Source organism: Pseudomonas arvensis, from assembly GCF_056688935.1.
Genome location: NZ_CP162038.1, coordinates 632,986 through 689,603 on the forward strand (window position 1 = coordinate 632,986; position 56,618 = coordinate 689,603).

The following is a 56,618-nucleotide window of genomic DNA, read 5'->3' on the forward strand; positions in this document are numbered from 1 at the left end:
GCACACTCCCGTCCAGGCTAAGCATGCCGCTCACCGCGCCGCTTAACTTGTCCACACCCTTCTGCTCGGCGTAGGCAAATGCCCGGGTCAGTGAGGCATGCAACGGCGTGCCGCGTAAGACGGGGGACGATTCCAGCAAGAAGAACCACTCGAACTGATGCCCTGGCTCGAACCAGTTATCCACAGCGCCCAGCGGTTTTTCCATCATCACGCCATGCTGGCGGTCGATGAAGCGCTGTTGCATGGCCGTCGCCAAGGTCAGCAACGCCGCTTGTACCTCGGCGTCTTCGCGCACCGCGAGGGTGGCGAGAAAGCCTTCGGCCAGGTGCATCAACGGGTTTTGCAGCGGGCCGGACTTGAGGGACGACCAATTACGCTCAAGCACCGCCTCGTAAAGGCCATCGCCGGTGGCGAAACGCTCAGCGACCACTTCAAGGGCCGCGTTGAGTACCGATTCGACCAACGGTTCGCGCACTTTGGCCCAGTAGTGGGCGCAGGCGAAGATGATGAAGGCGTGGGTGTAGAGGTCTTTGCGCTTATCCAGCGGCTGCCCGGCCGGGTCGATGCTGTAGAACCAGCCGCCGTGCTCGGCGTCGTGGAAGTGCCGTTGCAGGGAACGGAACAGCGCAGCGGCACGCTCTTCGGCGAAGGCCGCGTCGGGTTCGCCGATCAGGTTGGCGAACAGGTATAACTGCCGCGCGCAGGCCATGGCGCGGTAGCGTTGCGGCGGCAAAGGCCGATGATCGGCATCCAGCGCCTCATAGGGCAGCGCCAACTCGGCATTCCAGCCCTGGCCCTGCCAGAGCGGCACGATCAGGGTGTGGAAATGGGTGAGTACGGAATTCAACTTAGGCTGGGAAGCGATGGGCATTGGCTGGCGTCGTCACGGCAGGGGTGTAGGCGCGCATGGTAGCAGGCTTGGGAACGGTGTTGTCTGTGCCACCGCTATCGGGGGCAAGCCCCCTCCCACATTTGTCCGCGATGAGGCCCTAAAGCGCGCTGCAGATCAGCCCGCCAGCAACCAAAACCCAGTCGCCGCCGATGCTGCTCCAGCAACCCGCACCAACGGCGCCGCCGCAGCCGGCAGAAAACGCACCACGGCATACCCGGCCGCGTGCAATGCAGCGGTCGCGCCGACGAACCCAGCGGCATACGCCCAAGGGTTGGACATCTCCGGCAGTTCCAGACCATGGGCGACCCCGTGGAACAGTGCAAACAACGCCGTAGCGCCCACCGCCATGAACAGCGGCGGACGCACCGCCAGCGCCACAGCCAGGCCCAGTGCCAGCACCGACGCGGCAATCCCGCTTTCCAGCGCCGGCAATGCCAGGCCCTCAAAACCCAACACGCCGCCAATCAGCATGGTGCCGACAAAGGTGCACGGCAGGGCCCAACGGGCGGCGCCTTTCTGCTGCGCTGCCCACAGGCCGACGGCAAGCATGGCCAGCAAGTGATCGATGCCGCCCAATGGGTGGCTGATACCGGCCACCAGGCCATTGTCGCCATGACCCGGATGCGCGAAGGCCAACGCCGGGGCGAGCAGCAGGGCGGCAGCGGCGAAGAGTTTGTTGAGGCTCATAGACAGGTTCCTTGTGGGTTGATCAGGCGGCGGTGGTCAGCAGGCCCTGGCGTTCGATAAAGGCGACAATCTCGTCCAGGCCGACGCCGGTTTTCTGGTTGCTGAACACAAAGGGTTTACCGTTGCGCATGCGCTGGGTGTCGCTGTTCATCAGCTCCAGCGACGCGCCGACCAGCGGCGCGAGGTCGATCTTGTTGATCACCAGCAGGTCGGATTTGCAGATGCCTGGGCCGCCTTTGCGCGGCAGTTTGTCGCCAGCCGACACATCGATCACATAGATCGTCAGGTCCGACAGTTCCGGGCTGAACGTGGCCGAGAGGTTGTCCCCACCGGACTCCACCAGAATCAGGTCCAGGCCGGGAAAGCGACGGTTGAGTTGGTCGACCGCTTCCAGGTTGATCGAGGCGTCTTCACGGATGGCCGTGTGCGGGCAGCCGCCGGTTTCTACGCCGATGATGCGCTCGGGCGCCAGGGCCTGGTTGCGCACCAGGAAGTCAGCGTCTTCGCGGGTATAGATGTCGTTGGTAACCACCGCCAGGTTGTAGCGGTCGCGCAGCGCGAGGCACAGGGCCAGGGTCAGGGCGGTTTTGCCGGAGCCGACCGGGCCGCCGATGCCGACGCGCAGGGGTTGTGTGTTCATGTGCTTCTCCAAATAAAGCGCTCCTAGGAACGGAACAGGCGGCTGTACTGGCGCTCATGGGCCATGCACGCCAGGGACAGGCCGAACGCGGCGCTGCCGAAATGATGGGGGTCGATGCGGGCGGCATCCTGCTGGGCCTGTTGCAGCAGCGGCAGCAGCTCACTGGTCAGGCGTTGGGCGGCTTGTTGGCCCAGGGGCAGGGTTTTCATCAGCACGGCCAGTTGATTTTCCAGCCAGCTCCACAGCCAGGCGGCGAGGGCGTCGTCGGGGCTGATGGCCCAGGCGCGTGCGGCCAGGGCCCAGCCCAGGGCCAGGTGGGGTTCGCTGCGTTGCTCAAGAAAGGTGCGGGCTGCGCTGTCCAGCTCCGGCAGACCGTTGAGCAATTGGTGCAAGGAGTAGCCCATCTGGCGGCTTTCTTGATACAGCTCGCGGGTCTCGCGGCTGGCCTGGTGCGCTTCGCACAGTTGCGAGAGTGTCGGCCAATCCTGCTCGGCTGCAGCGCGGCAATGGGCGAGCATCAGCGGCGCTTCGAAACGCGCCAGGTTCAGCAGCAACTGGTCGCTGATCCAGCGGCGAGCGCTGGCGGCGTCCTTCACGCGGCCATTCTCCACGGCCATCTCCAGGCCTTGGGAATAGCTGTAGCCGCCAATCGGCAATTGCGGACTGGCCAGACGCAGCAGCGCCCAGGCTGGGTTCATAAACGCACGCCGAACTGGTGCAGTTTGGGCGGATAGTTGAAATCTTCATCGCCATGGCGTGAATGATGGTGACCACCGCCATAGGCACCGTGCTCCGGCTGGAACGGCGCTTCGATCGTCTGCGTGGTGGCGCCCAGCTGTTCAAGCATGGCCTTGAGGACATAGTCATCAAGCAGGCGCAGCCAGCCATCACCAACCTGCAACGCCACGTGGCGGTTACCGAGGTGATAGGCGGCGCGGGTCAGTTCAAACGCGTTGGCGCAGGTGACGTGCAGCAGTTGTTCAGGCCGCGCGCAGACACGTACGACACGTCCATCTTCCGCCTGTAGGCATTCGCCATCGTGCAACGGTGGCTGGCCACGCTCCAGAAACAAGCCGACGTCTTCACCGTCGGCACTGAAACAGCGCAAGCGGCTCTTGCTGCGTGCTTCGAAGTTCAGCAGCAACTCAGCGGCCCAGAGGGCTTGGGGGGCGATTCGGCGGTGGATCACCAGCATCAGGAAGCTTCCAGCTATGAGCGATGAAACAGCTAGAGCAAGGGGCTTGCCAACCCGGAGGGTGAGTAGGAATTGCTTGTAGGACGGCCCTTTGATGCCACTAAACAGGGCGTTTAAAGAGGCGAGAGCTGACCCAAAATGGTGCGCGCTATTGCGGGTCGCACCTGTTGTGAGCGTTTCGGATTTGTCCTACGTGATATGGGGATTCGGCGTTCATCGCGTTACGTAAGGAATCATTAGGCTTTGCGCCCTGTTTAATTCCCTGCGACGTTCATCATGTTCAAATCATTATGTTGTTTAGTCATTGTCAGCCTGTCTTTTGTTGTGTCATCCGCTTCGGCCAACTTTCAGCCTCGTCCTGCCTTCGCGTCGTCACTTAAAAGCGAAGCAATCGAGAACGTGATCGACCGCGCGCATGAGTTGCTGGGCACGCCCTACAAATGGGGCGGCACTTCCGCGAAGCAAGGGTTCGATTGCAGCAGTTTCCTGGTTTACCTGTTCAAGACTGAAGCCAATATCCAGATCCCGCGCACGACCGCGGCGATGCACCGATCGACGGCCGCTACCATCCAGCGCAGTGCGCTCAAGCCCGGCGATGCGGTGTTCTTCAAGGGTAATGGGCGCGGCCAGGTCAGCCATGTGGGTCTCTATATAGGCCAGGGCAAATTCATTCATTCGCCGCGCACCGGCAAGACCGTGCGTATCGATTCGCTGAGCAACAGCTACTGGAACAAGAACTACACCACCGCCAAGCGTTTCCATTCGGCGGGTTGATCGGCTTACTCGGTGCTGCCCAGGCCCTGCCAGTGCTTGAGGCCGATAAAGATAAAGCGCAGTTGCTGGGTGATTTTCGCCTGTGGCGTGAGATGGGCCGGCAAGGCATGCGCCGGTGGGTCGATGATGTCGGGGAGGGTGGCGAACACGCTTTTGACGATCAGGTCGGCCATCACGTGCAGGCCCTCGCTGTCCAGGTGCTGCAACTTGGGCATCAGGGTCAGGTCGGCCGCCAGGTCATGGGTGATGTCCTCGCGCAAAGCGCTGATGGCTTGGCGCACGGCGAGGCAGCCGCCATATTGCTCGCGGGCCAGGAACAGGAATTGCGAACGGTTGGCCGAGACCACATCGAGAAAGATCCGCACCGAGGCGTCGATGATGCCGCCCATCACGAACTCGTTGTGGCGCACCAGGCGAATGGTCGCGCGAAAGGTCTGGCCGACTTCACTCACCAGGACGAGCCCAAGCTGGTCCATATCGGCAAAATGGCGATAGAAACCGGTGGGCACAATGCCGGCCGTCTTGGCCACTTCCCGCAGACTCAGGCTGCCAAACCCACGGCCACACTCCATCAGATGGCGGGCAGCGTCCATCAGGGCAAGGCGGGTCTGTTGCTTCTGTTCGGCGCGGGGCAGCATGGGCGGGGGCTTTGTCGGCAAGTACAGCGACGCACTCTAGCAAAACAGCTCTGTTGGCGTCGAACTTGGCGGGGCAGGCGAGCGTGACAGGTTCTACAAAAGGTCAAAAGCCCGATCAGGTGATCGGGCTTTTTTCTGGGCTACCATAGGGTTAGCTCTGTGCTTGATTTTGTTCTTTCAGGCGATCCGAACCATCTTCGGCAACACCTTCAGCGTAGGCGCGCTTGCTGATTTGATCGGCACCATCTTCAACCAGACCATTCTCATGCAGGCGATCGCTGCCGTTTTCGGTCAGGCCTTCGGCGTGAGCGCGTTTGCTGATCTGATCCGAACCGTTTTCTGCAACAGCGCCCTTGGCGTAGTCACGGGCATCTTCTTCTTGCGAACCGCTACGGGCCAGGGTCTGGCTGAAGTGCACGGCGTCGGCTTTGACTTGAGGGGTGACTTGTTCAGCGGCTGGCAGGGCAAAAGCGCTGGAGGCCAGGATGGACAACAGGACGGTAGCGAGTACTTGGCGTTTCATGATGGTTGCTCCTTGGGAGGGCGATAAAGTGGGTACAGGACTAATGCTACTCTCGATATGTCGATATAAAAGTTCATAAACACAATGGTAATAATCAACAGAATTGATTGTTCCTTGCGGAGGCTCTAGACCGGACCTCTCAAGCACGCGGTTTTGCACCGTGGTGGGTATTTTCGACACGAACCTGGGTAACAATGGTGCGCCGTCGATGATCGGATTTGTCTGGTTGATCAGGAAAATGGCTTTTTGAGACTAAATCGGCCACTGGGTTAAACCCCCGGACGGTTTACCAGTCGTACCCTTATTGAGCTGTAGTTCAGCTAGTCGTGTTGAGGAGTCCTGTGCAATGACGCGCACTCGTAAAATCGCCGCCTGGAGCTGCGCCAGCTTCGTTCTGTTAATCGCCGTAGCGGTCCTGGTCCTGGTGTTTTTTGACTGGAACCGCATCAAGCCGCCCCTCAATGCCAAAGTTTCTGAAGAACTGCATCGCCCGTTTGCCATCAATGGCAACCTCGCCGTGGTGTGGCAGCGCGAGCCCGATGAAGGCGGTTGGCGTGCCTGGGTGCCATGGCCCCACGTGATCGCCGAAGACCTGACCCTGGGCAACCCCGATTGGTCGAAAAAACCGCAGATGGTCACGCTGAAAAAAGTCGAGCTGCGTATTTCGCCCCTGGCGCTGCTGGTGCAGCACGTGGTGATTCCGCGTATCGACCTCACCGAACCGAGCGCCGCGTTGCAGCGCCTGGCCGATGGCCGGGCCAATTGGACCTTCACGTTCGACCCTAAGGACCCGAATGCCGAACCCTCCAACTGGGTGGTGGACATCGGCGCCATCGGCTTCGATAAAGGCCACGTGACCCTCGACGACCAGACCCTCAAGACCCAGCTCGACGTGATCATCGACCCCCTGGGCAAACCGATCCCGTTTGGTGAGATCGTCGGTGATGCCGATGCCAGGAAGGCCCTGGAAAAAGGCTCCGCGCCTCAGGACTATGCGTTCGCCCTCAAGGTCAAAGGCCAGTACCACGGCCAGAAGCTGGATGGCACCGGCAAAATCGGCGGCCTGCTGGCCCTGCAGGACGCGGCCAAGCCGTTCCCGCTGCAGGCCCAGGTCAAGATCGCCGACACCAGCATCGCCCTGGCCGGGACCTTGACCGACCCGCTCAACCTCGGCGCCCTCGACCTGCGCCTGAAACTGTCCGGCAGCAGCCTGGGCAACCTGTACCCGCTGACCGGCGTCACCCTGCCGGACTCGCCGGCCTACGCCACCGACGGCCACTTGATCGCCAAGCTGCACGAGGCCAGCGGCGCGTCCTTTCGTTACGAAAACTTCAACGGCAAGATCGGCAACAGCGATATCCACGGCAACCTCGGCTACGTCGCCAGCCAGCCACGACCCAAGCTCAGCGGCGCGCTGGTGTCCAACCAGTTGCTGATGACTGACTTGGCACCCTTGATTGGCGCCGACTCCAACGCCAAGCAAAAGGCCCGTGGCGGCGAAAGCAAGCAGCCGGCGACCAAAGTGCTGCCAGTGGAAGAGTTCCGCACCGAACGCTGGCGCGACATGGACGCCGACGTGGAATTCACCGGCAAACGCATTGTGCACAGTGCCGAGTTGCCCTTCACTGACCTCTACACCCACGTTGTGCTCAATGACGGCGAGCTAAGCCTGGAACCCCTGCGTTTCGGCGTTGCCGGCGGCAAGCTCGATGCGCAGATCCGCCTGAATGGGCGCATCACACCAATGGAAGGTCGCGCCAGGCTGACCGCACGTAACTTCAAGCTCAAGCAACTGTTCCCGACCTTCGAGCCGATGAAAACCAGCTTCGGTGAACTCAACGGCGATGCCGATATTGCTGGGCGCGGCAACTCCGTGGCGGCGCTGTTGGGCAGTTCCAACGGTGACCTGAAGATGCTGATCAACGACGGCGCCATCAGCCGTGGCCTGATGGAAATTGCCGGGCTCAACGTCGGCAACTATGTGGTGGGCCGTTTGTTCGGCGACAAGGAAGTGAAGATCAACTGCGCGGCGGCGGACTTCGGCATCAAGACCGGCCTGGCAACCACGCGGCTGTTTGTGTTCGATACCGAGAACGCCATCATCTACGTCGACGGCACCGCGAACATGGCCACCGAACAGTTGGACCTGACCGTCACGCCGGAATCCAAAGGCTTCCGCCTCTTCTCCCTGCGCTCGCCGCTTTACGTGAACGGGCCGTTCATCAAGCCCAATGCCGGCGTGAAGGCTATTCCACTGGCCTTGCGCGGCGCCGGCATGGTGGCACTGGGCGTGATCGCCGGTCCTGCCGCCGGGTTGCTTGCGCTGGTCGCCCCAAGTGGCGGCGAGCCCAACGAATGTGCACCGCTGTTGCAGCAGATGAAAGAAGGCAAGGCGCCAAAGACGGTGAAAGGCTGATCGTCGAAATTGTCGGAAAAGGCGACCGTTGGGTCGCCTTTTTTATGGCCGTGCCGTAAGCATGATCCTGGTTTTGTGTAGCCCATTTCTGAAGTGCTGAAACCGCCTCTGATTCCCCTTACGCCTCCAGGCTTGCCTTCCTATAGTCGGCCGCGACTGTTAATAGGAGATGTAATCCATGCAGGGACCCTACGCATTTATCAATGAGCGACCCCAGCCTTATCCATTGCTCAAACTCAGTCTTTCTCTAGGCTTTCATACACAAGCGAAGTTCGACATCGTCAACCAACATATCCGCAATGTCGTGGTATTGCCTGGGCAGTTGGTGATCATTCCAGATGCGCGTACGGCATCTTGTACCGCTGAAGAAGCACAGCTGATGCGCTCCGCGCAGAACATAAAACAGGCGTTGATGGCGCACTCTGCAAGCGATCAGTTTCTGATCAAAAACTACGATCAGCTACAGGCAATCATGTCCCATGCCTCACTCGCCATCGGGAGCGCCAGCAGCACCTGGAGCAAGCACTTGGCGCAAATCGAAAAGACCCTCAGGGAAATTGATGATTTGCATAAACAGTACTTGAGGCGCGGGACCATGGAGGCGAGGAATGAGTTTCTGGTCAAGCGCAGGGCGCTGTTCGCGACGCTGGATCTTCAGCTCTCTGGTATGGCGCGTTTGGGGACGGGGTTGAAAAATGACGGCTCTATTAAAAAGATGCTGGGTATCTCCAGTAAGAGCTATTGGCATCATGGAGAAATTCGGGGATATGAGGAGACCGTCAAGCGCGTAGCCAAGGCGTCAGAGCTGTTGAAAAAAGGAACGTATATTGGTATTGCGCTGGATGTGGGAGCGACGGCATTGGAAATAACAGAGGCGTGTTCCAGCGGGCGCGAGCAGGAATGTACGCGGGCGAAGTTTGTCGAGGGAGGAAAACTTGCGTTCGGGATTGTGGGGGCCGCGGCCGGCTCGGAGGTTGGGGCTGCTCTCGGCATCGTCGCCTGTGCAATAGTCTTTGGTATTCCTACCGCCGGAGCAGGAGCGCTGGGTTGTGCAGTAGTTGGTGGGGTAATCGGAGGTGCAACCGCAGGGCCGCTGGGAAATGAGTATGGAGAGCAGGTTGGTACGAGTCTTTATGAGGCTTTCAGGGGGAGCAAATGACACTTGAGTCCATGGGTATGATATCGGCCATTATTATGATGCTGTCTTTCCCCATATGCATTTATGCCATCTATACAAAACTCGAAAAAGCCGAAGAGCACTTAAAGTTCAGCTCATTCATCGTGACATTTAAATACAGATTCGGATTCGGGCTGTTTGGTGGGAGGCTTAAGCGTCTTTTCGTTATCGCCATTGTTATCCTCATGCCAAAGGTTTTTCAATGGCGCCACTTGGTGCTCGTTGAGGATGTAAGGCGAATCCCGAAGAGCCTGAAACTCTGGATGGTCATCCCCTTTTTGCTGACTATCTCTTCCATCGTTGGAATGGCCGTATCTTGGTTTCTGACAGGGTGACGTCATCGCAGAAGCAGTGGGGGGGAACTGAGCAATCAGTTCCCCCCTTTTTCTGCGTCGCTATTTACAGACTTTCGAGGATGTCCGCCATATCGTCCGCATGCTCTTCTTCCTGGGCGAGGATCTCCTCAAACAGGCGGCGCGTGGTCGGGTCTTTGTCGCCGATGTATTGGATGATCTCGCGGTAGCTGTCCACCGCGATGCGCTCGGCCACCAGGTCTTCGTAGACCATTTCCTTCAAGGTATTGCCGGCCACGTATTGCGCATGGGAGTTCTTCGACAGCAGGTCGGGGTTGAACTCCGGCTCGCCGCCCAGTTGCACGATGCGTTCGGCGAGTTTGTCAGCGTGCTCGGCTTCCTGGGTGGCGTGCTCCAGGAATTCGTCTGCGGCGACGGCGGCTTTTACGCCGCTGGCCATGAAGTAGTGGCGCTTGTAGCGCAGCACGCAGACCAATTCGGTGGCCAGCGACTCGTTGAGCAGGCGGATGATTTCTTCGCGATCGGCGTCATAACCTTCGGTCACGGCGCCGTTTTCGACGTTCTGGCGGGCGCGGCTGCGCAGGGTCGCAACGTCGGTCAAATGTGCTTCAGTCATTTCAATCTCCTGGTGCTAATCCGGTTTTGCGCCACGCTCTGCTGGCGTGATCGCTCCAAGTTGTGAGTCCCAGGCAACGCAAAAAGTTTTATCGGATTCATCCCCGGCGTCATCAGCCCGACTTGAGGTTGCGCTAGGCTGCACGGCAGGACTTCAGTTTCGAGGACGTTCGCGTCATGCCGCAGTCGTTAGCCACGCGTTACCCCCTGGTGCTGGTGCCCGGCATGCTCGGGTTTGTGCGCCTCGGGTTCTTCCCGTATTGGTACGGCATTGTTCCGACCTTGCGCGCGGGCGGGGCGCAGGTGTTCCCGGTGCAGGTGGCGCCGCTGGACTCCAGCGAAGTGCGCGGCGAGCAGTTGCTGGTGCAGATCGAACGTATTCGCCGTGAGACCGGCCTGGATAAGGTCAACCTGATCGGCCATAGCCAAGGCTCGCTGACCGCGCGTTATGCAGCGGCCAAGCGCCCGGAATGGGTGGCGTCGGTGACCTCGGTGGCTGGGCCCAACCATGGTTCCGAGCTGGCAGACCATATCCACCGCCATTACCCGGCCGACGGCGCCAAGGGCCGGATCATGAGCGCGCTGTTTCACCTGGTCGCCTGGGTGATGGGCGTGCTGGAAACCGGCTATCGCGGGCCGCGCTTCAAGCCGGATTTGCAGGCATCGCACCATTCCCTGACCAGTGAAGGGGTGGCCCTGTTCAATCGCCAGTATCCCCAAGGCTTGCCCGAGACGTGGGGCGGGCAGGGCGCGGAGGTGGTCAACGGCGTGCGCTATTACTCGTGGTCCGGCACGTTGCAGCCGGGTATCACCGACCGTGGTCGCAACCTGTTCGACGGTACGAATCGCAGCTGTCGCTTGTTCGCCCGCAGCTTTGTGCGGGAAAAGGGCCAGTGCGACGGCATGGTCGGGCGCTACAGCTCGCACCTGGGCACGGTGATCGGCGATGACTTTGCCCTGGACCACTTTGATATCGTCAACCAGTCACTGGGGCTGGTGGGCAAGGGCGCCGAGCCGATCCGATTGTTTGTGGAGCATGCCCGGCGCTTGAAAGCCGCGGGTGTTTAAGCCCGGCGGCGCACCGGCGTGGTCCAGCGCTCCGACAAGATCACCCCGCCCAGGGTCAGCAAACCACCCACCAGGTGATACATCGCCAACTGCTCCTTCAGCACCACCGCCGCAATCAACGCAGTAATCAACGGCAGCAGGTTGAAAAACAGCGTGGTACGACTTGGCCCCAAGGTCTTCACCGAATGCATCCACGCCAATGGCGCGAGCATCGATGCCAGCAAGCAGGCGTACAGCACCAGCGGGATATTCGCCCAGCCAAGGCCGGCTTTGGCCGAGAACAGGAACAGCGGAAACAACACCAGCACGGCCACCAGTATCTGCAAATACAGCAACACCAGCGGCGGCAGGCGCAGCTGCCATTTTTTCAGCAGTGTGCTGTAGACCGCGTAGGCCAATGTGGCGACCAGCATCATGGCGTCGCCCAGGTTGACGCCGTGCTGCAACAGCGCGCCCAGGCTGCCGGACGACACCACCACGACCACGCCGGCAAACGACAGCACCGCGCCGGTGAGCGCGCCGAAGGTCAGGCGCTGGCCGAGGCTGATGATCGCCGCCGTCAGCGCCATCAATGGCATCAGCGACAGGATGATGCCCATGTTGGTGGCGGTGGTCAGGGACGCGGCGTAATACGCCAGGCTTTGGTATACGGCCATGCCCAGCACGCCGAGGATGACGATCTTGCCCAGGTTCGGGCGAATCTGCGCCCAATGGGCGATCACTGGCTTAAGCATAAATGGCGTGAACAGCAGCGCCGCCAGCAGCCAGCGATAAAAGCCGATCTCCGACGGGAAGATCGCACCCACGGCCAGTTTGTTGACCACGGTGTTGCCGGCCCAGATAAAAATGGCCAGCAGGGGATACGCGTATTGCATCGAAAGAAACCAAGTGTGTTGATGAAGCGGGATTATCCCTTGTCTGGATCGAAGCCTATACTTCGATCCAGACAAATCACCTTTGCATCCAGACAATATGGCCAGACATACCGTACGCCTTGCGGATTTTCGCAGCCTGCCGAGCCCGGTGTACTTCCGGTATTCCGACTTCGCCCCCGACACCGAATGCACGCCGCATAAGCATTTCTGGGGATCGCTGGATTACTCCGCCAGCGGTGTGATGCGCATGGAAGTGGCGGGCAACCGGTTTATGTCGCCGCCGCAGTACGCGGTGTGGATCCCACCCAATACTGAGCACAGTTCCTACAACGCCCAGGCGATTGTCTATCACTCCGTGGGCCTGGCCCCCGCGCTCTGCGAGCAACTGCCGCCCCAGCCTTGCACCCTGGCCATCAGCGATATTCTCAAGGCGATCCTGCGCGACTTCGCCCGGCGTGATGTGAATATCCCGCACACCGAAGCCGACATCCGCCTGGCCCAGGTACTGGTGGATCAACTACGGCAGGCACCGATCCACGACGGTTTCCTGCCCTATGCCCGTCATTCAGGGTTGCTCGGCGTACTGGAAGGCATGCAGGCCGACCCTGGCGACAACCGCCCGCTGGCGCAATGGGCTGAGCAGGTGCACGTGAGCGAACGCACCCTGGCGCGCCAGTTTGTGCGCGAGTTGGGCATGAGCTTCGGTGAATGGCGCCAGCGCCTGCGCTACCTCGCGGCCATTGAAGCCCTCGACAGCGAGCGCAGCGTGCAACAGGTGGCGTTCGACCTCGGCTACAGCACCGCCTCGGCATTTATCGCGATGTTCCAGCGCCACGCCGGCTGTACGCCGGAGCAGTATCGCCGGACGAATATTCGCCGTGGATGAAGATGTAACAGGCTTTGACTACACTGCGCATAGGCCGCGCCCCTCGGCGTGGTAACCGGGAGAAAACTCCATGAAGATGCTGCGTATTCCGTTGTTGATGATGGGCCTGTTGCTGTGTTCCCAAGGCTTTGCCGCCACCGCCCAGCAAAACAAGATGACCACCTGCAATGCCGAAGCCACCACCAAGACGCTCAAGGGCGACGACCGCAAGGCCTTCATGAAAACCTGCCTGTCGGCCCCGGCGGCCAATGACGCCAAGACCCTGACGCCGCAGCAGCAGAAGATGAAGGATTGCAATGCGTCGGCGAAAACCAAAGCGCTGACCGGCGATGCGCGCAAGACGTTCATGAGCACCTGCCTCAAAGGTTGATCACGATTGCGCAGGCGCCGACGATCAAATGTGGGAGCCCCCTCCCACACTTGATCGCATTCACTACCTATCCACTCGCTTGATTCCTTCAAGGCTGGCAGACTGCCCATCCTTTAACGCCGTTCGTTTTGAGGCTGTATGCCAACGTTTTCTCAGCGTCATGTGTTGTTGCTGGCCAGCTACATCATCATCTTCGGCGGATTGCTCCTCGTATTGCCGCTGAAATTGCTGCCCAGCTTGCTGGCCGGCCTGTTGGTCTATGAACTGGTCAACATGCTCACCCCCCAACTGCAACGGCTGATCGAAGGCCGCCGCGCCCGCTGGCTGGCGGTGGCGTTGCTTGGCACCCTGATCGTCAGCGTGCTGGCCCTGATCTTCGCCGGCGCCATCAGCTTCCTGCTCCACGAAGCAGAAAACCCCGGAGCGTCCCTCGACAAATTCATGGGCGTGGTCGACCGCGCACGCGGCCAACTGCCGCCTTTCCTCGACGCCTACCTGCCGGCCAGCGCCGCCGAATTTCGCGTGGCCATCGGCGAGTGGCTGAGCAAGCACCTGAGCGAACTGCAACTGGTCGGCAAAGACGCCGCGCACATGTTCGTCACCCTGCTGATCGGCATGGTGCTCGGCGCGATCATCGCCCTGCAGCGCGTGCCCGACCTGACCAAACGCAAACCCCTGGCCGCTGCACTGTTCGACCGCCTGCACCTGCTGGTCCAGGCCTTTCGCAACATCGTCTTCGCCCAGATCAAGATCGCTGCGCTCAACACCGCCTTCACCGCCGTGTTCCTCGCCGTGGTGCTGCCGCTGTGCGGCATTCACCTGCCGCTGACCAAAACCCTGATCGTACTGACCTTCCTGCTCGGCCTGTTGCCAGTGATCGGCAACCTGATGTCCAACACCCTGATCACCATCGTCGCGCTGTCGCTGTCGATCTGGGTGGCGGTGGCGGCGTTGGGCTATCTGATCGTGATCCACAAGGTCGAGTACTTCCTCAACGCGCGGATCGTCGGTGGGCAAATCAGCGCCAAATCGTGGGAATTGCTGCTGGCGATGCTGGTGTTCGAAGCCGCATTCGGGCTGCCGGGCGTGGTGGCGGGGCCGATTTACTATGCGTATCTGAAGAGTGAGCTGAAGCTCGGCGGGATGGTCTGATGTAACTGTGGGAGGGGGCTTGCCCCTCCCACATTGGATTTGCAGCATCAGTGAAATCAGGTCCTATCAGATGCCGTAGCGCTTGCTCGCCTCAATCGCCAACCCGCTACCAATGCTGCCAAAGATATTGCCTTCCACATGCCGCGCATTCGGCAGCATCGCCGAGATGCTGTGGCGCAGGGCCGGGATGCCGCTGGAACCGCCGGTGAAGAACACCGTGTCGACCTGCGCTACATCCACCGAAGCATCGGTCAGCAACTGAGTCACGCTGTTACGCACGCGCTCCAGCAGCCCGTCGATGGCCGACTCGAACAGTGCGCGGCTCAGGTCCACGCTCAACCCAGGTTCAACCCGATCCAGCGCCACGTGGCGGCTGTCTTCATGGGTGAGTTGAATCTTGGTCTCTTCCACTTCCATGGCCAGCCAATGCCCGGCGCGCTGTTCGATCAGCTTGAACAGGCGGTCGATGCCGCCGGTGTCTTCGATGTCGTAGCGCATGCTGCCCAGGGCCAGCTGGGATTTTTGTGAGTACACCGAGTTGATGGTGTGCCAGGTGGCCAGGTTCATGTGGTGGCTGGTAGGCATGTAGGCGCCGCTTTTCATGCGGCTGCCGTAGCCGAACAGCGGCATCATGCCGGCCAGCGAGAGCTGTTTGTCGAAGTCGGTACCGCCGATGTGCACGCCGCCGGTGGCGAGGATGTCGTCCTGGCGGTTGTCGTTGTGGCGGCGGTCCGGGGAAAGGCGTACCAGCGAGAAGTCGGACGTACCACCGCCGATGTCGACGATCAGTACCAGCTCTTCTTTCTCGATGGTGGACTCATAGTCGAAGGCCGCGGCGATCGGTTCGTATTGGAAGGAAATATCCTTGAAGCCGATCTTGCGCGCCACGTCGACCAGGGTGTTTTCCGCTTCCTGGTCGGCCATCGGGTCGTCATCGACAAAAAACACCGGGCGGCCCAGCACCACTTCTTCGAACTCGCGGCCGGCGGTGGCTTCGGCGCGGCTCTTGAGCTGGCCGATAAACAGCGCCAGCAGGTCGGTAAACGGCATCGCCGTGCCCAATACGCTGGTGTCGTGCTTGATCAGCTTGGAACCCAGCAGGCTCTTGAGCGAGCGCATCAGGCGGCCTTCGTAGTTCTCCAGGTATTCGTGCAGCGCCAGGCGACCGTATACCGGGCGGCGCTCCTCGAAGTTGAAAAAGACCACTGACGGCAGGGTGATCTTGTCGTCCTCCAGCGCGATCAGCGTCTCCTCGCCGGGGCGGATCCAGCCGACGGTGGAGTTGGACGTGCCGAAGTCGATGCCGCAGGCACGGGCTGGGGATGCGTTTTTCATGTCTCACAGGTTCCGGGCAAAAAACGGCCGCGCAGTGTATGCCACTGGCGCGCGGATGCGTAGACCGGTGATCCGTAAATCCACCGGCATTCGCGCTACATAGCTACGTCTTGAACCTGCCGGGGTTTGGCTAGGCTGCGGTTTTACCGCTCACGGATGAACCGCTATGCCTGATGCAACCTTTACCGCCGACCTGCGCGGCGTGCACTACGACTTCCTCAAACAACGCGTGCCAAGCTGGTTACTGGATGGCACGACCCAGCGCCAGGAAGAGCTGGGCCAGCACGAGATGGACATTCCCTCCTGGTACCTGGCCGCGACTCACCAAGACAAAACCACCCTGGCCGAGCAGCACACACGTTTTCGCGAAACCCTCAATTCAATCGAAGAGCATCTTGGCCAGATCGACGACATCCTGGCGTTCGCCGAGCAGCCGCTCAAGGACGCAATCAAAAAGCAGTTCAACCTGGAGTTGGATGTACGCAATGTGTTCCTCGTGCGCAAATACGCCTACAAAGGTGCTCGCGACGATTTCTATGGGGCCTTTGTGCTTGAGCAGCAAAACGACCCCAGCCTGACCTACACCTACCGTGGTACATCCCTGCTGGAAGCGGCCCTGGCCAATTTCGAGGCCGATGAAGAACAGCCATCGCCGTGCAACGATTGCCAACTCATTACCCGCTGGAATCCCGATAACCCCCACATCATTGCGACATTCGCCGCCGTCAGCGCCCACGCGGTGGCGATCAAGCCCCATGAATTTGCCAAGCTGTGCCGCTCCCTGGACCTCGGCGCGCAATACCAGAAGCACATCAAGGCGGTGGTCGAACCCGACGCCGCCCAAGAGCGCGAGGCGCTGGAGCAATTGCTTGAGGAACATCAACGCCAGCAACTGGCGCTGAGCATCGAGATCGCCCGGTTGCAGTTAAACGGCGCGTTGAGCGCCGATGCCTACCAGATGCTCAAACAGGTGGTGGCCGGTTCCGGCACGCCGAAGCTGACGGGCAAGCCGGTCACCTACGCCGCGCTCAAGGTACTGGACAGTGTGCTGGTGGGGCCGCTGCTGATCGGGCCCGACCGTGAACGTTCGGACCGTACCGAGCGCCTGGTGGTTTACCTACCCGGCGATCCGCAACAGCCGGTCAAGGAGTACGCATCGAGTGGCGAGTTCATGGTCGACCTGCGTATGCGTTTGCACAGCGCATCCTATCGACGCTTTTTCAGCCGCTTTGTGCCAGTGCGCGAGCAAGGCGGTTTTTTCGCGCGTTTCAACCGGTTGTACCAGCCCGCCGATAATGGCAACGGCGGGACGGATTATCCGCTGCGTACGCCGTTGGTGCATTTGCCCATGGACGGCTTCCTGCTCAGTGGTGACCTCTGGCAGCTCAGTCGCCAGGCGCATATCAGCAAGATCTTGAGTGATGCGCGGGCCGTGGCCGTACCTACCGAGGACGAGGGCCGTAAGGCGCGGCTGGAGCGTCTGGAAAGCTTTTTCGACGCCGCTGTCAGCGTGTTCAACCTGGCGGCCTTCGTGGTGCCAGGGTTGGGGCCGATCATGTTGGCCGTGGGCGCGTCGCAGATGTGCTACGAAGTCTTTGAAGGGATAGAGGCCTATGGGCAAGGCGAGCCGCGGCAAATGTGGGCGCATTTTGCGTCGGTGGCGTTGAACGTGGCGTTTATTGCCACCGGCGCCAAGGTGTTGCCAGCCGTCAAATGGCAAAGCGCGGTGGAGCATCTCAAACCTGTGACGATGCCGTCCGGCAAGCAGGTGCTGTGGAACCCTGACCTGGCGCCCTACGAATCGCCTGTCAAACCGGCGCCCGAGGCCAAGGCCAACGCGCTGGGCCTGTACGAGCATGACGGGCAGCAACTGGTGGCATTCGAGGACGCCCATTATCAGGTCAAGCAAGACCCCCTCACCGGCGATTACCGCATCCAGCACCCGACCCGCTCCGGCGCTTATACCCCAGAGCTGGAGCACAACCACAACGGGGTGTGGAGCCATGAGCTGGAAGAACCGCTGACCTGGGATGAACCGACCTTGCTCAAGCGCCTGGGGCTTGGCGATCAGGCGGACCCGCTGCGCATCAGCGGTGTCGACACCGACGTGCTGCGCCAGGCCGCAGTCCATCACGAGCCGTTGCCGTGGTTATTGGAAGACACGCTCAAACGCTTCGAACTGCACCAGCAGCTCACCACCTTTGCCGAGCGCATCAGAAGCAGCGATCCCTTGGTGTACTCGAAAGCCGAACCCAAGCTGCAATTTGACCTGCTTCAACGCCGCGGCCTGTTGCCTGACAACGTGGCGCTGAAAGTCATCGGCCCCCGGGGCGAGGTGCTCTGGGAGACACCCGATGCCCCGGCTTCAGCCAGCAAGCGCGTGATGGTGGTGACCGAAAGCGCCATGGCCCGGGGCGGTTTGCTACGGGAGTTGTTGTATACGTTGCAGGGTGTCGACCCGCTGCTCAAGGCGTTTCCCGGCAGCCCCGAGGAGTCGCTGGAGGTGCGCGCCGGCAAGCTGCGCCACTATCTCGGCGATGCCGTTGACAGCCTCAAGGGGCCGTTGCTGGAGCAACGCTACCAAGCGCTGAACCCGGCGCCCGATGCCGATGTACAACGTCTGCTGGATACCTACCCGGCCTTGCCTGCACCGGTCGCTGAGCGTGTGCTGCAAGGGGCGACGACCGATCAGTTGCAGGCCTTTCGCAGCACCCGTCGCTTGCCCGAGCCCCTGGCCACGCAAGCCCGATGGTGTGCCCAGGAAACCCGGGTGGCCCGTGCCTACGAGGGGTTGCACCTGGACACCCAGACGCACCTCGATAGCCAGCGCCTGGCCTTGCGCACCCTGGAAACCCTGCCGGGCTGGCACCGGGGTTCGCGCATCGAGCTGCGTCAGTATTCGGCTGAAGGCACGGTGCTGGATGCCATCGGCTCGCCTGACTTTGCGCATAAACGCACACTGGTGCTGCTGGAAAGCGGCGACTTCCAAGCCTCCATGCCCGGCGATTTCTACAGCGCTATCTGGGAACAATTGGCGCTCGCTGAACGCCAGCGCCTGGGCTTGAACAGTGCCGTTGAGCTCAAGCAGGCGATCCAACGCAGCCCGTTACCGCGAGAACCGTTGCGCACGGTGCTGGAGGAGAATCCGTTGCGCAAGCCTGACTACGACCCGATGGCCAGGCTGTTGGGCGGCGCGCCTGGGGTGCGCCAGTTGTTAAGGACGGCGGGGAATGTGCTTCGCTCCCCGGCGGAGCGGGTACGGCGGTTGTTTCCAACCTTCAGCGACGAGCAGGTCACGGCGTTCATCGAATCGCTGGGTGAAGACGTGCGGGGCGAGTTGAGCCGCCGTGAGTTGGAGTACCGCACCCTGAAGAAAACCTTGAAGGTCTGGGCGCAAGCAAGAGGGCCGCAGGCCCTGAACCCTCATAGCGTTGAGTGGCGTGTGAGCGAAGAGATCAAACGCTGCTGGCGCCGTGAGACCGGGAGCCAGTTGCACATTCGCGTGCCCAGGGACAGCTTCTATCGGGTGGATATACCCGCCATAAAAGCAAGCTTCGACCATGTCCGGGAATTGGTGTTGTCGAATGTTACATGGGGTGGAGATTCCACTGCGTTGTTCCTCGAAAACTTTACCGAGTTGAACAGCTTGAGCATCACCGGGGCCGAAATGACCGAGCTGCCTGCGGTGATTGGCGACATGAAGCAGCTCACGTCGTTGAAGCTGAACGCCAATGGCTTGCAGTTGACCGAACACAGCGCTGGACTGTTAAGCGATCTCAATGCGCTGCAAGTGCTCGACCTTTCGAGTAACCCATTGGGCGTAACGCCAGACTTCAGTGGCATGCCCCATTTGAGAGAGCTGAATCTGTATTGGACGCGCATCGAGCGTTGGCCCTCGGGGTTGAGAGAACAGGCCGGGCTGGAGCGCCTCGACCTGCGTCAAAACCTTCTGCAACAGGTACCGCAGGACAACCTGGTGCCGCCCGCGGATCAATTGGAAACCGTGGTACGGATCAACAATGTCACTTTGCTCGAGAATAATCGCTTCCCCCCCGATTACTGGAAAACCTTCGATAAGTACTGGCAGGACCTGGCCCGGTCTCGACCCGACCTGTTGCAAGGGGCACTGGAGGGCGCTTTCGACAGTAAAAATCCGCGTATCGATAAGGTGCAGTACATGTACCCCGAGTACTCCGTGCAGAAGGCCAGGGCGCTTATCTGGTCCTGGGGGGAAGGGGCCGAGGCGCAGCTGAACCGCCTCTGGCAAGAGCATTCTGTGCTGCTCAAGCAGTTGAACGAATGGGCATTTTCAGGCGGCGGTGAGCGCCAGCGCTATGTGCGTGTCGGCGAGCGTGCCAATGACGCAGGGTCTTTGCGTGACCGCCGCCAGGCCTGGGACCGCATCTTGCGCTGCTGGAGGCAAGAAACCCCGCAACAGCTCACCAATGATGGCGAACCTTTTGGCCTGGAGTTGAACCTCAGTGATCTGAACCTGCCGAGCCTGCCTGACCTGGACGCGGATTTCAGCCATGTGGGTTCGCTCAACCTGAGCAATATGAACCTTCGAACCTCGCCGGAAGGGTTCCTCGCGCGTTTTCGCGGGGTGCGCTGGCTCGACTTGTCGAATAACCAGTTGCGTGAGTTACCGCCGGCGGTCGGGCAGATGCACGGCTTGACCCGCTTGTCCCTGCAAAACAACCGGATCCGCCTGACTGCCGACTCGGCGGCGATACTCTCGTCACGCATCAGCGCCTACGGCGATTGGCTCACCGCCACCGAGCGAACAGCCAATGGATTGGTCGCCAGCGTGACGAGTGCGGTGGATGGCCCGGTGGTGTCGCATGACGCGGATGCTCCGTTTCGGCGCTGGTCCACGGGCTTTTCCACTGAGCAGTTGGCGCAGCGCCGGCTCCAGTGGTCCACCCTGCGTGCGTTGCCGGGTTCGGACGGCTTCTTTGAAGTGCTCCGGGACCTGGAAATAGCGCCTGCAGGGCGTGAGGACTTGCAGCGCCGGATCTGGGAGGTGATCGATGGCATCACGCAAAACAGCAATGAGTCCGAGCAGTTGCGCAAGGAGATGTTCGAGTGGGCGGGGCGAGCGGCCTGCTGTGACCGGGCGGCCTTGACCTTCAGCAACCTGGAGATCCTGCTGATGACCTACAACGCCAAGGCACTTGCCTTGGACTCGACCCAGGGTGCGGCCCTGCTGAAGCTGTCCAAGGGGCTGTTCCGTCTCGATGAGCTGGAAAAGATCGCCTTGGAGGATATCGACCAGCGCAGGGCCGCGATCAACGTGCGTGAAGGCTTGACCCCCGCCCAACGAGAGAGCGCCTTGAGGGCCGTGGAAGAGGTGGAGGTGCGCATGGCGTATCGTCATGGGCTCAAGGATCGCCTTGAATTGCCCGGCCAACCGCAGCAGGCCCGGTTTGTCCAGTTCGGCAATGTGAGCCAGGCCATGCTTGATGCGGCCTGCCAACGGGTGCTCAGCCTGGATAACTCCGCCCAGGAGTTGCAAGCCATGCTCGCCAGAGACTTCTGGAAAGACTATGTGGCGAATAAATACCGTGCGCAGTTTGAAGCACAGAACGAACCCCATCACGAACAAATGGAAGCCTTGCAGCGCGACTTCGATGCCGGGACGCTGCCCCGTGCAACCTACGACACCAAGGTCAAGGCATTGCAGGCGCAGTTCGAGATTGAAGAAGCACAATTGATCGAACGCTTGAGCCGCGATGAAGTTGTGCAGGCGCTGGTGCCGACAGCGAGCCTTGAAGTGTTGGTGGACAGCGATGGCAACGGCTTGCAACTGTCCCAGGCACAAGCCGTCGACTTCAATGGCAAGCGCTACTTCGTGGCAAGCATGCCCGATGCGGGTGATGGCGAGCATTACGTGTTATGGGTACAAGCGGCGGATAACCCCTTGCGGTTGACCAGCAGCGCAATCGTCGCCAAGCCTGACGTCAATGGTGTGTGGCGGCGTCGAGGCCTGGCGGGCGGAATGGTGCAGCCGGGGTCTGACGATGAGTTTGTCGACGCGTCGGAATCCATGCCGGTCAAGCCCTATACAGCGGCAGAACTCAGTTACATGCGCCGGGAAGTGCACTTTGCGGCCAACCCTAATCCGGTCGGCAGTTACATCCGCGCCAACAACGGCAAGTACCCACTCAGGGATTACCAGGGCAGGCCGATCCGTATCCGAACCCTGCAGAGGCAAGTGGCCTTGGAATCCGACACGCAATACACCTCCGCGCAGGTCAAACCCTACATCCAGTTCGAAGGGTATGAGTACGTCGGTGCACGCTATGAAGCGCAACTGCAACTGCGCACGTTCACGGCGCAGGATGTGAAAGTGCCTGGTGAAAAGGCGTTGATCGGCCAGTCCATGGTGGTGGCCAACCGGCGTATCGCCAAAGGGGAAATCGTCGGTGTATACGGCGGCACCGTACTGCCGTCGGGGATCTTCGGCCAGGGCGGCCAGACCTACACCATGAAGGTGGGCAGCCAGAGGGTCGCCGAGGGTAACGTTTTGAAGGAGGTGCCGATTCATTTATCGGGGGACAATATTCTGTCGCGAATAAACACCCACTTTGAATATGACGAAAACGGCAAGCCGCTGCGCCAGGCGCCAGGTGGCTATAACATCGAGACAGTGGGGTTTGATGTTGAGGCCGACATGTGGCTGGGCGTGGGGCCAGGGGCGCAGATAAAGCGCAAGCCGTTCATCCTCAACACCCTTTTCGCCACTGAAGATATCGCCGCGGGCACCGAACTGCGAATGGACTACCAATACACCGAGGGGATGATAAAAAAGCTGTTCGCTTGATCCTGCTCAGGTCGGTAACCCGTCCGTCGTCGTAAATAGCGGTATGGCATCTTGAAAGACCGCGTTTTGCCCCAATCTTGTGGGCATATCCAGGCGGTACACAGCCATTGCATTGAACCTGTGTGCCGCCGCTCAACTTATGACGCGCCCTGACATCAATTCCCAGGCTGCCAGCCATGGTGTGCCGTGTGGCGGGCTGCGCGATATCGATAACGGATGGTGATGCCCCCATGGATTTCAAAGACTATTACAAGATTCTCGGTGTCGAGCCGACGGCTGACGACAAGGAGATCAAGTCGGCTTATCGCAAGCTGGCGCGTAAATATCACCCGGACGTCAGCAAGGAAAAGGATGCCGAATCCAAGTTCAAGGATGCGTCCGAGGCCTATGAAGCCCTGAAAAGTGCCGACAAACGCGCCGAATACGATGAACTGCGCAAATACGGCCAGCATGGCCAGCCGTTCCAGGGGCCGCCGGGCTGGCAGAGCCGTGGCGGCTTTGGTGGCGGCCAGGACGCGGGCGACTTCTCGGACTTTTTCAGTTCGATCTTCGGCTCGCGCGGCGATGCGTTTGGTGGCGGCCAGCGCCGACCCACAGGGCGTAAAGGCCAGGACGTGGAGATGCAGCTGTCGGTGTTCCTGGAAGAGACGCTGTCCACCGAGTCCAAGCAGGTCACCTTCCAGGTGCCGCAATATGACGCTTCGGGCCGGCACGTCAGCAACACCACCAAGAGCCTGAACGTGAAGATCCCTGCCGGCGTGGCCGACGGTGAGCGCATCCGCCTCAAAGGCCAGGGCGCGCCGGGGATTGGCGGCGGGGCCAATGGCGACCTGTACTTGATCATCAAGTTTGCGCCGCACCCCAAGTTTGAAGTGGAAGGCGAAAACCTGGTGATCACCTTGCCCCTGGCTCCGTGGGAGTTGGCGTTGGGGGCGGAAGTGACCGTGCCGACCCTCACCGGCAAGATCAACCTCAAGGTGCCGGCCGGCAGCCAGAACGGCCAGCGCATGCGCGCCAGGGGTCATGGCTTGCTGAACAAGGCCGGCGAACGTGGCTTCCTGTACGTGCAGCTCAAGGCCGTGATGCCCAAGCAGGCTGACAACGAGACCATCGCGCTGTGGCAGGCGCTGGCCAAGCAAGCCAACTTCAACCCACGCGAGAACTTCTGAATCAGAAGTGGTGAGGGAGCAAATTCCCTCACCACAGCAGGTCCAGTCAGAACAAGAAGTAACGCTGCGCCATCGGCAGTACGTCAGCCGGTTCACACCACAGCAACACCCCATCGGCCTTGACCTGATACGTCTGCGGGTCCACTTCGATGTCCGGCAGGTAATCGTTGTGGATCAGGTCTGTTTTCTGCACCTCGCGACACCCCTTGACCACCGCAATCTGCTTTTTCAAACCCAAGGCTTCCGGTAACCCGGCTTCCAATGCTGCCTGGCTGATAAAGGTCAGGCTGGTGGCGTGCAGTGAGCTGCCGAAACTGGCGAACATCGGGCGGTAGTGCACCGGCTGCGGGGTCGGGATTGACGCATTGGCGTCGCCCATCAGGCTCGACGCAATCGCGCCGCCCTTGAGGATCAGCGTCGGCTTGATGCCGAAAAACGCCGGGCGCCACAGCACCAGGTCAGCCCATTTACCCACCTCGATGGAACCGACGATATGGCTGATGCCATGGGTGATCGCCGGGTTGATCGTGTACTTGGCGATGTACCTTTTGGCGCGGAAGTTGTCGTTGCCGGGGCCATCGCCGGGCAAGGCGCCGCGCTGTTTTTTCATCTTGTCGGCGGTCTGCCAGGTGCGCGTGATCACTTCGCCGACGCGGCCCATGGCCTGGCTGTCGGAGCTGATCATCGAGAACGCGCCGAGGTCGTGCAGGATGTCTTCGGCGGCGATGGTCTCGCGGCGGATGCGGCTTTCGGCGAAGGCCACGTCTTCGGCAATGCTCGGGTCCAGGTGATGGCAGACCATCAACATGTCGAGGTGTTCGTCGATGGTGTTACGGGTGAATGGCCGCGTCGGGTTGGTGGAGCTGGGCAGCACGTTGGGGAAACCGCAGGCCTTGATGATGTCTGGCGCATGCCCGCCACCGGCACCTTCGGTGTGGTAGGTGTGAATGGTGCGGCCTTTGAGTGCGGCGAGGGTGGTTTCGACGAAGCCGGACTCGTTGAGTGTGTCGCTGTGGATCGCTACCTGAACGTCATATTGGTCAGCGACGCTCAGGCAGTTGTCGATGCTGGCAGGCGTGGTGCCCCAGTCTTCGTGCAGCTTCAAACCGATAGCGCCGGCCTTGACCTGCTCGATCAACGGCTCCGGCAGGCTCGCGTTGCCCTTGCCGGTAAAGCCGATGTTCATCGGGAACGAATCGCTGGCTTGCAGCATGCGCGCCAGGTGCCACGGGCCCGACGTGCAGGTGGTGGCGTTGGTGCCGGTGGCCGGCCCCGTGCCGCCGCCGATCATAGTGGTGACGCCGCTGGTCAGCGCTTCTTCGATCTGTTGCGGGCAAATGAAGTGCACATGGCTGTCGATGCCGCCAGCAGTAAGGATCATGCCTTCACCGGCGATCACTTCGGTGCTGGCGCCGATGGCCATGGTCACGCCGGGCTGGATGTCCGGGTTGCCGGCTTTGCCAATCGCGTGGATGCGGCCATTCTTCAAGCCGACGTCGGCCTTGACGATGCCCCAGTGATCGATGATCAGTGCGTTGGTGATCAGCGTGTCGACCACTTCATGGGCGAGCAATTGGCTCTGGCCCTGGCCGTCACGGATCACTTTGCCGCCGCCGAATTTGACCTCTTCGCCGTAGACGGTGAAGTCCTGCTCGACTTCGACGAACAGCTCAGTGTCGGCCAGGCGCACCTTGTCGCCGACGGTGGGGCCGTACATGTCGGCGTAGGCTTGGCGGCTGATTTTCATGTGTGGTTACCCTGGAAAAATTATGTTGAATGTGACACCGCTATCGGGTGCAAGCCCCCTCCCACACTTGAATGCGTTCACAAATCAAAGGTGGGAGGGGCGGTGCGACGATTCGACTTGCCCCCGATGAGGCCCTAAAGGTCGCCCATGATCCGCCCGGCAAACCCAAATACCCGCCGCCCGCCGCTCAAATCCACCAGCTCCACCTCACGGCTTTGCCCCGGCTCAAAGCGCACCGCAGTCCCCGCCGGAATATTCAGGCGCATGCCTCGGCTCAACGCACGGTCAAACGTCAGCGCGTCGTTGGTCTCGAAAAAATGATAATGCGAGCCCACCTGGATCGGCCGGTCGCCGCTGTTGGCCACGCTCAGGGTGACGGTGCGGCGGCCGACGTTGAGTTCGATCTCGCCGGGCTGGATCTGATATTCACCAGGAATCATGCAGGTTGCCCCAGGGTCTTGAAGTAGATGGCGGTCGGGCTGTAGCGCCCGTCCGGGCTTTGGCAGTAATCGGGCAGTTCACCGATCTTGGTGTAGCGCAACGCCTGGTAGAAGGCTTCGGCCCCGGAGCCGGCTTCGGTGTCCAGGTACAGCAGGCCACGCTTGTGCTGGCGTGCGGCAAGTTCCAGGGTTTGCATCAGTTGCTGGCCCAGGCCATGGCGCCGCGCGCGGCTGTGCACCAGCAGTTTTTGCACCTCGGCGCGGTTCAGGCCGTTGGCTTTCTGGCATAGCGCCAACTGCACGCTGGCCTGCACCTGTTCGTCGCGCACCACCACCCACAGCAACAGGCTGGCGTCTTCGATGCTCGCCTGAACGCCGTGCAGATATTCGCGGGCCTGGGCCTCATCGAAGTCGGCCATGAAGCCCACCGACGCGCCGTGCTTGACCGCATCCAGCAACAGCTCAATCAGGCCCTCGCGGTAATGGGCAAAACTTTCTGCATTGACTCGACGCAGTTGCGCAGCGCTCATCGATCTCACTCCTTGGGCGGCTCGGCGCCCGGGTTCAAGGCCAGTTGCATAAAGGTCAGGTCGAGCCAACGCCCGAACTTGATACCCACCTGCGGCATCTGCCCGGTGGTGACGAACCCCAGGCGTTCATGCAGACGGATCGAGGCCTGGTTGCCGCTTTCGATGGCGGCGACCATCACGTACTTGCCGCCGCTGCGCGCACGTTCGATCAAGGCTTCCATCAGGCGCGGGCCAAGGCCTTTGCCGCGCTGGTCGTTACGCACATACACCGAGTGCTCGACGCTGTAGCGAAAGCCTTCGAACGGTCGCCAGTCGCCGAACGAGGCGTAGCCGGTGACTTCATCATGTTCGACCGACACCAGGATCGGGTACGCCTGGGCCTGGCGTGCGTTAAACCACGCCAAGCGGTTGGCCAGGTCGACCGGTTGTTCGTTCCATATCGCCGTGGTGTTGCGCACCGCGTCGTTGTAGATAGCGCGGATCGCTGGCAGGTCGCTTTCAATCGCATCACGAATCATGGCCGCGCCTCACGCGATGGGTTGGTGGACGGTGACCAGCTTGGTGCCGTCGGGGAAGGTGGCTTCCACCTGGATATCCGGAATCATCTCCGGGATGCCTTCCATCACCTGTTCACGGCTGAGCAGTGTGGTGCCGAAGTGCATCAGGTCGGCCACGGTGCGGCCATCGCGGGCGCCTTCCATCAGCGCCGCCGAGATGTAGGCGATGGTTTCCGGGTAATTGAGCTTCACCCCGCGCGCCAGGCGGCGTTCGGCAACCAAGCCTGCGGTGAAGATCAGCAGTTTGTCTTTTTCCCGTGGGGTCAGGTCCATGGTTCAAGGTCCTTCAAACAACATTCATAAAAAACACTGGAGATCCCTGTGGGAGGGGGCTTGCCCCGATAGGGGAGTGTCAGGCAAGACATCTGTCACCGACCCACTGCCATCGGGGGCAAGCCCCCTCCCACATTTTGATCTTCATGTGCTCCAGATTCGCGGTGAAACGGCTTCGCGGCCCAGCATCGCCGGGCGCAACAGCCGCCATAAATCAATCAACCAACCCCGCGCCAACAGCGCCTCGCTGGCCAGGCAGCGAGCGACCAGCAAGCCGGGCAGTTGGGTCAGGTCGCCGCGCACGGCATGTGGCAGGGCGCGGCAGGTTTCGAGTAATTCGGGGGCGATCTCGCCCGTCACCAACAACGTGGCAAACACCGGTTGCCCATCGAGACCGATAGGTGAGTCGAGCAACCCATCGGCGCCGACAATGCGCTGGCGTTCGTGCCAGAGCAACTGGCCGTCGCGGCAGATATCCAGGTGCGATTGAAAGTGCCCAAGGTCGAAACGCTCGCCACTGGCCGGGCGGCCCAGGGCGACCACGTCCCAGTAGAACAGCCGCGCATCGCCGTGCAGGTCGATGCGCGTAGTGAGTTCGGCCTGGGCGGCACTGAATACGATGGTCTCCTGGGGCAGCCACTCCAGCGTCGCGCCGGCTTCGACCGTCAGTTCGAGTTGCTGGAACGCCGGGCCGCTGGCGCGGTACCACTTGGCCGCGCCGGGGCTGGTCAATTGGGCCCAGGCCCCTTCGGCGACATGGGCGCTGATGTCCAGGCGATCCCCACCGGCAATCCCGCCGGGCGGGTGCACGATGATGTGCTGGCACACCTCGGGGCCTTCGGCGTACAGGTGCTTTTGCACCCGCAGCGGGCCGAGGTGGCGGCGCATCACCGGGCGCGTGGTGTCGCCGAAACGCGCGTAGCCGAGTTCCAGCTCGGCGTGCCAGCTGGGGGTGAACAGGGCAGGGGTAACGGGCAGGTTCATGTCTTTATGCTTATCGTTAGGACGCTACAGATTAGATGGTTACGAGACCACGTACACCCTCGCTTTCCATATTTTCTCCACGGCCCTGCTGCACGATTTCACCACGGGACATCACCAGGTATTGGTCGGCCAATTCAGCGGCGAAGTCGTAGAACTGCTCCACCAACAGAATCGCCATATCGCCCTGGGCGGCGAGCTTTTTGATCACCGCGCCGATCTCCTTGATCACCGAGGGTTGGATGCCTTCGGTGGGCTCATCCAGGATCAACAGGCGCGGGCGGCTGGCCAGGGCTCTGCCGATCGCAAGCTGTTGCTGCTGGCCGCCGGACAAGTCACCGCCGCGTCGATGTTTCATTTGCAGCAACACCGGGAACAGTTCGTAGATAAACGCCGGCACTTGCTTGGCCTCGGAACCGGGGAAGCGGGAAAGCCCCATCAACAGGTTTTCTTCCACCGTCAGCCGCCCGAAAATTTCGCGGCCCTGGGGCACGTAGGCAATACCGGCGTGCACGCGCTGATGGGGTTTGAAACCGGTGATGGCCTTGCCTTCCCAGTTCACCGCGCCTTCCTTGGCCGGCAGCAAGCCCATCAGGCACTTGAGCAGGGTGGTCTTGCCCACGCCGTTACGCCCGAGCAGGCAGGTGACTTCGCCGATCTTCACGTCAAACGAAAGCCCGCGCAGGATGTGGCTACCGCCGTAGTACTGGTGCAGTTTGTCGACTTGCAGCATGTTCACACTCTCCTCAAATCCTGCAGGTGCCTGGCTCTTGTTTCGTAGCCCTTCCACACCTATTCAGCGACCGAGATAAACCTCGATCACTCGCTCGTTTTCCTGCACCTGTTCCAGCGACCCTTCGGCCAGCACACTGCCCTGGTGCAACACGGTCACGTGGTCGGCAATCGAGCCGACAAACCCCATGTCGTGTTCCACCACCATCAGCGAATGCTTGCCTGCCAGGCGCTTGAACAGTTCGGCGGTGAATTCGGTTTCGGCGTCGGTCATGCCCGCCACCGGTTCATCCAGCAGCAACAGTTGCGGGTCTTGCATCAGCAGCATGCCGATTTCCAGGAACTGCTTCTGGCCGTGGGACAGCAACCCGGCCGGGCGATGCACCGAGGCGGTGAGGCGGATGGTGTCGAGCACTTCATCAATCCGGTCTTTCTGCTCGCCGCTCAAGCGGGCACGCAGGCTGGCCCATACGGACTTGTCAGTCTTCTGCGCCAGTTCCAGGTTTTCGAAAACGCTGAGGGCTTCGAACACCGTGGGCTTCTGGAACTTGCGGCCGATGCCGGCCTGGGCGATCTGCACTTCGCTCATGCTGGTCAGGTCCAGGGTTTCGCCGAACCAGGCGTTGCCGTGACTGGGTCGGGTCTTGCCGGTGATCACGTCCATCAGCGTGGTCTTGCCCGCGCCGTTGGGGCCGATGATGCAGCGCAGTTCGCCAACGCCGATGTAGAGATTGAGGTCGTTGAGTGCCTTGAAGCCGTCGAAGCTGACGCTGATGTCTTCGAGGGTCAGGATGGTGCCGTGGCGGGTGTTCAGGCCCTTGCCCGCAGCCTGGCCAATGCCGATGGCATCGCGGCCACTGCCGGCATCAAAAATAGGTTCGAGCATGACGTTCCTCATTTCTTCAGCAGGCCGATAACGCCCTTGGGCAAATACAGGGTGACGATGATGAACAGCGCCCCGAGGAAGAACAGCCAGTATTCCGGGAAAGCCACGGTGAACCAGCTCTTCATGCCATTGACCACGCCCGCGCCGAGCAACGGGCCGATCAAGGTGCCGCGCCCGCCCAAGGCGACCCACACAGCGGCTTCGATGGAGTTGGTCGGCGACATTTCACTCGGGTTGATGATGCCCACTTGCGGCACGTACAACGCACCGGCCAAGCCGCACAACACCGCGCTCAATACCCACACGAACAGCTTGAAGCCGCGTGGGTCGTAGCCGCAGAACATCAGGCGGTTCTCGGCATCGCGCAGGGCCGTCAGCACCCGGCCGAACTTGCTCAGCGCCAGGCGCCAGCCGATGTACAGGCTGGCGACCAACAGCAGCACCGTGGCCAGGAACAACACCGCCCGCGTGCCCGGCTCGGTAATGCCGAAACCGAGGATGCTGCGGAAATTGGTAAAGCCGTTGTTGCCGCCAAACCCGGTCTCGTTGCGAAAGAACAGCAGCATCCCGGCGAACGTCAGTGCCTGGGTCATGATCGAGAAATACACGCCCTTGATCCGCGAACGGAAGGCAAAGAAACCGAACACCAACGCCAGCAAACCCGGCGCCAGCACCACCAGGCACAAGGCCCAGAGGAAGTGGTCGGTGCCGGCCCAGTACCAGGGCAATTCGGTCCACGACAAAAAGGTCATGAACGCCGGCAGGTCGTCGCCGGACGCCTGGCGCATCAGGTACATGCCCATCGCATAACCGCCGAGGGCGAAGAACAAACCGTGACCGAGGGACAGCATCCCGGCGTAACCCCACACCAGGTCCAGGGCCAGGGCGACGATGGCGTAGCAGAGGATCTTGCCCACCAGCGTCAGGGTGTACGCCGACACATGCAGCGGGTTTTCCGGCGAGAGCAGAGAGCACAACGGCAAGGCCAGCAGCAGGATCAGGATGATCACACCGGTGGCAATCGTCGCCTTGGGGCCGGCCTTTTGTGCGGCTGTAAGCATCAATGGCTGGTTCATCAGTCGATCACCCGTCCTTTCAGTGCGAAGAGTCCTTGCGGGCGTTTCTGGATAAACAGAATGATCAGCGCGAGGATCAGGATCTTGCCGAGCACGGCGCCGATCTGCGGTTCCAGAATCTTGTTGGCGATGCCCAGGCCGAAGGCCGCCGTGACGCTGCCGGCCAACTGGCCGACGCCGCCCAACACCACCACCAGGAACGAATCGATGATGTAGCTCTGGCCCAGGTCCGGGCCGACGTTGCCGATCTGGCTCAGCGCCACGCCGCCCAGGCCGGCGATGCCGGAGCCGAGGCCAAAGGCGAGCATGTCCACGCGCCCGGTGGGCACGCCGCAGCAGGCCGCCATGTTGCGGTTCTGGGTGACGGCGCGCACGTTGAGGCCCAGGCGCGTCTTGTTCAGCAGCAGCCAGGTGAGCACCACCACGAACAAGGCGAAGGCGATAATCACGATGCGGTTGTACGGCAGCACCAGATTGGGCAGCACCTGGATACCGCCGGACAACCATTCAGGGTTGGCCACTTCGACGTTCTGCGCGCCGAACACCAGGCGCACGGCCTGGATCAGCATCAGGCTGATGCCCCAGGTGGCGAGCAGGGTTTCCAATGGCCGGCCGTAGAGGTGACGAATCACCGTGCGCTCCAGCGCCATGCCGATGGCGGCGGTGACGAAAAACGCCACCGGCAGCGCGATCAGCGGGTAGAACTCGATGGCTTGCGGCACGTAGCGCTGCATCAGCAACTGCACCACATAGGTGGAATAGGCGCCGAGCATCAGCATCTCGCCGTGGGCCATGTTGATCACGCCGAGCAGGCCGAAGGTGATCGCCAGGCCCAGCGCGGCCAGCAGCAGGATCGAACCGAGGGACATGCCGCTGAAGGCCTGGCCGAGGATCTCGCCCACCATCAGTTTGCGTTTGACCTGGGCCAGGCTGGTTTCGGCGGCGGTGTGCACGGCGGCATCGGTTTCGACGCCGGGCGCGAGCAGCGCTTCAAGACGGGTGCGGGCGAGCGGGTCGCCGGTACTGCCGAGCAAACGCACAGCGGCCAGGCGCACCACCGGGTCGGGGTCGACCAGTTGCAGGTTGGCCAGGGCCAGGCTCAGGGCGGTGTGCACGCCTTCATCGGTTTCGGCGGCAACGCGCTGGTCGAGAAACTTGAGCTGCGCAGGTTGCGCGCTTTTTTGCAGGGTAACCGCTGCGGCCAGACGCACCTTGGGGTCGGCGGCGAGCAGTTGTTGGCTGGCTTGCACGTTGTCGATCAAGCCGCGCAGGCGGTTGTTCAGGCGCACGGTCCTGGTCTCGCCGTTGAGCGTGAGCTGGCCTTGTTGCAGGCCGTCCACCAGCTCGATGCGTGCTGGGTCAGGCGTTGCGGCCCAGTCCTGGAGCAGCTTGGCTTGTTGGGTCGGGTTGGCGGCGAGGAAGTCTTCGGCGTCGCTGGCATGTGCGGCGAAAGGCAGCAACAGCAGCAAGGCCAGGAAATAGCGATGGAGGGCAGTGGGCATAAACAAATGTCCTAGTCATGCGCGGTCAAAACTGTGGGAGGGGGCTTGCCCCCGATAGCAGTGGTTCAGTGATAAAAGCATTGCCTGATACACCGCCATCGGGGGCAAGCCCCCTCCCACATTTGGCCTGTGGTGGGGCTTTAGTTGCTCTTCACCGCATAGTCCGGCTTCTTGTCATTGCCAGGAATGTACGGGCTCCACGGCTGCGCGCGGATCGGCTCCTGGGTCTGCCATACCACCGAGAACTGCCCATCGGCCTGGATCTCGCCGATCATCACCGGCTTGTGCAGGTGGTGGTTGGTCTTGTCCATGGTCAAGGTAAAGCCCGACGGCGCGGCGAAGGTCTGGCCGGCCAGGGCTTCACGCACTTTGTCGACGTCGGTGGACTTGGCTTTCTCGGCCGCTTGGGCCCACATGTGGATGCCCACGTAGGTGGCTTCCATCGGGTCGTTGGTCACGGCTTTGTCCGCGCCCGGCAGGTTGTGTTTCTTGGCGTAGGCTTTCCAGTCGGCGACGAACTTCTGGTTGACCGGGTTCTCCACCGACTGGAAGTAGTTCCAGGCGGCCAGGTTGCCCACCAGCGGCTTGGTGTCGATGCCGCGCAGTTCTTCTTCACCCACGGAGAACGCCACCACCGGCACGTCGGTCGCCTTCAAACCCTGGTTGGCCAGTTCTTTGTAAAACGGCACGTTCGAGTCGCCGTTCACGGTGGAGATCACCGCTGTCTTGCCACCGGCAGAGAATTTTTTGATGTTGGCGACGATGGTCTGGTAGTCCGCATGGCCGAACGGGGTGTAGACCTCTTCGATGTCTTTATCTGCCACGCCTTTGGAATGCAGGAACGAACGCAGGATTTTGTTGGTGGTGCGCGGATACACGTAGTCGGTGCCGAGCAGGAAGAAGCGCTTGGCGCTGCCACCTTCTTCGCTCATCAGGTATTCCACCGCCGGGATCGCCTGCTGGTTCGGCGCCGCACCGGTGTAGAACACGTTCGGCGACATCTCTTCGCCTTCGTACTGCACCGGGTAGAACAGCAGGCCGTTGAGTTCTTCGAACACCGGCAATACCGATTTGCGCGACACTGAGGTCCAGCAGCCAAACACCACGGCGACCTTGTCCTGGGTCAGCAGCTGCCGACCTTTTTCGGCGAACAACGGCCAGTTGGAGGCAGGGTCAACGACCACCGGTTCAAGCATTTTGCCGTTCACCCCGCCCTTGGCGTTGATCTCGTCGATGGTCATCAGCGCCATGTCTTTGAGCGACGTTTCGGAGATGGCCATGGTGCCGGACAGCGAATGCAGGATGCCGACCTTGATGGTCTCGGCGGCCTGGAGGGTCCAGGTCATGCCCATCGCGGCAATGGATGCCGACAAAGTGAAAGCCTTGATCAAGCTGCGACGCTTCATTGTGCAATCTCCAGAACTCAACATTGTTATGGGCGTAGGTTGGGGAACTGAAGGGGGCACTGCAAAGGCTGTGCCTGCTATTACGAACGGGCCGGCTGCGCGGGTTGTAGGAGGCTTCTGCGAGCACGGACGCACCAAGTAGGCGCTTGTTTTCCGGGAGGGTGCACAGCGCGCGCTGTAAGGGTGCGTGGCCCGGTGACTCATGAGGCGGTTGGTGGCCATCCGGTTGCTCGGTTGAACCGCGCCAGTACCAGCCGATCCAGCAGCCACACCAGCACCAGCGAAGCCCCCACCAGCGGGAAGACCAGCGCCAGGCCGAGCATGATGACCACGCCGGTTTTCCACTTCGGCAGGTCATGGCGCAACGGCGGAACGCCCAGGCCGCCCTGGGGCTTGCGCTTCCACCAGATCACCACGCCACTGATGGCGCTGAGCAGAATCATCAGGCAGATCACCAGCACGATCAGTTGGTTGACCCAGCCGAACATCTTGCCCTCGTGCAGCATCACCCCGGTCTCGGTGGCCCGCGCCACGTTGCTGTAGTGCTCCCAACGCACATCGGCGAGGACCTTGCCGGTGTACTGGTCCACATGCAGGGTGGCATCGTTGCGTGGGTCGTTGGCGAATACGGCGACGGTGAACACGCCTTCGGCGGTGGTGGGGAAGGTGATGCTGTAGCCGGGCTCGACTTTGCGTGCAGTGGCCAGATCCACCACCTGTTGCAGGCGTACCGTGGGCGCGGCGGGAGCGGCGTGCATGGCGCCGTGGTTCATGTGTTCGGCGTGGTCGCCGGACATCGGCATCGGTGTGTTTTCCATGGCCCAGGGCACGGTCTGTTGCGTCGCGGTGTTGAGCACGCGTGCCTGCTGATCGGACTGCGGCACTGTGTTCCACATCGCCGCCGGGAAGGTGTTCCACAGGTCGGCGTATTGCTTGCCCCAGAAGCCGGTCCAGGTCATGCCGCTGAGCAGCATCACCAGTAAAAACGCCGCGCCCCAGAAGCCGGCTACCGCGTGCAGATCGCGCCAGAACACCCGGCCGCGGCTGTTAAAGCGTGGCCATAACACCCCGGCCGACGACTTGCCGCGCGGCCACCACAGGTACAGGCCCGACACCACCAGCACCACGCCCCAACCGGCGGCGAGTTCGATCAGGCGATCGCCGACGGTGCCGATCATCAGCTCGCCGTGCAGGGCGCGGGCGATGGCTTGCAGGTTGTTTTTTGCATCCTGTTCACCGAGTACGGTGCCGCGATAGGGGTCGACGAAGACGGTGACTTCGCGCCCGCCGTCGTGCATCACGAATTGCGCGCTGCTGGTGGTGTCGGCCGGCGGCAGATACTTGGTGATCTTGCCCTGGGGAAAGGCCGCCTGGGCACGTTGCAACTGCTCGTCGGCGCTCAGTGCGTGCTCGGCGCTTTGCACTTTGAGCAGGTCGCCGTACATCAGCGGGTCGAGTTGGGGTTTGAACAGGTAGATGATGCCGGTCAGGGCCAGCAGCACCATGAAAGGGGCGACGAACAGGCCGGCGTAGAAATGCCAGCGCCAGGCCAGGTTGTAGAAGGAAACGTTTTGAGTGGTCATCAGGGATGCTCCGCAAAGCTTAAATTTTTGTCGTTGGTCAGGCCGCCATCGGGGGCAAGCCCCCTCCCACATGTGGAATGCATTCCAACTGTGGGAAGGGGGCTTGCCCCCGATGCTTTTAGAAGCTCATGTTGACTTTGGTCCAGAGGGTGCGCCCCGGCTCCTTGATGGCCTGCGGGTCGCTGGCCGGGTAGCCGAAGCCGGCATTGCCCGCCAGGTTCAAATGCTCGGCGTAGGCCTTGCCGAACAGGTTGTCGACGCCGGTGCTGACCTTGAAGTTTTTGTTGATGCGATACGCGCCATTCAACGAGAACACGCCAAAGCCACCGCTCTTGTCGTAGTCCTTGCCGACCACGTTGCCCTTGTTCTGATCGATACGGTTTTGTGCGGCGACCACCCGCCACAGCGCGCCGGCGCTCCAGTCGTCTGCGCTGTAGGTCAGGCCGAAACGTGCATCCAACGGCGGCATTTGCGGCAGGGCCTTGCCGTCGCTGCTGTTCTTGCCCCAGGCGTAGGCGAGGGTGGCGTCCGCCTTCCAGTTTGGCGTCAGCTTGTACGCCGCGCCGAGTTCACCGCCCATGATGCGAGCGTCGACGTTGCGGGCCTGCGAGGTAGTGCCCATCATGCCTGGCCGGTAGTCGAACAGGATGAAGTCACGCACCTGGCCGATGTAGCCCGAGGCCCAGGCTTCAAGGTTGTCGGCTTTGTATTGCGCGCCGAAATCGAGTTGGGTGGTCTTCTCCGGTTTCACGCCGTCGAAGGCATTCACCGAACCGACCGCGCCGGTGTTGGGGGAGAACAACTCCCAGTAATCCGGGAAGCGCTGCGTGTGGCCCAAGCCTGCGTAGAGGGTGGTGGGGCTGTTGGCCAGGTCGTGTTCGTAGCGCATGAAGCCCGACGGCAACGTGTCGGCGCGGGTTTCATTGGCGGTGGCGCTGGTCTGGCGAAAGTCCTTGGCCGAGGCGCGGTCCAGGCGTGCGCCGGTGATCAGGCGATCACGCTCGGCGGCGTACCAGGTGAGCTCGCCGAACACGCCGTAGTTGTGGAAGTTGGCGTCCTTGACCTTGGGCAAATCCTTGTAGGTGTCGATGCCCATGCTGCTGCGTTGGCGGTGTTCGTTGGTCTGCGCATCCAGGCCGCTGATCAACTGCACATCGGCCCAGCGCCAGGTGGCTTTGATGCGCGCGCCGAGGGTACGACGGTCGACGTTGGAGGCCATCGGCCCGGCCATCATCCCGGTCCCCGACGGCGTGCGCAGGCTGTAGTTGTCCATCACGTGGTCGGCGTAGTTGTAGTAGACCTGGGCCTCGACCTTATCCAGCACCTCGCCAATATTCGATTTCTCGAAGCGCAGCCCGAGGCTTTCGCGCAGGAACTGCGAACCGTCCATGCCACGCCCGGCGTAACGCGCTTCGCCGTCGCCACGGCCGGCGGTGAGTTCCAGCAGGGTGTCGGCATCCGGGGTGAAGCCAACGGCCACGTCGCCATTCCATTTGTCGTAGCGCGAGGCGACGGTGTCGTTGTTGCCGTCTTTGTAGTCGTCGGCGTGGGCCTGGTTGCCGATTACCCGTACATAGCCCAGCGGCCCGCCAGCGGCGGCATCGATGACCTTGTCGAAGCGCCCGTTGGAGCCGGCCAGCACGCTCGCGTTGAGCCGTGTGCCCAACTCACCGAAGTGTTCGGGCTCGCGATCAAACAGGATCGTACCGGCCGAGGCACCTGGGCCCCAGAGCACGGTTTGCGGGCCTTTGATCACGGTGAGCGTGTCGTAGGTCTCCGGGGAAATATACGACGTGGGCGCATCCATGCGGCCGGGGCAGGCGCCGAGCATCATGCTGCCGTTGGTAAGGATATTCAGGCGCGAGCCGAACATGCCGCGCAGTACCGGGTCGCCATTGGTGCCGCCGTTACGCACCAGGGCAAAGCCGGGGATGGTCTTGAGGTAGTCGCCGCCGTCGCTGGCGGGCACCGGTTGGCGCGGGTCTTTGGGGTTGGTGACCACGGTCAGCGGCGAGCTGGGCGCGATGGCGGTGATCACCGTGGGCGTCAGCTCATGCTCGGCGTGCTCATCGGCCTGAGCGTGGGGGGCGAGCAGGGCGCCGCATAGGGCAGCGAGCACAGAAGTACTTCCCAAACGGGAGTCAGCAGTAAACCTGGACATGACAAATTCCATCAATCAATCGTAAACAACACGGCCAGCAGCCTGCGGCTGTCTGTCTAAAGTCGGCCGGGGTGAAGTAACGGTGCTTGGTGTTTACGAGGCGATGGGCGGCGCACGGCTGCGGGCGCCGGGGAAGATGCTCTGCCGGGCATGGCCCAGGCGCGGGGCGGGGCTGAGGGCATTGGCCGGCGGCGGGGTACCGAGGGCCACGAATGAAAGGCTGCCGGGCAGGGCGGGGCAACTGAACAGCAGGTCGCAATAACCGCACTTGGCCCAGAGCGCGTGATGGTCGTTGGGGGCTTTGGGGTGATGGGATTCGCCGTGGTCGCCCGACATGTCCATATCCATGGACATGCTCATCGGCATCGACATACCGGCGTGATGATCCATCGGCATCGCTTGGGAAATCAGCGGACCGATAAAGATCATCAGCATGGCGAACAGGCTGATCCAACTGCCGCGCTTCACGCGGTGATGTGGAGAGAGCCTGGCGCGGGGGGCGCCCATCGAGTGTTGGCCTATTGGGCGTGCTTATGCGCGTGGGCGGCCATCGGCGGCACTTTTTGGACCGACACTTGCACCTCGACCTTGCCGGATTTTTCAAAGGTCAGGGTGAGTGGGAATTGCTTGCCATCGGCCAGCAGGCTGCGGTCTTTGAGGCCCAGCAGCATCACGTGGTAGGCCATGGGCGCGAAGGTCAGATCGCCCTTGGCCGGTACGGCAACGCTGGGCACTTGCTGCATCTTCATCAGATCGCCCTGCATCACATGCTCGTGCAGCTCGGCTTTGTCGGCCACGGGCGTGTCGACGCTGAGCAGGCGATCCGGGGTCGCCCCGGTGTTGTGAATCACAAAGTACGCCGCGACGGTGGGCGCATTGGGCGGCAACTCCTGGGACCAGGGATCGCTGACCAGCAGGTCGCCGGCCTTGTAGTCTTCGGCATTGGCGGCACTGAACACCGGCAGCAGCAACGCGGCCAGAAGCAGGGAAGATTTGAGCATGGCAGTTCTCCAGAACGGTTCTAAACGCAGTTCACTTGCGAAGAAGATCAGGCCGTTGGAGAGGCGCGGGGGTTGAGGCTCGGCCATTGCTGGCGCGGGGTAGGGGTTTGCAGTGGGGGTTGTGGCTGACGCGGTACGGCTTCAAATCGCGTGAGATACAACTGCGGCACATGCCCCGGCAACGCCACCAAAGGCGCCGAGCCCGAGCAACACCAGCAATGCTGCATGGTGGAATGATCGTCCTGTTGCGGCGCCGGAATTTCCAGCTTGCCCAGGGCAATCGTCTTCAGGCTTGCGCCATTGGAAGAACAGAACCCGCCCCACATCAGTTGCTTGACCGGGTCGTCGGCCTGCTGCATCGCAGCGGCCATTGGCATGGCAAACGCGTTGAACAGCACTGCAAGGCAGGCGATCCAGGCAATTGCAAAGCGTTGACGGGCCATGGCGGACAATCCGTAGGGTTAAACGATCAGGCGGGTATTTAGCCTGATCGGGGGGATAAGTAAAAAGCGGCGGTGTGGTTTGGTGTCGCAGCAGAATCACACCGCCGTGACGTGAAGCTTGAGGCCCAACGCTTTCATCACTTTCATGATAGTCGCGAACTCGGGATTGCCAGTGCTGGAGAGGGCTTTATATAAGCTTTCGCGTCCGAGGCCGGCGTCGCGAGCAATTTGGGTCATGCCTTGGGCGCGGGCGATATTGTTGAGCGCTGAACGAATCAGCATTCCGTCACCGGCGTCCTCTTCGAAAGAGGCTTCGAGATACTCCGCCATGTCCTCAGGAGTCGTCAGATGCTCGGCTATGTCGAAATCTTTAAATTGAGTCATGGGTCACTCCTTTTTCTGTTAACGCGTTCAATCGCGGCCCATATCAACCAAAGTGAACGCTAAACCACATACGGTTTTATCCGATAAATATTGCACGGCAATCCTTGCGTTTGAGTGGGTTACCAAGCTGAGTCGATAGGAATCCCATCCACCTGACGCTCCAATCGGTAACGGTAATTTCACTGGTCCTTTGGACTCGTGTGGCATTCCAAGTGTTTTTCGGATGCTGTCTTGGTTCATTGAGAGGGTGAGGGGTACAGGCAGTTCACCGGAATACTTGGGCTCGCCTTGTGCCAGTGAAATCAGGCAAAAAACGATTCGCTCCAATCTCATGGTTTCGGCCCAAAACCAAAGCTCAACGCCTGGCTCTGGTTTATGAATGAAATGGGAGTTTTGACCGTTTTCAAATAATGGTTTTATTGACCCGGCACGAAGTAAGCCCTCGGCAACAAAATCATCGTAGGTGCGTCCCAAGCGTTTTACCAAGCGATCAATGTTTACTGCTTCCATCCTAGTACCACCCCTGGTTTTCGTTGACCTTATGCATTCGGGTGCGTGCCATCTCGAGATCAGACTCAGCGAAGCCATGATCCAGGAGGTATGGCTTGATAGCATCAAAATTGCTGTCTGCCGCCTGACGAAGATTGTCGGCGTCTAACGTCTGCTTTTTCTCCGTGTTTCGCCAACCGTAAGTCTCACTAAACTTTTGATGGATGTAAGACGGAATAGCAATGCTCGCAGCATTATTTAACGCTTCCTTGAGCTGCTTCTCTGTAAAGCTTATTGCATAGCGTTCGAGATGACGTCTTATCGCTGCCTGCGAGGGTATGTGATCCACGTGCAACCCGTTGCGCAGTCGTCCACTGAACGCACCATAAATATCAACCTCCAACGGCCTGACCGCCGGCTTGGCAAACACCAAATACAACGGCGGCACACCCGAATCAGCCGGAAACGAAATGATCGTATCCTGCCAGGTGATGTTTTCTGCATCCCGCCCTGGATAGTGACTGATCGCCGAATCTTGCCCCACCGCAATCGGATGAACAAACACGTTATCCAAGCGTTCCGGTGTTCCGGGATACGGGCTCGGCACGCTGACAACCGGCCCATGGTTCGGCGTCCATGTGATGCTGATGCCATCCAGCACCGCCACCATCGCGCTTTTGTCCACATTCCACCGGGCTTGTGCAACCGGCACACGGTCAGCGCCACTGCCAGGTTGGGTATGTAGGCCATAAACACGCAGTTCACCGGACTCATCCTGGCGAAACTGGAAACGCACTCGCGTGCTGGCCAAACGCATCCCCTCCAACTGCTCCGGGGTGTACAGCGTTGAGTCACCGATATCCCGTGGCCAGAACGCCAGCAGCACGAGGTTGAGGGCGGAACTGGCGCCGGCCAAGCCTCGTACAGCCCAGGCACCGAGGTCGCTGCCGAGTGTGCCGGCTACCCTGCCGACGGCGCCCGTGCTACCGGTTGAAGCCATGAGGGCGGTGGTGCCGAAGTTTTTGGCGTTTTCCGGAGCGGTGCCCGCAGCTGTAGAACCGGCCGGTACCGAAACGCAGGACTTGGCGAAAACGCAGGCATCAGCGGCACGATTCGACGCAACGGGCGCGGCATAATTCGCAGGGGGCGAGGCGGATGCAGTCGGCCTCATTACAATCGGGGTGACACGTTGAGGTTGGGGACCGAACTCCTGAGATTTGGAACTCTGATTGGCAATCAACTCCGGCGGCGGATCGCATTTGCAGATGCACAGATCACCCTCCAGTGCCGCTTGCTTGCCGTTCCACTCTTCGTGCAAATGAGGGCCGGTAAGCGCGATGAAGCCTTCAGTGCCGCAAGCCGGACAAGCGACCCGGTCACCCTCCCTCGAGATCATTTCGCCGTTGAAACTGGTGCCCTCACAACCGCTGGTTACCTTGCCACCCACCGTGGTGGTTGAACCGGTGGTGATGTTGTAGCGCCTCACATCTGGCTCTCCACGCGATATCCAGGCTTTAGAAGGCCAGGAATACCCTCGCCGTCCGCGTACTCCACCACCTGAGCCAGGTTTTGCAGGCTGCTCGTCACGGTGTCGCCGTTGTCGGTAGCGCTGCCGACAATGGCGATGGGCAGACCTTCGTAGGTGGCTGCGAAACCTGCTCCCGAGACAATTTCGCTCTCTTTGCCATCGGGGTAGCGCACTCGGTCACCGACGCACGCGATGCGCAAGTCATGGATCTCGAGGCTGGTGCTTGCAGTGATAATTTCTCCGCCCATACGTGTTCTCGAGCCGAGCGTCGCATAGTCGTAGATGGCTTTGATTGGGCGAGTTGATGGTTGGCTTTCAGTAGCGGTGTCTTTCATGTTTCGTCCTTTTTATTATCCGCACAGGAGGGCCCAAACACAGTCGTGGCACTGACTTATGCAAAGGGGATGGCGCGCAAATGGCGCAAGAAAGATGGTGCTGGCAGGCGCAAAGCCGAACAACTGTCCGTTCGGCTAGGTATTGGGAAAAACAGAAACGTCTTATAAGGCTTTGAGGTTGCCCCTAGGACACTCGATCTCTAGTCTCCTTACACCGCTGCAAACGCAGCGGTCGGGCGTCGCGGCCCGGACTGATCAAGCATTGCCTCCTTTCAGTTGACGCTTTTTTATCGTCTACTGTGCGGCGTTATGGTGGCTGTGCGCGGGATACCTTCGGGTATGCCGGTTTCCTTGATCTCCGGTCCGCGAACCTGCGCACAGCTGCCACTCCCATCGCATCGCGGCGATCAGTGGCGGCTCCACTTAGATTAAGGAACTTCACAATGATCAAGCACACCCCAAATCCCCCCATCCGGCTATTTACTGTGGCCGATGGAATCAGCACTGAAGATCTGTTGGTCAACCTCAGCGAAACACTCGCCTCGGCCAATGCGCTGAGTTGCGACCTGGCCTTTGACCTGGAAGGCCCTAAACGAGAGGAGTTGCTGGGTGTTGCACAGTTGATCGAGCTGGCGCAGTTGCTGGCTGATCGGATGCACAGTGGTGTCGGGCTGGGGACCGCCGCAAGCCGCTAGCAACACAGTACAAATGTGGGAGCGGGCTTGCTCGCGAAAGCGGTGTGTCAGTCGCTGGCTGTTTTGGCCGACACACTGCCTTCGCGAGCAAGCCCGCTCCCACATTGGATAGGTGGTGTTTAGAAAAGGGTGATTGCCTGTAGCAACGCTGGCACTGCCGTAAACTCCAGATCCACCGCCGCCAACACCGGCCGCTTCAACACCAGCACCGGCACCCCGCGCTCGCGCGCCACTTCCAGCTTCGGCTCGGTAGCCGTGCTGCCGCTGTTCTTGCTGATCAGCACATCAATCCCGCGCCGTTCAAACAACTCCCGCTCGTTTTCGATCAAAAACGGCCCACGTGCGCCGATCACTTCACAGCGCTCATTGCCCGGATACTCATCAAGTGCCCGCAACGTCCAGAACTGGTCGGAGGGGATTTCATCGAGGTGCTGCAACGGCTCTCGGCCCAACGTGAACAGCGGCCGCTTGAAGGGTTTCAAGGCTTCAATCAGCTCGGCCCAATCACCGACCTCTCGCCAATCATCCCCGGCCAGGGGCTGCCACGCCGGGCGACGCAATGCCCAGCACGGTACACCGCTCAACTGTGCTGCCTCGGCGGCATTGCGGCTGATCTGCGCGGCATACGGATGGGTTGCGTCGAGCATCAGGCTGATCCCCTCATCCCGGACAAACCGCGCCAAGCCCTCTGCGCCACCATAACCACCGACCCGCACTTGGCAGGTCAGATCGGTCGGCACCCGCCCAACCCCGGCCAGGCTGTAGATATGTTCCGGGCCCAATGTCCGGGCGATGGCCAGCGCTTCGGTCACGCCGCCCAGCAGCAAGATGCGTTTCATAGCGGCTTGACCACTTCCAGCAGCGTAATCGGCAACGCCTGGCGCCACGTATCAAACTCCCCCAACGGCTGGGCCTGGGCTACGTGAATGCGCGTCAGCTCACCGCCATGTTGAGCGCGCCAGTTCATCAAGGTCATTTCACTTTGCAGGGTCACGGCGTTGGCCACCAATCGCCCACCGGGCCGCAGGTGCTGCCAGCAGGTGTCGAGTACGCCCTCACGGGTGACGCCGCCGCCGATAAAGATAGCGTCGGGTGCGGTAAGGCCATGCAACGCCTCAGGGGCTTTGCCACGAATCAACTGCAAACCGGGCACGCCGAGGGCATCGCGGTTGTGTTCGATCAGGCCTTGGCGGCCTTCGTCTGCTTCAATCGCCAAGGCGCGGCAGCTTGGGTGCGCACGCATCCATTCGATACCGATTGAGCCACTGCCCGCGCCCACGTCCCACAGCAGTTCGCCGGGCATAGGGGCGAGGCGGGCGAGGGTCATGGCGCGTACATCGCGCTTGGTCAGTTGGCCGTCGTGCTGGAAGGCGCAATCGGGCAAGCCCGCGAGGCGCGACAGACGCGGTGTGTCGCTGGAGGCCAGGCAGTCGATGGCGACCAGGTTCAAGTCGGCAACCGAGGCGTGCTGCCAATCCTGGGCCAAACCGTCAATGCGCCGTTCATCCGCGCCGCCCAAGTGTTCAAATACCGTCAATCGGCTGGGCCCGAACCCGGATTCGGCCAACAACGAAGCAATCAACGCAGGGCTGCCGCCGTCATTACTCAGCACCAATAAGCGCACGCCCGTGGCCAGATGTGCATTGATCGCCGCCACTGGCCGGGCGACCACGGACAGTGTCACCACCTCCTGCAACGGCCAGCCCAACCGCGCTGCCGCCAACGACACCGACGACGGTGCCGGCAAAATCAGCAGTTCTTCAGCCGCCACCTGCCGCGCCAGACTGGCTCCCACGCCATAGAACATTGGGTCGCCGCTGGCCAGCACACACACTGGCGTGCCGCGTTGTGCCAGCGCCGGCTCCAGGGAAAACGGGCTCGGCCACACCTGGCGTTCCCCCCGAATACACACCGGCAGCAGGTCCAACTGGCGCTGAGCACCTATAATCCGCGTGGCGCGCAACAGGGCATGCCGGGCATTTCTGCCCAGGCCCTTGAAGCCGTCTTCACCGATGCCTACAACCGTCAGCCAGGGCGACATATCAATTCCTTGAACGACATCCGACGGGCAGGCTTTTCATGCCGCCGGACAAAGCAGGCATAATACCGCGCCTTTACCTGTGAACCGGTAGCCCCGTGAACCCAACGCCCACTCTGAATACCTTGCGCCCCTCGGCTTGTCCGGGGTTGCTGCGTATTGTCCAGGCGTTGGATGGCGGTATCTGCCGGATCAAATTGGCCGGTGGCTCGATCACCAGTGCGCAAGCCGACGCCGTGGCCGAAGCCGCCCAGGCCTATGCCGGCGGGGTGATCGAGGCGACCAACCGCGCCAATCTGCAAATACGTGGGATCGGCGCCGGGCAGGATGCGCTGATTGCCAGGCTGCTGGCCGCAGGCCTCGGCCCGAGCAACGCTGGCGGTGACGATGTGCGCAACCTGATGCTCAGCCCCAGCGCCGGTATTGACCCGCAGATGCTGTTCGACACCCGCCCGTTGGCCGGGCAGATCCTCGCCACCCTGCAAAACCACCCGCGTTTCCATGCGCTGTCGGCCAAGTTCGCCGTGCAGTTGGATGGCGGCGAGGATCTGGCGATGCTCGAACATCATCACGATCTGTGGCTCTCGGCGTTCGCGCGCAATGGCGAGACGCTGCTCGCGTTCGGTCTGGCCGGCTGTCCTGGGCTGGATGCGCCCCTGGCAGCGGTGCCATTGGAGCAGGGCCACGCACTGGTGGTGGCGGTGCTGGACGCCTTTCTCGACCTCGCCACCCCAGAACAAACGCGCATGCGCCATTTGCCTGTGGATAACTTGCTGAGCCATCTGCGCCTGCCGCTGCTGCCGGTCGACGGCTTCAAACGCCCGCCCAGTGGCGCCTTGCTGCACCTCGGGACTTATCCACAGGCGCAGAAGAATCAATTCTATGTCGCGGCCATCGCCCCTTTGGGTCGCCTGGATCCGACGATGCTCAGGGGCGCCGCACAACTCGCTCGCGACTACGGTGACGCCACCTTGCGCTTCACTCCCTGGCAAGGCGTGCTGCTGCCCAACGTCGAAAAACCTCACGCCGTGAGTGAACGCCTGGCGCAACTGGGCTTTCTCTGTTCCATCGACCAACCCCTGGCGCGCCTGACCGCCTGCACCGGCTCCAGCGGCTGCGCCAAGGCACTGGCCGACACCAAGGCCGACGCCCTGCAACTGGCCGTGCTGCAAGCCGGGCATGACGTGCATCTGACAGGCTGCCCACGTTCCTGCGCCGCCGCGCACACCGCGCCAGTCACCCTGCTGGCGGTGAGCCCAGGCCACTACGACCTCTATTTTCGCGATGCAGCCCACCCGGGTTTTGGCCGGCTGCACGCGCGCACTCTTTCCATTGAAGCGGCGGGCGCCCTGTTGCGCGCTTGTCCACGGAGCAACACCGATGATTGATTACATCCGCGACGGTCAGGAGATCTATCGCAACTCCTTCGCCATTATTCGAGCGGAAGCCAAGTTGGACCGCATCCCGGCCGATCTGGAAAAACTCGCGGTGCGGGTGATTCATGCCTGCGGCATGGTCGATGCCATCGACGGCCTGCAATTTTCCGAAGGTGCGGGCAAGGCCGGGCGCGATGCGCTGGCCGCTGGCGCGCCGATTCTGTGTGATGCGCGGATGGTCTCCGAAGGCGTGACCCGCACGCGCCTGCCGGCCAACAACGCGGTGATCTGCACCCTGCGCGACGACAGCGTGCCGGAACTGGCGCGGGAGCTGGGCAATACCCGCTCCGCTGCCGCCCTGGAGCTGTGGCGCCCGCACCTGGAAGGCAGTGTGGTGGTGATCGGCAACGCGCCGACCGCGTTGTTCTACCTGCTGGAAATGCTCGATGCGGGCGCGCCGAAACCGGCGTTGATCCTCGGTTTCCCGGTGGGTTTTGTCGGCGCCGCTGAATCCAAGGCGATGCTGGCCGCTGACAGCCGTGGGGTGCCGTTCGTGATCATGCAAGGCCGCCTGGGCGGCAGTGCCATGGCCGCCGCAGCGGTCAATGCGCTCGCCACGGAGGTGGAATAATGCCGGCACGCGGACGTTTGATCGGTCTGGGCGTGGGCCCCGGCGACCCGGAACTGATCACCCTCAAGGCCCTGCGCCTGCTGCGTGAATCGCCGGTGGTGGCGTACTTCGTGGCCAAGGGCAAGAAGGGCAACGCCTTCGGCATCATCGAGGACCACCTCGTGGCGCAACAGACCCTGATGCCACTGGTGTACCCGGTGACCACCGAGGCACTTCCGGCGCCGCTGTCCTACGAGCAAGTGATCAGCGATTTTTATGACACCGCCAGCGTCGACGTGGCCGCGCATCTGGACGCCGGTCGCGATGTGGCGGTGATCTGCGAAGGTGATCCGTTTTTCTACGGTTCCTACATGTACCTGCATGACCGTTTGGCCGAGCGCTACGAAGCCCAGGTTGTTCCGGGCGTGTGCTCGATGCTCGGCGGCGCTTCGGTGCTTGGCGCACCGTTGGTGTATCGCAACCAGAGCCTCTCCGTGCTGTCGGGCGTGTTGCCTCACAATGACCTCAAGCGCCGCCTGGCGGATGCCGACGCGGCGGTGATCATGAAGCTGGGTCGCAACTTCCCCAAGGTGCGCCAGGTGTTGGAAGAACTCGGCCTGGCCGAGCGCGCGCTGTATGTGGAGCGCGCCACCATGGCCAACCAGAAGATCGTGCCGCTGGATCAGGTCGACCCGTCGTCGTCACCGTACTTCTCGCTGATCATCGTGCCCGGTGAACGGTGGCAAGGGTGATGAGTCCGGCGATTGTCATCCTCGGCCAGGGCAGCCTGGCGACCGCGCGCAGGATCCAGCAGGTTTACCCTGGCGCCGTGATCCACGGCTTGGCCGGGCGGGTTGACGGTGCGGACCAGGCTTACAGCGACTTCGGCGCCACCCTGCGTCAGTTGTATCAGCACGGCACACCGCTGATTGCGCTGTGCGCGGCCGGTATCGTCATCCGCACCTTGGCTGCGCTGCTGCTGGAAAAAGGCGAAGAACCGGCCGTGCTGGCCGTTGCCGAAGACGGCAGTGCCGTGGTGCCGCTGCTCGGCGGCCTGGGTGGCGTGAACGTGATGGCGCGGGACATTGCGGCCGCACTTGATGTGGCCGCTGCGATCACCACCAGTGGCGAACTGCGCTTCGGCACCTGCCTGCTCAACCCGCCGGCCGGTTATGAGTTGGCGGATCTGGAGTTGGGCAAGCGCTTCGTCTCCGACCTGCTGGCCGGCGAAAGCGTACGTATCGAAGGCGCGGCGCCGTGGCTGGGTCAAGCGAATTTGCCCCAGGACCAGCAAGCGCGCCTGGCGATTCACGTAGGCAGCGCCGAGCGCGTGCCGGCTGCCAATGAATTGCTGATCTATCCGAAGACGGTGTCAGTCACCTGCAAACCGGGTGTGGAGTTGGCTGCGCGGGTGCGAGCGGCGTTGCATGACGCAGGCATCGCCGTGCAATCCCTGGCGTGCCTGCTGGCCAGCGACACGCAGATGGCCGAGGCGTCGCTGCATGAAGCCGCATCGGCATTGGCGGTGCCGCTGCGTTTCGCCAGCGTTATTCAGGATGCCGACATCGTGATTGACGTCGCCGAGCAGCCGTTGAACCTGTCGCAGGTGGGCCGCCCGCGTGGCCGCCTCGCCGTGATCGGCCTCGGCCCCGGCGCCGCCGAGTTGATGGTGCCGGCGGTGAAGGCCGAACTGGCGCGCTGCACCGATGTGTTGGGCTATGAAACCTACGTGCGCATGGCCGGGCCATTTCGCGACGATCAGATTCAGCACTGCACCGACAACCGCGAAGAAATGCAACGCGCACGCCATGCCTTCGAACTGGCCGCTCAGGGCCGTTCGGTGGTAGTGGTGTCGTCCGGTGACCCTGGCGTGTTCGCCATGGCGGCGGCGGTGATCGAGGCGTTGCACGAGTCCAGCGATCCGGCCTGGCATCAGGTCGACCTGGAAATCCTGCCAGGTGTCTCGGCCTCCCTGGCCACCGCTGCCCAGGCGGGCGCGCCGCTGGGGCATGACTTCTGCGTGATGTCGCTGTCGGACAACCTCAAGCCGTGGTCGATCATCGAAAAACGCCTGGACCTCGCGTCCCAGGCCGACCTGGCCCTGGCGTTCTATAACCCGATTTCGCGGTCACGGCCGTGGCAACTGGGCCGTGCCCTGGAAATCGTCGCGTTGCACCGCACGCCGCAAACACCGGTGGTGCTGGGCCGCGATATCGGCCGACCGGGTCAGACCTTGCGTGTCACTACCCTGGGGCAACTCACTCCGGACCAGGTGGACATGCGCACCATGGTGCTGATCGGCTCGTCCACCACTTGCACATTCGCGCGAGCCGGTGGTGGTGAGTGGGTCTATACGCCACGCTGGTATGGTGAGAAACCCATCTCCTGAAAATGGCCTGCTGGCTGTCAGAAAGCTCCGAATAACACAGGGATTACTCTGCTGTTGTTCGGGGCTTTTTCTTTTTTGTGCGACGAAAAAACGAAGGCTCGCAGGTGTCCCGTGTGATTGCTGGGCGCTGGTTTCAGGTGTGTTTTGCCAAGGGATGTTTGTCGCCTGGAACGCGCATCGGCCACTGGACTAGTGTGCAGGTAAGCCCCATGTGGGGTGCTTGTGGAGAACCGAAAATGGAGCAACATCACAGAAGGATCAACAACACAAAACGGCGCAAGTTGATTGCCGCCTACACATTACCGAGGGCGCCTGGCGCGCAACCCTCATTGCCGCCGCTCGACACGGGGGACGACTGCAACGCGGCAGTGGTCAACAACAGTGTGATGTCGTTCGCCGAGGGGCTGTCGGGCCTGAACCGGGAATACATCCGCAAAAGCTACCTGTTGGCCAGCAGTTACGTCAGTGATGTCTTGAAGACCCCGCGAGGTACCGAGGCCTGGTACGACGAATTTATCAAGGTGATGATCAGCCTGGGCTGGCTGCCGGTGCGCAGCCGTTTCGAGCGGGTTTCACATTCGGGTAAGGGCCTGTCGGTGCAATTGGCGGCCCTGAACATCATCGCCACGATGCTGGCGTCGATGTCGGTTTCGGGGCCATTGGTCGCAGCGCTGCCGAAACTGGCGGCCGATGCGTTGGAGGCCATGAAGCAGCAACCGGCGTCCTTCGAGTTGTTCAGGCGCAACAGTACGCTGCACCAGGGCGGTGATTTCGGCCTGGCGTCCTGTGTCGAAGCGGGCGGCGAATTGACGATGGTGCTGGTGACCTACAGCACCCAGAGCGTGAGCAAACAGGTGGGATTGCCGTTCCTTGAGTGGGACAGCGCTTCGGTCGAGGCCTTCAGCGGGCAGACCTGCCTGGTGCTGAGCACCTCGGTGGTCAACGAAAAAACCATCCAATTGATGCGCGAGAGTGCGGGCGACAAGGTGCAGTCGGCGATTGCCAAGTACCGGATCTAAGGCACCAGATAACCCCGTACGCCGGTAAAGATAATTTGCGCGGCAAGGGCGCACACAAACAGGCCCATCAACCGGCTGACAATCTGCAGGCCCTGGTCACCGAGAATCCGTTCGATACGGTTGGACAGATACAGCACCACGCCAACCGTGAGGCTGGCCAGGGCGATGCTGAGGATGGCGGTGATCTTGTCATCCCAGTGCGGCTGGCTGACGCCCATCACCAACAACGCACCGATGGTGCCGGGGCCGACGGTGAGGGGAATGGTCAGCGGTACGATGGTCACGTCCTGCTGCACATTGTCGGTCTGCACCGCTGACTTGCCTTGGGCCATGCCCAGGGCCGAGATAAACAACACACTGCCGGCGCCGATGCGAAACGCATCCACGGTGATGCCGAACACACTGAAAATCACCCGGCCGAACAGGTAGAGCAGCACACTCGACACCAGGGTCGCCAACGCTACCTTCCAGGCCAGTCGCCGGCGTTCTTTGCTGGAGTAGCCACGGGTCAGGCTGATAAAGCAGGACAGCACGAAGAACGGGCTGTAGAGCACCAGCATTTTCAGGTAGACGCTGAATAACACGTGGAGCATGGAGGTAGCTCGCGGCAGGAAAAGTGTGGAGAGTCTATCAGGCGGTACGCTCCAGGTCAGGAAGGCGCGTGCTCCGCCCGCTGTTGACGCTGCGCGACCCAGAATTCCACCAGCTCACGCAACTGCGACAACTCCACCGGCTTGGCCATATGCCCATCCATCCCAGCCTGGCGCGCGCGTTCTTTGTGTTCCGAAAGGATATGCGCCGTGAGCGCCACCACCGGTGTGCGAATGCGCTGGTGGCTGACTTCCCACGCCCGCAGCTGCTGGGTGGCCGAGAAGCCATCGAGGATCGGCATTTCACAGTCCATCAATACCAGGTCATAACGCTGGGCCTTCATCGCCTCCAGCGCTTCTTCGCCGTTGCTGGCGGTGTCCGGATTGAGGTTGAGCTTGCCGAGCATGCCGCGAATCACTTTGGTGGAGATGCTGTTGTCTTCGGCGACCAGGATCTTGAAATCGCTGGGCACGGTAATCGCCGCCGGGGCGTTGAGTGAGACGCGCAGCGCCACGCCGCCTTTGCTGCGCTGGTTCAGCTCATCGGCCAGGGTGGTCTTGAGGGTGTAACCGGCGACCGGCTTGGCGAGGATGCGTTTGATCCCACAGTTGCGCGCGATGATCTTGCTTGGCGCGTTGCTGATGCCGGTGAGCATGATCAGCAGGATGTCGTGGTTCAGGCTCGGGTCTTCCTTGATCTTTGCCGCCAGTTGCATGCCGGTCATGCCGGGCATGTTCTGGTCCAGCAGCACGACGTCGAAGTAGTCGCGCAGGTGCGCCTTGGTGCGCAGCAAGGCCAGGGCTTCCTTGCCTGAGGGCACCGCGCTGACGTTCAGGCCCCAGGCGGTGCATTGCTGCACCAGCACTTTGCGGCAGGTGTCGTTGTCGTCCACCACCAGCACGCGGGCGTCCTTGAGCGGGCCATCGAGGTCGGAGGTGGGGTGCTCCAGGCGTTCCGGGTCCAGTGGCAGGGTCAGCCACAAGGTACTGCCCTGGTGACTGCCGCTCTTGATACCGAATTCGCCGTTCATCAACAGGATCAGTTGGCGGGCGATCACCAAGCCCAGGTGGCCGCTCAGACGGGTGGCCGAGAGGAAATTCTTGCTGTGCAGTTCGCTGTGCAGGAGTGCGTCGCGCTCGGCGGCTTCCATCGGCAGGCCGCTGTCCTGCACGGCAATGCGCAGGCGGGGCTTGGTGCTGCGGTCGTCCAGGGCGACCACGATCAGGACTTCGCCTTCATCGGTTTTGTGCAGGGCGTTTTCCAGCAGGCTCAGCATCGCCTGGCGCAGGCGCGTCGGGTCCCCGCTGATGACGCGCGGCACCTGGGGCTGGATAAAACTGATCAGCTCGACATTCTGCTGCTCGGCCTTGGCGCGGAAGATGCTCAGGCAGTCTTCGATCAGGGCATTGAGGTCGAACTGCACGTCATCCAGTTCGATCTGCCCGGATTCAAGCTTGGAAATATCGAGGATTTCATTGATCAGTGTGAGCAGCTCGTTGCCGGCGCTGTGGATAGTCTGCACGTAGTCGCGCTGCTTCACCGACAGCGGCGTGCCCAGCAGCAACTCGGTCATGCCCAGCACGCCGTTCATGGGGGTGCGTATTTCGTGGCTGATCTTGGCCAGGAACTCGGCCTTGGCGGCGATCTCGGCATTGCTGGCGGCCAGGTCGCGGCTGAGGCTGAAACGGGCCTCGACAATCGCACGCTGGCGTTCGCCCAGGGCCAGGCTCATCAACAAGCCACTGAGGCAGATAAACGCCAGCAGCGTGATGATCAACCCCTGAGGCGACACCATCGTCAGGCCCAGCAGGGCTGGGAGGATGATCAGCGTGCCAATGTTGAACACCACCATGCCCGCCACGAACAAGCGCGCCGGGCGGTAGCCTTTCTGCCAGTGATAAGCCGAGACAAACAGCATGCTCAGGCCGGCCAGGGCCACCAGGGCGTAGGTGATGATGTTCAGCGGCAGGGTGTTGACGAACAACAGCAGCAGGCCGCACAGCACGATAAACAGGATGTCGGCCATCAACACTTTGTTCAGCGGGTGCGGGCCCAGGGGCATGAAGAAACGATAGGCGAACATCAGCCCGCACGGCGCGGTCAGCAGCAAGGCCAGGTAGGCGCCGGGGGTCTGGATCGCATGCCAGTTCGGTAGCCATGGGCCTACCAGGTTGAGCAGCAGCGCCAGGCTGAGCATCAACAGCAGTTCACAGGCCGCCAGCCACAGGCTGCTGCGCGAGCGGTGGTAAGCGAAGCGCGAGAGGTTGTGCAGGATCAGCATCAGCAGGCAGCCGAACAGCAGGCCGTAGATCAGCGTCTGGGTCTGGTCGGCGGCCGCCAGCACGGCCGGTTCCAGGGTGATATAGGGACGCAGTTCGTGTTCCGAGACCAGGCGCAGGTAGACGTCGAGAGGCTTCTGGCTCTGGGGCATTGGCAGCATGAAATCGCTGCTGGGTAGCGGGCGTTCCGCCTGGGGCTGGCGGGCGCCGGTGCTTTGTTGCTCGACCAGGCTGTCGCCGTCCAATACATACAGGCTCAGGTGCGACAGGTCCGGGGCGAATACCCGCAGCACTTGCTCGTGCTTGCCGGGCTGCAGCTTGAAACGTACCCACAACGCACCGTCGGGCTGCGCAGCGGTCACGCGGTCCAGTTCGATGGGGCTGAATTGATTGGTGTAGCGCGGGGAACGGATGTCGCTCAGTTGCAGGTCGGCCTGTTCATCAAGCAATACTGCCCAACCACTGCCTTGTGCAGCGGCCTGGGCCGGGAACAAGCAGAGCAGTGTCAGCAGGCTGACAGTGAAACCTATGGCGATCCTGAGCCAGCGCACGGCGAAATCCCTTCGTAGGTTGATGCACGGGTTAACTATGCGCGGGGAGGCCTGTAGACGGCAAGGGCCAGAGGCCCTTGCCTAACCGAACGGATAGCTAGTGTTACTGAGTTTCGCCACGTTCACGGGCAATGGCGCGGTAGCCGATGTCCGTGCGGTAGAAGCAGCCTTTCCAGTCGATCTTCTTGGCCAGTGCATAAGCCTGTTGCTGCGCAGCGTCGACACTGGCGCCCATTGCGGTAGCGCACAGTACACGACCGCCGGCCGTCACAACCTTGCCATCCTTGAGCGCGGTGCCCGCATGGAACACCTTGCCTTCCAGCGTTGCGGCAGCATCGAGGCCTTCGATCACATCGCCTTTGGCGTAGTCGGCAGGGTAACCACCGGCCGCCAGCACAATGCCGACGCTCGGGCGTGGATCCCATTGTGCTTCAACCTTGTCCAGGGCTTGCGCCAGGGCGGCTTCCACCAGCAGGACCAGGCTCGATTGCAGGCGCAGCATCACCGGTTGGGTTTCCGGGTCGCCGAAGCGGCAGTTGAACTCGATGACTTTCGGGTTACCGGCCTTGTCGATCATCAGGCCGGCGTACAGGAAACCGGTGTACACATTGCCTTCGTCGGCCATGCCGCGCACGGTCGGCCAGATCACCAGGTCCATCACACGCTTGTGCACGTCTGCGGTGACCACCGGGGCAGGGGAGTAGGCACCCATGCCGCCGGTGTTCGGGCCAGTGTCGGCGTCGCCGACGCGTTTGTGGTCCTGGCTGGTGGCCATCGGCAGCACATTCTTGCCGTCGACCATCACGATAAAACTGGCTTCTTCGCCGTCGAGGAATTCCTCGATGACCACACGCGAACCGGCTTCACCAAAGGCATTGCCGGCGAGCATGTCGCGCACGGCGTCTTCGGCTTCCTGCAAGGTCATGGCAACGATCACGCCTTTGCCAGCGGCCAGGCCGTCGGCCTTGATCACGATCGGTGCACCTTTTTCACGCAGATAGGCCAGGGCCGGCTCGATCTCGGTGAAGTTCTGGTAGTCGGCAGTCGGGATCTTGTGACGCGCCAGGAAATCCTTGGTGAAAGCCTTGGAGCCTTCCAGTTGTGCAGCGCCAGCGGTCGGGCCGAAGCAGTCCAGGCCACGGCTGCGGAACAGGTCCACAACGCCAGCGACCAGAGGGACTTCCGGGCCGACGATGGTCAGGGACACATTCTTTTCAGCAAAGTCGGCCAGTTGTTCAAGGGCCAATACGTCGATGGCGACGTTTTCGCACTTGGCTTCAATGGCGGTACCGGCGTTGCCGGGAGCGACGAAAACTTTCTGGACGCGCGGGTCCTGGGCAACTTTCCAGGCCAGGGCGTGTTCACGGCCACCGCTGCCAATGATCAATACATTCATTTCAAAAACCTCAAATTCTGTAAGGCGCTGCACGAGCGCTTCAGTGTGGAGCTGAACTTATGTAGTGAGCGGGCTTGCCCCGCGCTGGGCTGCGAAGCAGCCCCAATCAACAAGAACGCAGGGCATCAGATACGGCGCGGATTGCTGTTTTGGGGCCGCTTCGCAGCCCAGCGCGGGGCAAGCCCGCTCACCACAAAGCCCTTTCCCACATTTGGATCAGTGACGGAAGTGGCGCATGCCGGTGAAGACCATGGCAATGCCGGCTTCATCAGCAGCGGCAATCACTTCAGCATCACGCATCGAGCCGCCCGGTTGGATCACGGCGGTCACGCCGGCCTTGGCGGCATTGTCCAAACCATCACGGAACGGGAAGAACGCATCGGATGCCATCACCGAACCTACAACCTGCAGGCCGGCGTGCTCAGCCTTGATCGCGGCGATACGCGCCGAGTTCACGCGGCTCATCTGGCCGGCGCCGACGCCGATGGTCTGGCGGTTCTTGGCGTAGACGATGGCGTTGGATTTAACGTATTTGGCCACTTTCCAGGCGAAGATCAGGTCGTTGATCTCTTGCTCGGTCGGGGCGCGCTTGGTCACGACTTTCAGGTCTTCGCTGCCGATCATGCCGATGTCGCGGCTCTGTACCAGCAAGCCGCCATTGACGCGCTTGTAGTCCCAGGCTGCAGCGCGGTCAGCCGACCATTCGCCACAGGCCAGCAGGCGCACGTTGGCTTTTGCGGCAACAATGGCGCGCGCTTCTTCGCTTACCGAAGGGGCGATGATCACTTCAACGAACTGACGCTCGACGATGGCCTTGGCGGTCTCGGCGTCCAGTTCACGGTTGAAGGCGATAATGCCGCCGAACGCCGACTCGGTGTCGGTGGCGTAGGCCAATTCGTACGCCTGGCGGATGCCGCCTTCAGCGTCCGGGCTCACGGCCACGCCGCACGGGTTGGCGTGCTTGACGATCACGCAGGCCGGCTTGACGAAGCTCTTCACGCATTCCAGCGCGGCATCGGTGTCGGCCACGTTGTTGTAGGAAAGTTCTTTGCCTTGCAGCTGGGTCGCGGTGGCGATGCCCACTTCGGCAGGCTTGGCTTCCACGTAGAACGCCGCGCTCTGGTGCGGGTTCTCGCCGTAGCGCATTTCCTGGGCCTTGATGAACTGGCTGTTGAAGGTACGCGGGAACTGGCTGCGGCCTTCTGTGCTGAGGGTTTCGGCGGCCTGGTTCACGGTGCCCATGTAGTTGGCGATCATGCCGTCGTAGGCGGCGGTGTGTTCGAACGCCTTGAGCATCAGGTCAAAGCGCTGGGCGTAGGTCAGGCCGCCGGCTTTCAGGCTTTCGAGCACTTGGGTGTAGTCGCTGGCGTTGACCACGATGGCCACGTCTTTGTGGTTCTTGGCGGCCGAGCGCACCATGGTCGGGCCGCCGATATCGATGTTTTCGATAGCGGTCGGCAGGTCGCAGCCTGGCTTGTTGATGGTGGCTTCGAACGGGTACAGGTTGACGGCCACCAGGTCGATCGGCTTGATGCCGTGCTCGGTCATGATGGCGTCGTCGATACCGCGACGGCCAAGGATGCCGCCGTGGATTTTCGGGTGCAGGGTCTTGACCCGACCGTCCATCATTTCTGCGAAACCGGTGTAGTCCGCGACTTCTACTGCGGCCACGCCGTTGTCCTGCAGCAGTTTGAAGGTCCCGCCCGTGGAGAGGATTTCCACGCCCAGGGCTTCCAGCTCCCGGGCAAATTCGAGGATCCCGGTCTTGTCGGAGACACTGATCAAGGCGCGGCGGATCGGCAGGCGGGTAGTCTGGTCGGTCATTTCAATTTCCATCAAAAGCAAAGGAGTCAGCAAAAAAGGCGACCGGTTTTACGCGGGCGCCTTTCTGGTTTGATTGAATGCTTACAGCAAATCGTATTGCTTGAGCTTTTTGCGCAAGGTGCCACGGTTGAGGCCCAGCAGCTCACTGGCTTTGGTCTGGTTGCCCTTGACGTAGTTCATCACGCATTCGAGCAAGGGCGCCTCGACTTCGGAGAGCACCAGGTTGTACACGTCCGTGACGGAAGCG

Annotated in this window: 53 protein-coding genes (2 of these 53 only partly in view); 16 read left to right on the plus strand and 37 right to left on the minus strand. The window is 61.5% G+C overall.

Annotation, left to right across the window (positions count from 1 at the left end):
• From AB3G88_RS02785 to ureE, 5 genes are all read right to left on the minus strand, one after another.
• A protein-coding gene (locus AB3G88_RS02785; RefSeq protein WP_480453113.1) for an AGE family epimerase/isomerase crosses the window boundary here: on the minus strand, positions 1-871 show its 5' portion. 239 nt of this gene lie to the left of the window's left edge; the window shows 871 of its 1,110 coding nt (coding positions 1-871); the start codon lies at positions 869-871; the stop codon falls past the left edge of the window.
• Between the two features lie 135 nt (positions 872-1,006).
• Positions 1,007-1,579: a HupE/UreJ family protein gene (locus AB3G88_RS02790; protein WP_480453115.1), complete on the minus strand. Its 573-nt coding sequence runs from the start codon at positions 1,577-1,579 to the stop codon at positions 1,007-1,009.
• A 22-nt stretch (positions 1,580-1,601) separates the two neighbouring features.
• Positions 1,602-2,219, minus strand: a complete 618-nt coding sequence (gene ureG, locus AB3G88_RS02795) for an urease accessory protein UreG (RefSeq protein WP_099583647.1) — start codon at positions 2,217-2,219, stop codon at positions 1,602-1,604.
• A gap of 23 nt (positions 2,220-2,242) precedes the next feature.
• Entirely contained in the window at positions 2,243-2,917 is a 675-nt protein-coding gene (locus tag AB3G88_RS02800; protein WP_480453118.1) for an urease accessory protein UreF, read from the minus strand.
• Positions 2,914-3,414: an urease accessory protein UreE gene (gene ureE / locus AB3G88_RS02805; protein WP_099583645.1), complete on the minus strand. Its 501-nt coding sequence runs from the start codon at positions 3,412-3,414 to the stop codon at positions 2,914-2,916. The genes AB3G88_RS02800 and ureE overlap by 4 nt, the downstream gene beginning before the upstream one ends.
• 276 nt (positions 3,415-3,690) lie before the next feature.
• Here ureE and AB3G88_RS02810 point away from each other — a divergent pair, with 276 nt between their 5' ends.
• On the plus strand, positions 3,691-4,188 hold the full coding sequence (locus AB3G88_RS02810) for a C40 family peptidase (RefSeq protein ID WP_099583644.1): 498 nt from the start codon (positions 3,691-3,693) through the stop codon (positions 4,186-4,188).
• 5 nt (positions 4,189-4,193) lie between these two features.
• Here AB3G88_RS02810 and AB3G88_RS02815 read toward each other — a convergent pair whose 3' ends face one another.
• Entirely contained in the window at positions 4,194-4,826 is a 633-nt protein-coding gene (locus AB3G88_RS02815) for a TetR family transcriptional regulator (RefSeq protein ID WP_099583643.1), read from the minus strand.
• Between the two features lie 151 nt (positions 4,827-4,977).
• Positions 4,978-5,349 (minus strand): hypothetical protein, encoded by a 372-nt coding sequence (locus AB3G88_RS02820; RefSeq protein ID WP_099583642.1) that lies wholly within the window; start codon positions 5,347-5,349, stop codon positions 4,978-4,980.
• Positions 5,350-5,695: 346 nt separating this feature from the next.
• Between AB3G88_RS02820 and AB3G88_RS02825 the strand changes: the two genes are divergently transcribed.
• From AB3G88_RS02825 to AB3G88_RS02835, 3 genes are all read left to right on the plus strand, one after another.
• The gene (locus tag AB3G88_RS02825) at positions 5,696-7,765 is read left to right on the plus strand and encodes an AsmA family protein (RefSeq protein ID WP_480453121.1); all 2,070 of its coding nucleotides are present in this window, start codon (positions 5,696-5,698) and stop codon (positions 7,763-7,765) included.
• Positions 7,766-7,943: 178 nt separating this feature from the next.
• The gene (locus AB3G88_RS02830; protein WP_112193162.1) at positions 7,944-8,924 is read left to right on the plus strand and encodes a hypothetical protein; all 981 of its coding nucleotides are present in this window, start codon (positions 7,944-7,946) and stop codon (positions 8,922-8,924) included.
• Positions 8,921-9,277, plus strand: a complete 357-nt coding sequence (locus AB3G88_RS02835; protein ID WP_480453123.1) for a hypothetical protein — start codon at positions 8,921-8,923, stop codon at positions 9,275-9,277. The genes AB3G88_RS02830 and AB3G88_RS02835 overlap by 4 nt, the downstream gene beginning before the upstream one ends.
• A gap of 64 nt (positions 9,278-9,341) precedes the next feature.
• On the opposite strand, the gene AB3G88_RS02840 is transcribed toward AB3G88_RS02835, so the two are convergent.
• Positions 9,342-9,872 carry a ferritin-like domain-containing protein gene (locus tag AB3G88_RS02840; RefSeq protein WP_099583639.1) on the minus strand — a complete coding sequence of 177 codons (531 nt, stop codon included), beginning with the start codon at positions 9,870-9,872 and terminating at the stop codon, positions 9,342-9,344.
• A gap of 176 nt (positions 9,873-10,048) precedes the next feature.
• Here AB3G88_RS02840 and AB3G88_RS02845 point away from each other — a divergent pair, with 176 nt between their 5' ends.
• A complete protein-coding gene (locus AB3G88_RS02845) occupies positions 10,049-10,939 on the plus strand; it encodes an esterase/lipase family protein (RefSeq protein ID WP_099583638.1) in 891 nt (296 codons plus the stop codon).
• On the opposite strand, the gene AB3G88_RS02850 is transcribed toward AB3G88_RS02845, so the two are convergent.
• Entirely contained in the window at positions 10,936-11,814 is an 879-nt protein-coding gene (locus AB3G88_RS02850) for a DMT family transporter (RefSeq protein WP_250926296.1), read from the minus strand. The genes AB3G88_RS02845 and AB3G88_RS02850 overlap by 4 nt on opposite strands.
• A gap of 97 nt (positions 11,815-11,911) precedes the next feature.
• Between AB3G88_RS02850 and AB3G88_RS02855 the strand changes: the two genes are divergently transcribed.
• The 3 genes from AB3G88_RS02855 (at position 11,912) to AB3G88_RS02865 (ending at position 14,222) form a co-directional block, all read left to right on the plus strand.
• Positions 11,912-12,700 (plus strand): AraC family transcriptional regulator, encoded by a 789-nt coding sequence (locus AB3G88_RS02855; RefSeq protein ID WP_158878504.1) that lies wholly within the window; start codon positions 11,912-11,914, stop codon positions 12,698-12,700.
• A gap of 70 nt (positions 12,701-12,770) precedes the next feature.
• Complete coding sequence (locus AB3G88_RS02860) at positions 12,771-13,070, plus strand: PsiF family protein (protein WP_005784310.1); 300 nt, start codon at positions 12,771-12,773, stop codon at positions 13,068-13,070.
• Positions 13,071-13,208: 138 nt separating this feature from the next.
• The gene (locus tag AB3G88_RS02865; RefSeq protein WP_049710256.1) at positions 13,209-14,222 is read left to right on the plus strand and encodes an AI-2E family transporter; all 1,014 of its coding nucleotides are present in this window, start codon (positions 13,209-13,211) and stop codon (positions 14,220-14,222) included.
• A gap of 66 nt (positions 14,223-14,288) precedes the next feature.
• Here AB3G88_RS02865 and AB3G88_RS02870 read toward each other — a convergent pair whose 3' ends face one another.
• A complete protein-coding gene (locus AB3G88_RS02870) occupies positions 14,289-15,557 on the minus strand; it encodes an Hsp70 family protein (RefSeq protein WP_099583635.1) in 1,269 nt (422 codons plus the stop codon).
• A 166-nt stretch (positions 15,558-15,723) separates the two neighbouring features.
• Between AB3G88_RS02870 and AB3G88_RS02875 the strand changes: the two genes are divergently transcribed.
• Positions 15,724-22,380: an NEL-type E3 ubiquitin ligase domain-containing protein gene (locus AB3G88_RS02875; RefSeq protein WP_480453128.1), complete on the plus strand. Its 6,657-nt coding sequence runs from the start codon at positions 15,724-15,726 to the stop codon at positions 22,378-22,380.
• A gap of 230 nt (positions 22,381-22,610) precedes the next feature.
• Positions 22,611-23,549, plus strand: a complete 939-nt coding sequence (locus AB3G88_RS02880; RefSeq protein ID WP_099583634.1) for a DnaJ C-terminal domain-containing protein — start codon at positions 22,611-22,613, stop codon at positions 23,547-23,549.
• A gap of 46 nt (positions 23,550-23,595) precedes the next feature.
• On the opposite strand, the gene ureC is transcribed toward AB3G88_RS02880, so the two are convergent.
• The 20 genes from ureC to AB3G88_RS02980 form a co-directional block, all read right to left on the minus strand.
• Positions 23,596-25,296 (minus strand): urease subunit alpha, encoded by a 1,701-nt coding sequence (gene ureC / locus AB3G88_RS02885; protein ID WP_099583633.1) that lies wholly within the window; start codon positions 25,294-25,296, stop codon positions 23,596-23,598.
• A gap of 134 nt (positions 25,297-25,430) precedes the next feature.
• Positions 25,431-25,736 (minus strand): urease subunit beta, encoded by a 306-nt coding sequence (locus tag AB3G88_RS02890; RefSeq protein WP_065947146.1) that lies wholly within the window; start codon positions 25,734-25,736, stop codon positions 25,431-25,433.
• The gene (locus AB3G88_RS02895; RefSeq protein WP_099583631.1) at positions 25,733-26,266 is read right to left on the minus strand and encodes a GNAT family N-acetyltransferase; all 534 of its coding nucleotides are present in this window, start codon (positions 26,264-26,266) and stop codon (positions 25,733-25,735) included. The genes AB3G88_RS02890 and AB3G88_RS02895 overlap by 4 nt, the downstream gene beginning before the upstream one ends.
• Positions 26,267-26,271: 5 nt before the next feature.
• Positions 26,272-26,784, minus strand: a complete 513-nt coding sequence (locus AB3G88_RS02900) for a GNAT family N-acetyltransferase (RefSeq protein WP_099583630.1) — start codon at positions 26,782-26,784, stop codon at positions 26,272-26,274.
• Between the two features lie 9 nt (positions 26,785-26,793).
• A complete protein-coding gene (locus tag AB3G88_RS02905) occupies positions 26,794-27,096 on the minus strand; it encodes an urease subunit gamma (protein ID WP_010213535.1) in 303 nt (100 codons plus the stop codon).
• A 144-nt stretch (positions 27,097-27,240) separates the two neighbouring features.
• Positions 27,241-28,080, minus strand: coding sequence for an urease accessory protein UreD (locus tag AB3G88_RS02910; RefSeq protein ID WP_480453132.1), 840 nt, complete (start codon positions 28,078-28,080; stop codon positions 27,241-27,243).
• Positions 28,081-28,111: 31 nt separating this feature from the next.
• Entirely contained in the window at positions 28,112-28,810 is a 699-nt protein-coding gene (gene urtE / locus AB3G88_RS02915; RefSeq protein WP_099583628.1) for an urea ABC transporter ATP-binding subunit UrtE, read from the minus strand.
• Between the two features lie 63 nt (positions 28,811-28,873).
• Entirely contained in the window at positions 28,874-29,707 is an 834-nt protein-coding gene (urtD, locus tag AB3G88_RS02920; RefSeq protein WP_099583627.1) for an urea ABC transporter ATP-binding protein UrtD, read from the minus strand.
• The gene (gene urtC, locus AB3G88_RS02925) at positions 29,704-30,771 is read right to left on the minus strand and encodes an urea ABC transporter permease subunit UrtC (RefSeq protein ID WP_099583626.1); all 1,068 of its coding nucleotides are present in this window, start codon (positions 30,769-30,771) and stop codon (positions 29,704-29,706) included. Before urtC ends, urtD begins: the two co-directional genes overlap by 4 nt.
• Entirely contained in the window at positions 30,771-32,273 is a 1,503-nt protein-coding gene (gene urtB, locus AB3G88_RS02930) for an urea ABC transporter permease subunit UrtB (RefSeq protein ID WP_099583625.1), read from the minus strand. The genes urtC and urtB overlap by 1 nt, the downstream gene beginning before the upstream one ends.
• Positions 32,274-32,413: 140 nt before the next feature.
• Complete coding sequence (gene urtA / locus AB3G88_RS02935) at positions 32,414-33,679, minus strand: urea ABC transporter substrate-binding protein (protein ID WP_099583624.1); 1,266 nt, start codon at positions 33,677-33,679, stop codon at positions 32,414-32,416.
• Positions 33,680-33,879: 200 nt separating this feature from the next.
• Complete coding sequence (locus AB3G88_RS02940; RefSeq protein WP_480453135.1) at positions 33,880-35,262, minus strand: PepSY-associated TM helix domain-containing protein; 1,383 nt, start codon at positions 35,260-35,262, stop codon at positions 33,880-33,882.
• Positions 35,263-35,380: 118 nt separating this feature from the next.
• Complete coding sequence (locus AB3G88_RS02945) at positions 35,381-37,423, minus strand: TonB-dependent copper receptor (protein WP_480453137.1); 2,043 nt, start codon at positions 37,421-37,423, stop codon at positions 35,381-35,383.
• A gap of 93 nt (positions 37,424-37,516) precedes the next feature.
• Positions 37,517-37,930, minus strand: coding sequence for a DUF2946 domain-containing protein (locus tag AB3G88_RS02950; protein ID WP_480453139.1), 414 nt, complete (start codon positions 37,928-37,930; stop codon positions 37,517-37,519).
• An 11-nt stretch (positions 37,931-37,941) separates the two neighbouring features.
• Positions 37,942-38,424, minus strand: a complete 483-nt coding sequence (locus AB3G88_RS02955; RefSeq protein ID WP_099583620.1) for a copper chaperone PCu(A)C — start codon at positions 38,422-38,424, stop codon at positions 37,942-37,944.
• A gap of 47 nt (positions 38,425-38,471) precedes the next feature.
• A complete protein-coding gene (locus AB3G88_RS02960) occupies positions 38,472-38,867 on the minus strand; it encodes a DUF2946 family protein (RefSeq protein WP_480453142.1) in 396 nt (131 codons plus the stop codon).
• 96 nt (positions 38,868-38,963) lie between these two features.
• Complete coding sequence (locus AB3G88_RS02965; protein WP_158878513.1) at positions 38,964-39,251, minus strand: addiction module antidote protein; 288 nt, start codon at positions 39,249-39,251, stop codon at positions 38,964-38,966.
• Positions 39,252-39,278: 27 nt separating this feature from the next.
• On the minus strand, positions 39,279-39,761 hold the full coding sequence (locus AB3G88_RS02970) for a DUF6392 family protein (RefSeq protein WP_480453144.1): 483 nt from the start codon (positions 39,759-39,761) through the stop codon (positions 39,279-39,281).
• A gap of 1 nt (position 39,762) precedes the next feature.
• Positions 39,763-41,226, minus strand: coding sequence for an S-type pyocin domain-containing protein (locus tag AB3G88_RS02975; protein ID WP_158878515.1), 1,464 nt, complete (start codon positions 41,224-41,226; stop codon positions 39,763-39,765).
• On the minus strand, positions 41,223-41,603 hold the full coding sequence (locus AB3G88_RS02980) for a PAAR domain-containing protein (protein WP_178117197.1): 381 nt from the start codon (positions 41,601-41,603) through the stop codon (positions 41,223-41,225). Before AB3G88_RS02980 ends, AB3G88_RS02975 begins: the two co-directional genes overlap by 4 nt.
• A gap of 443 nt (positions 41,604-42,046) precedes the next feature.
• On the opposite strand from AB3G88_RS02980, the gene AB3G88_RS02985 reads away from it, so the two are divergent.
• A complete protein-coding gene (locus AB3G88_RS02985) occupies positions 42,047-42,298 on the plus strand; it encodes a DUF6124 family protein (RefSeq protein WP_158878516.1) in 252 nt (83 codons plus the stop codon).
• Positions 42,299-42,417: 119 nt separating this feature from the next.
• On the opposite strand, the gene AB3G88_RS02990 is transcribed toward AB3G88_RS02985, so the two are convergent.
• Together AB3G88_RS02990 and cbiE are read right to left on the minus strand one after the other, a co-directional pair.
• Positions 42,418-43,137, minus strand: coding sequence for a cobalt-precorrin-6A reductase (locus AB3G88_RS02990; RefSeq protein ID WP_480453147.1), 720 nt, complete (start codon positions 43,135-43,137; stop codon positions 42,418-42,420).
• Entirely contained in the window at positions 43,134-44,339 is a 1,206-nt protein-coding gene (gene cbiE / locus AB3G88_RS02995; protein WP_400527952.1) for a precorrin-6y C5,15-methyltransferase (decarboxylating) subunit CbiE, read from the minus strand. Before cbiE ends, AB3G88_RS02990 begins: the two co-directional genes overlap by 4 nt.
• A gap of 95 nt (positions 44,340-44,434) precedes the next feature.
• On the opposite strand from cbiE, the gene cobG reads away from it, so the two are divergent.
• From cobG to AB3G88_RS03020, 5 genes are all read left to right on the plus strand, one after another.
• Positions 44,435-45,724 carry a precorrin-3B synthase gene (gene cobG, locus AB3G88_RS03000; RefSeq protein WP_480453150.1) on the plus strand — a complete coding sequence of 430 codons (1,290 nt, stop codon included), beginning with the start codon at positions 44,435-44,437 and terminating at the stop codon, positions 45,722-45,724.
• Complete coding sequence (locus tag AB3G88_RS03005) at positions 45,717-46,343, plus strand: precorrin-8X methylmutase (protein ID WP_099583613.1); 627 nt, start codon at positions 45,717-45,719, stop codon at positions 46,341-46,343. The genes cobG and AB3G88_RS03005 overlap by 8 nt, the downstream gene beginning before the upstream one ends.
• Positions 46,343-47,074, plus strand: coding sequence for a precorrin-2 C(20)-methyltransferase (locus tag AB3G88_RS03010; protein WP_480453152.1), 732 nt, complete (start codon positions 46,343-46,345; stop codon positions 47,072-47,074). Before AB3G88_RS03005 ends, AB3G88_RS03010 begins: the two co-directional genes overlap by 1 nt.
• Positions 47,074-48,711 carry a precorrin-3B C(17)-methyltransferase gene (gene cobJ, locus AB3G88_RS03015; protein ID WP_480453154.1) on the plus strand — a complete coding sequence of 546 codons (1,638 nt, stop codon included), beginning with the start codon at positions 47,074-47,076 and terminating at the stop codon, positions 48,709-48,711. Before AB3G88_RS03010 ends, cobJ begins: the two co-directional genes overlap by 1 nt.
• Before the next feature lie 236 nt (positions 48,712-48,947).
• Positions 48,948-49,730, plus strand: a complete 783-nt coding sequence (locus tag AB3G88_RS03020; protein ID WP_099583610.1) for a hypothetical protein — start codon at positions 48,948-48,950, stop codon at positions 49,728-49,730.
• Here AB3G88_RS03020 and AB3G88_RS03025 read toward each other — a convergent pair.
• The 5 genes from AB3G88_RS03025 to fis form a co-directional block, all read right to left on the minus strand.
• Positions 49,727-50,323 (minus strand): type III secretion system genes modulator TspR, encoded by a 597-nt coding sequence (locus tag AB3G88_RS03025; RefSeq protein WP_003217330.1) that lies wholly within the window; start codon positions 50,321-50,323, stop codon positions 49,727-49,729. The genes AB3G88_RS03020 and AB3G88_RS03025 overlap by 4 nt on opposite strands.
• A 56-nt stretch (positions 50,324-50,379) precedes the next feature.
• Entirely contained in the window at positions 50,380-53,151 is a 2,772-nt protein-coding gene (locus tag AB3G88_RS03030; RefSeq protein ID WP_099583609.1) for a hybrid sensor histidine kinase/response regulator, read from the minus strand.
• Between the two features lie 103 nt (positions 53,152-53,254).
• Complete coding sequence (gene purD / locus AB3G88_RS03035; protein WP_158878521.1) at positions 53,255-54,547, minus strand: phosphoribosylamine--glycine ligase; 1,293 nt, start codon at positions 54,545-54,547, stop codon at positions 53,255-53,257.
• Positions 54,548-54,763: 216 nt separating this feature from the next.
• A complete protein-coding gene (gene purH / locus AB3G88_RS03040) occupies positions 54,764-56,371 on the minus strand; it encodes a bifunctional phosphoribosylaminoimidazolecarboxamide formyltransferase/IMP cyclohydrolase (RefSeq protein ID WP_099583607.1) in 1,608 nt (535 codons plus the stop codon).
• An 81-nt stretch (positions 56,372-56,452) separates the two neighbouring features.
• A protein-coding gene (fis, locus tag AB3G88_RS03045; RefSeq protein ID WP_032890623.1) for a DNA-binding transcriptional regulator Fis crosses the window boundary here: on the minus strand, positions 56,453-56,618 show its 3' portion. 155 nt of this gene lie beyond the right edge of the window; the window shows 166 of its 321 coding nt (coding positions 156-321); its start codon lies off the right edge, out of view; its stop codon occupies positions 56,453-56,455.

Coding starts and splice junctions, on each gene's coding strand:
- AB3G88_RS02790 (WP_480453115.1), bottom strand. CDS start 1,579: ATGAGCCTCAACAAACTCTTCGCCGCTGCCGCCCTGCTGCTCGCCCCG.
- ureG (WP_099583647.1), bottom strand. CDS start 2,219: ATGAACACACAACCCCTGCGCGTCGGCATCGGCGGCCCGGTCGGCTCC.
- AB3G88_RS02800 (WP_480453118.1), bottom strand. CDS start 2,917: ATGAACCCAGCCTGGGCGCTGCTGCGTCTGGCCAGTCCGCAATTGCCG.
- ureE (WP_099583645.1), bottom strand. CDS start 3,414: ATGCTGGTGATCCACCGCCGAATCGCCCCCCAAGCCCTCTGGGCCGCT.
- AB3G88_RS02810 (WP_099583644.1), top strand. CDS start 3,691: ATGTTCAAATCATTATGTTGTTTAGTCATTGTCAGCCTGTCTTTTGTT.
- AB3G88_RS02815 (WP_099583643.1), bottom strand. CDS start 4,826: ATGCTGCCCCGCGCCGAACAGAAGCAACAGACCCGCCTTGCCCTGATG.
- AB3G88_RS02820 (WP_099583642.1), bottom strand. CDS start 5,349: ATGAAACGCCAAGTACTCGCTACCGTCCTGTTGTCCATCCTGGCCTCC.
- AB3G88_RS02825 (WP_480453121.1), top strand. CDS start 5,696: ATGACGCGCACTCGTAAAATCGCCGCCTGGAGCTGCGCCAGCTTCGTT.
- AB3G88_RS02830 (WP_112193162.1), top strand. CDS start 7,944: ATGCAGGGACCCTACGCATTTATCAATGAGCGACCCCAGCCTTATCCA.
- AB3G88_RS02835 (WP_480453123.1), top strand. CDS start 8,921: ATGACACTTGAGTCCATGGGTATGATATCGGCCATTATTATGATGCTG.
- AB3G88_RS02840 (WP_099583639.1), bottom strand. CDS start 9,872: ATGACTGAAGCACATTTGACCGACGTTGCGACCCTGCGCAGCCGCGCC.
- AB3G88_RS02845 (WP_099583638.1), top strand. CDS start 10,049: ATGCCGCAGTCGTTAGCCACGCGTTACCCCCTGGTGCTGGTGCCCGGC.
- AB3G88_RS02850 (WP_250926296.1), bottom strand. CDS start 11,814: ATGCAATACGCGTATCCCCTGCTGGCCATTTTTATCTGGGCCGGCAAC.
- AB3G88_RS02855 (WP_158878504.1), top strand. CDS start 11,912: ATGGCCAGACATACCGTACGCCTTGCGGATTTTCGCAGCCTGCCGAGC.
- AB3G88_RS02860 (WP_005784310.1), top strand. CDS start 12,771: ATGAAGATGCTGCGTATTCCGTTGTTGATGATGGGCCTGTTGCTGTGT.
- AB3G88_RS02865 (WP_049710256.1), top strand. CDS start 13,209: ATGCCAACGTTTTCTCAGCGTCATGTGTTGTTGCTGGCCAGCTACATC.
- AB3G88_RS02870 (WP_099583635.1), bottom strand. CDS start 15,557: ATGAAAAACGCATCCCCAGCCCGTGCCTGCGGCATCGACTTCGGCACG.
- AB3G88_RS02875 (WP_480453128.1), top strand. CDS start 15,724: ATGCCTGATGCAACCTTTACCGCCGACCTGCGCGGCGTGCACTACGAC.
- AB3G88_RS02880 (WP_099583634.1), top strand. CDS start 22,611: ATGGATTTCAAAGACTATTACAAGATTCTCGGTGTCGAGCCGACGGCT.
- ureC (WP_099583633.1), bottom strand. CDS start 25,296: ATGAAAATCAGCCGCCAAGCCTACGCCGACATGTACGGCCCCACCGTC.
- AB3G88_RS02890 (WP_065947146.1), bottom strand. CDS start 25,736: ATGATTCCTGGTGAATATCAGATCCAGCCCGGCGAGATCGAACTCAAC.
- AB3G88_RS02895 (WP_099583631.1), bottom strand. CDS start 26,266: ATGAGCGCTGCGCAACTGCGTCGAGTCAATGCAGAAAGTTTTGCCCAT.
- AB3G88_RS02900 (WP_099583630.1), bottom strand. CDS start 26,784: ATGATTCGTGATGCGATTGAAAGCGACCTGCCAGCGATCCGCGCTATC.
- AB3G88_RS02905 (WP_010213535.1), bottom strand. CDS start 27,096: ATGGACCTGACCCCACGGGAAAAAGACAAACTGCTGATCTTCACCGCA.
- AB3G88_RS02910 (WP_480453132.1), bottom strand. CDS start 28,080: ATGAACCTGCCCGTTACCCCTGCCCTGTTCACCCCCAGCTGGCACGCC.
- urtE (WP_099583628.1), bottom strand. CDS start 28,810: ATGCTGCAAGTCGACAAACTGCACCAGTACTACGGCGGTAGCCACATC.
- urtD (WP_099583627.1), bottom strand. CDS start 29,707: ATGAGGAACGTCATGCTCGAACCTATTTTTGATGCCGGCAGTGGCCGC.
- urtC (WP_099583626.1), bottom strand. CDS start 30,771: ATGAACCAGCCATTGATGCTTACAGCCGCACAAAAGGCCGGCCCCAAG.
- urtB (WP_099583625.1), bottom strand. CDS start 32,273: ATGCCCACTGCCCTCCATCGCTATTTCCTGGCCTTGCTGCTGTTGCTG.
- urtA (WP_099583624.1), bottom strand. CDS start 33,679: ATGAAGCGTCGCAGCTTGATCAAGGCTTTCACTTTGTCGGCATCCATT.
- AB3G88_RS02940 (WP_480453135.1), bottom strand. CDS start 35,262: ATGACCACTCAAAACGTTTCCTTCTACAACCTGGCCTGGCGCTGGCAT.
- AB3G88_RS02945 (WP_480453137.1), bottom strand. CDS start 37,423: ATGTCCAGGTTTACTGCTGACTCCCGTTTGGGAAGTACTTCTGTGCTC.
- AB3G88_RS02950 (WP_480453139.1), bottom strand. CDS start 37,930: ATGGGCGCCCCCCGCGCCAGGCTCTCTCCACATCACCGCGTGAAGCGC.
- AB3G88_RS02955 (WP_099583620.1), bottom strand. CDS start 38,424: ATGCTCAAATCTTCCCTGCTTCTGGCCGCGTTGCTGCTGCCGGTGTTC.
- AB3G88_RS02960 (WP_480453142.1), bottom strand. CDS start 38,867: ATGGCCCGTCAACGCTTTGCAATTGCCTGGATCGCCTGCCTTGCAGTG.
- AB3G88_RS02965 (WP_158878513.1), bottom strand. CDS start 39,251: ATGACTCAATTTAAAGATTTCGACATAGCCGAGCATCTGACGACTCCT.
- AB3G88_RS02970 (WP_480453144.1), bottom strand. CDS start 39,761: ATGGAAGCAGTAAACATTGATCGCTTGGTAAAACGCTTGGGACGCACC.
- AB3G88_RS02980 (WP_178117197.1), bottom strand. CDS start 41,603: ATGAAAGACACCGCTACTGAAAGCCAACCATCAACTCGCCCAATCAAA.
- AB3G88_RS02985 (WP_158878516.1), top strand. CDS start 42,047: ATGATCAAGCACACCCCAAATCCCCCCATCCGGCTATTTACTGTGGCC.
- AB3G88_RS02990 (WP_480453147.1), bottom strand. CDS start 43,137: ATGAAACGCATCTTGCTGCTGGGCGGCGTGACCGAAGCGCTGGCCATC.
- cbiE (WP_400527952.1), bottom strand. CDS start 44,339: ATGTCGCCCTGGCTGACGGTTGTAGGCATCGGTGAAGACGGCTTCAAG.
- AB3G88_RS03005 (WP_099583613.1), top strand. CDS start 45,717: ATGATTGATTACATCCGCGACGGTCAGGAGATCTATCGCAACTCCTTC.
- AB3G88_RS03010 (WP_480453152.1), top strand. CDS start 46,343: ATGCCGGCACGCGGACGTTTGATCGGTCTGGGCGTGGGCCCCGGCGAC.
- cobJ (WP_480453154.1), top strand. CDS start 47,074: ATGAGTCCGGCGATTGTCATCCTCGGCCAGGGCAGCCTGGCGACCGCG.
- AB3G88_RS03020 (WP_099583610.1), top strand. CDS start 48,948: ATGGAGCAACATCACAGAAGGATCAACAACACAAAACGGCGCAAGTTG.
- AB3G88_RS03025 (WP_003217330.1), bottom strand. CDS start 50,323: ATGCTCCACGTGTTATTCAGCGTCTACCTGAAAATGCTGGTGCTCTAC.
- purD (WP_158878521.1), bottom strand. CDS start 54,547: ATGAATGTATTGATCATTGGCAGCGGTGGCCGTGAACACGCCCTGGCC.
- purH (WP_099583607.1), bottom strand. CDS start 56,371: ATGACCGACCAGACTACCCGCCTGCCGATCCGCCGCGCCTTGATCAGT.